The 56,918-nt window shown below is 70.5% G+C and carries 47 protein-coding genes and 1 pseudogene (1 of these 48 running past the window's edge); 28 read left to right on the forward strand and 20 right to left on the reverse strand.

The window, feature by feature from the left end:
• The 5 genes and pseudogenes from QRN67_RS30525 to QRN67_RS30545 all read right to left on the reverse strand — a co-directional run.
• Positions 1–91: pseudogene (locus QRN67_RS30525) on the reverse strand (superoxide dismutase [Fe]); the annotation flags it as partial.
• 40 nt (positions 92–131) lie between these two features.
• Positions 132–827: a helix-turn-helix transcriptional regulator gene (locus QRN67_RS30530; protein WP_285414865.1), complete on the reverse strand. Its 696-nt coding sequence runs from the start codon at positions 825–827 to the stop codon at positions 132–134.
• Between the two features lie 35 nt (positions 828–862).
• Positions 863–2,302 (reverse strand): efflux transporter outer membrane subunit, encoded by a 1,440-nt coding sequence (locus QRN67_RS30535; protein WP_285414866.1) that lies wholly within the window; start codon positions 2,300–2,302, stop codon positions 863–865.
• Positions 2,299–5,379, reverse strand: coding sequence for a MexW/MexI family multidrug efflux RND transporter permease subunit (locus tag QRN67_RS30540; protein WP_285414867.1), 3,081 nt, complete (start codon positions 5,377–5,379; stop codon positions 2,299–2,301). Before QRN67_RS30540 ends, QRN67_RS30535 begins: the two co-directional genes overlap by 4 nt.
• The gene (locus QRN67_RS30545; protein ID WP_285414868.1) at positions 5,376–6,485 is read right to left on the reverse strand and encodes an efflux RND transporter periplasmic adaptor subunit; all 1,110 of its coding nucleotides are present in this window, start codon (positions 6,483–6,485) and stop codon (positions 5,376–5,378) included. The genes QRN67_RS30540 and QRN67_RS30545 overlap by 4 nt, the downstream gene beginning before the upstream one ends.
• A gap of 250 nt (positions 6,486–6,735) precedes the next feature.
• Between QRN67_RS30545 and QRN67_RS30550 the strand changes: the two genes are divergently transcribed.
• The 9 genes from QRN67_RS30550 to kdpE all read left to right on the forward strand — a co-directional run bounded on the left by QRN67_RS30550 (position 6,736) and on the right by kdpE (position 15,478).
• Positions 6,736–6,858 (forward strand): hypothetical protein, encoded by a 123-nt coding sequence (locus tag QRN67_RS30550; protein WP_267898696.1) that lies wholly within the window; start codon positions 6,736–6,738, stop codon positions 6,856–6,858.
• Positions 6,855–6,953 (forward strand): K(+)-transporting ATPase subunit F, encoded by a 99-nt coding sequence (gene kdpF / locus QRN67_RS30555; RefSeq protein ID WP_019657711.1) that lies wholly within the window; start codon positions 6,855–6,857, stop codon positions 6,951–6,953. Before QRN67_RS30550 ends, kdpF begins: the two co-directional genes overlap by 4 nt.
• Position 6,954: 1 nt before the next feature.
• Complete coding sequence (gene kdpA, locus QRN67_RS30560; RefSeq protein WP_285414869.1) at positions 6,955–8,754, forward strand: potassium-transporting ATPase subunit KdpA; 1,800 nt, start codon at positions 6,955–6,957, stop codon at positions 8,752–8,754.
• Between the two features lie 13 nt (positions 8,755–8,767).
• Entirely contained in the window at positions 8,768–10,870 is a 2,103-nt protein-coding gene (gene kdpB / locus QRN67_RS30565; RefSeq protein WP_106936506.1) for a potassium-transporting ATPase subunit KdpB, read from the forward strand.
• Between the two features lie 13 nt (positions 10,871–10,883).
• Positions 10,884–11,495, forward strand: a complete 612-nt coding sequence (gene kdpC, locus QRN67_RS30570; protein WP_285414870.1) for a potassium-transporting ATPase subunit KdpC — start codon at positions 10,884–10,886, stop codon at positions 11,493–11,495.
• Between the two features lie 67 nt (positions 11,496–11,562).
• Positions 11,563–11,886 (forward strand): hypothetical protein, encoded by a 324-nt coding sequence (locus QRN67_RS30575; RefSeq protein WP_285414871.1) that lies wholly within the window; start codon positions 11,563–11,565, stop codon positions 11,884–11,886.
• Positions 11,876–12,007 carry a hypothetical protein gene (locus QRN67_RS30580; RefSeq protein WP_267898697.1) on the forward strand — a complete coding sequence of 44 codons (132 nt, stop codon included), beginning with the start codon at positions 11,876–11,878 and terminating at the stop codon, positions 12,005–12,007. The genes QRN67_RS30575 and QRN67_RS30580 overlap by 11 nt, the downstream gene beginning before the upstream one ends.
• A 14-nt stretch (positions 12,008–12,021) precedes the next feature.
• A complete protein-coding gene (locus QRN67_RS30585; RefSeq protein ID WP_285414872.1) occupies positions 12,022–14,775 on the forward strand; it encodes a DUF4118 domain-containing protein in 2,754 nt (917 codons plus the stop codon).
• Between the two features lie 4 nt (positions 14,776–14,779).
• Positions 14,780–15,478 (forward strand): two-component system response regulator KdpE, encoded by a 699-nt coding sequence (kdpE, locus tag QRN67_RS30590; protein WP_081267486.1) that lies wholly within the window; start codon positions 14,780–14,782, stop codon positions 15,476–15,478.
• 283 nt (positions 15,479–15,761) lie between these two features.
• On the opposite strand, the gene QRN67_RS30595 is transcribed toward kdpE, so the two are convergent.
• From QRN67_RS30595 to QRN67_RS30620, 6 genes are all read right to left on the reverse strand, one after another.
• A complete protein-coding gene (locus tag QRN67_RS30595) occupies positions 15,762–16,880 on the reverse strand; it encodes a zinc-binding dehydrogenase (RefSeq protein ID WP_285414873.1) in 1,119 nt (372 codons plus the stop codon).
• Between the two features lie 86 nt (positions 16,881–16,966).
• Positions 16,967–17,515, reverse strand: a complete 549-nt coding sequence (locus QRN67_RS30600) for a dual specificity protein phosphatase family protein (protein WP_285414874.1) — start codon at positions 17,513–17,515, stop codon at positions 16,967–16,969.
• Positions 17,512–18,003, reverse strand: coding sequence for a hypothetical protein (locus tag QRN67_RS30605; protein WP_285414875.1), 492 nt, complete (start codon positions 18,001–18,003; stop codon positions 17,512–17,514). The genes QRN67_RS30600 and QRN67_RS30605 overlap by 4 nt, the downstream gene beginning before the upstream one ends.
• On the reverse strand, positions 18,000–19,145 hold the full coding sequence (locus tag QRN67_RS30610; protein ID WP_106936511.1) for an MGDG synthase family glycosyltransferase: 1,146 nt from the start codon (positions 19,143–19,145) through the stop codon (positions 18,000–18,002). The genes QRN67_RS30605 and QRN67_RS30610 overlap by 4 nt, the downstream gene beginning before the upstream one ends.
• Positions 19,146–19,480: 335 nt before the next feature.
• Positions 19,481–20,926, reverse strand: coding sequence for a nicotinate phosphoribosyltransferase (locus tag QRN67_RS30615; protein WP_285414876.1), 1,446 nt, complete (start codon positions 20,924–20,926; stop codon positions 19,481–19,483).
• Between the two features lie 65 nt (positions 20,927–20,991).
• Positions 20,992–22,071, reverse strand: coding sequence for a bifunctional nicotinamide-nucleotide adenylyltransferase/Nudix hydroxylase (locus QRN67_RS30620; RefSeq protein WP_285414877.1), 1,080 nt, complete (start codon positions 22,069–22,071; stop codon positions 20,992–20,994).
• Between the two features lie 83 nt (positions 22,072–22,154).
• Between QRN67_RS30620 and QRN67_RS30625 the strand changes: the two genes are divergently transcribed.
• The 5 genes from QRN67_RS30625 (at position 22,155) to QRN67_RS30645 (ending at position 26,854) form a co-directional block, all read left to right on the forward strand.
• A complete protein-coding gene (locus tag QRN67_RS30625) occupies positions 22,155–22,988 on the forward strand; it encodes a pseudouridine synthase (protein WP_285414878.1) in 834 nt (277 codons plus the stop codon).
• Complete coding sequence (locus QRN67_RS30630) at positions 22,955–24,085, forward strand: winged helix DNA-binding domain-containing protein (RefSeq protein ID WP_285414879.1); 1,131 nt, start codon at positions 22,955–22,957, stop codon at positions 24,083–24,085. Before QRN67_RS30625 ends, QRN67_RS30630 begins: the two co-directional genes overlap by 34 nt.
• Positions 24,086–24,239: 154 nt before the next feature.
• Complete coding sequence (locus tag QRN67_RS30635) at positions 24,240–24,896, forward strand: response regulator (RefSeq protein ID WP_081267495.1); 657 nt, start codon at positions 24,240–24,242, stop codon at positions 24,894–24,896.
• Positions 24,897–24,963: 67 nt separating this feature from the next.
• Positions 24,964–26,358 carry a sensor histidine kinase gene (locus tag QRN67_RS30640; protein ID WP_285414880.1) on the forward strand — a complete coding sequence of 465 codons (1,395 nt, stop codon included), beginning with the start codon at positions 24,964–24,966 and terminating at the stop codon, positions 26,356–26,358.
• Positions 26,359–26,515: 157 nt separating this feature from the next.
• Positions 26,516–26,854, forward strand: coding sequence for a hypothetical protein (locus QRN67_RS30645; RefSeq protein ID WP_285414881.1), 339 nt, complete (start codon positions 26,516–26,518; stop codon positions 26,852–26,854).
• A 112-nt stretch (positions 26,855–26,966) separates the two neighbouring features.
• On the opposite strand, the gene QRN67_RS30650 is transcribed toward QRN67_RS30645, so the two are convergent.
• Positions 26,967–27,977 (reverse strand): zinc-dependent alcohol dehydrogenase family protein, encoded by a 1,011-nt coding sequence (locus QRN67_RS30650; protein WP_285414882.1) that lies wholly within the window; start codon positions 27,975–27,977, stop codon positions 26,967–26,969.
• A 97-nt stretch (positions 27,978–28,074) separates the two neighbouring features.
• Here QRN67_RS30650 and QRN67_RS30655 point away from each other — a divergent pair, with 97 nt between their 5' ends.
• The gene (locus tag QRN67_RS30655; RefSeq protein WP_285414883.1) at positions 28,075–28,995 is read left to right on the forward strand and encodes a LysR family transcriptional regulator; all 921 of its coding nucleotides are present in this window, start codon (positions 28,075–28,077) and stop codon (positions 28,993–28,995) included.
• A 74-nt stretch (positions 28,996–29,069) separates the two neighbouring features.
• Complete coding sequence (locus QRN67_RS30660; RefSeq protein WP_285414884.1) at positions 29,070–30,122, forward strand: ABC transporter substrate-binding protein; 1,053 nt, start codon at positions 29,070–29,072, stop codon at positions 30,120–30,122.
• A gap of 9 nt (positions 30,123–30,131) precedes the next feature.
• Here the strand turns inward: QRN67_RS30660 and QRN67_RS30665 are convergent, their stop codons facing one another.
• The gene (locus QRN67_RS30665) at positions 30,132–30,641 is read right to left on the reverse strand and encodes a DUF3761 domain-containing protein (RefSeq protein ID WP_285414885.1); all 510 of its coding nucleotides are present in this window, start codon (positions 30,639–30,641) and stop codon (positions 30,132–30,134) included.
• 365 nt (positions 30,642–31,006) lie between these two features.
• On the opposite strand from QRN67_RS30665, the gene htpG reads away from it, so the two are divergent.
• The 11 genes from htpG (at position 31,007) to QRN67_RS30720 (ending at position 48,426) form a co-directional block, all read left to right on the forward strand.
• Positions 31,007–33,043 carry a molecular chaperone HtpG gene (htpG, locus tag QRN67_RS30670; RefSeq protein WP_285414886.1) on the forward strand — a complete coding sequence of 679 codons (2,037 nt, stop codon included), beginning with the start codon at positions 31,007–31,009 and terminating at the stop codon, positions 33,041–33,043.
• Positions 33,040–33,675 (forward strand): hypothetical protein, encoded by a 636-nt coding sequence (locus QRN67_RS30675; protein ID WP_285414887.1) that lies wholly within the window; start codon positions 33,040–33,042, stop codon positions 33,673–33,675. The genes htpG and QRN67_RS30675 overlap by 4 nt, the downstream gene beginning before the upstream one ends.
• 52 nt (positions 33,676–33,727) lie before the next feature.
• Positions 33,728–35,080 (forward strand): SWIM zinc finger family protein, encoded by a 1,353-nt coding sequence (locus QRN67_RS30680; protein WP_285414888.1) that lies wholly within the window; start codon positions 33,728–33,730, stop codon positions 35,078–35,080.
• Positions 35,081–35,141: 61 nt separating this feature from the next.
• Positions 35,142–36,686, forward strand: a complete 1,545-nt coding sequence (locus QRN67_RS30685; RefSeq protein WP_285414889.1) for a DUF5691 domain-containing protein — start codon at positions 35,142–35,144, stop codon at positions 36,684–36,686.
• Positions 36,683–37,762, forward strand: a complete 1,080-nt coding sequence (locus QRN67_RS30690) for an ATP-binding protein (protein WP_081267506.1) — start codon at positions 36,683–36,685, stop codon at positions 37,760–37,762. Before QRN67_RS30685 ends, QRN67_RS30690 begins: the two co-directional genes overlap by 4 nt.
• 8 nt (positions 37,763–37,770) lie before the next feature.
• The gene (locus QRN67_RS30695; RefSeq protein ID WP_106936525.1) at positions 37,771–39,633 is read left to right on the forward strand and encodes an ATP-binding protein; all 1,863 of its coding nucleotides are present in this window, start codon (positions 37,771–37,773) and stop codon (positions 39,631–39,633) included.
• 26 nt (positions 39,634–39,659) lie between these two features.
• Positions 39,660–41,978: a tetratricopeptide repeat protein gene (locus QRN67_RS30700; RefSeq protein ID WP_285414890.1), complete on the forward strand. Its 2,319-nt coding sequence runs from the start codon at positions 39,660–39,662 to the stop codon at positions 41,976–41,978.
• A gap of 36 nt (positions 41,979–42,014) precedes the next feature.
• Positions 42,015–44,360, forward strand: coding sequence for a DUF5682 family protein (locus QRN67_RS30705; RefSeq protein ID WP_285414891.1), 2,346 nt, complete (start codon positions 42,015–42,017; stop codon positions 44,358–44,360).
• Complete coding sequence (locus tag QRN67_RS30710; protein WP_081267510.1) at positions 44,357–45,571, forward strand: VWA domain-containing protein; 1,215 nt, start codon at positions 44,357–44,359, stop codon at positions 45,569–45,571. The genes QRN67_RS30705 and QRN67_RS30710 overlap by 4 nt, the downstream gene beginning before the upstream one ends.
• Positions 45,572–45,614: 43 nt before the next feature.
• On the forward strand, positions 45,615–46,604 hold the full coding sequence (locus QRN67_RS30715; protein WP_081267543.1) for a Bug family tripartite tricarboxylate transporter substrate binding protein: 990 nt from the start codon (positions 45,615–45,617) through the stop codon (positions 46,602–46,604).
• Between the two features lie 142 nt (positions 46,605–46,746).
• Positions 46,747–48,426: a hypothetical protein gene (locus QRN67_RS30720; RefSeq protein ID WP_285414892.1), complete on the forward strand. Its 1,680-nt coding sequence runs from the start codon at positions 46,747–46,749 to the stop codon at positions 48,424–48,426.
• On the opposite strand, the gene QRN67_RS30725 is transcribed toward QRN67_RS30720, so the two are convergent.
• The 4 genes from QRN67_RS30725 to QRN67_RS30740 are packed head-to-tail and all read right to left on the reverse strand — an operon-like array spanning position 48,416 to position 52,406.
• Positions 48,416–49,546 (reverse strand): glycosyltransferase family protein, encoded by a 1,131-nt coding sequence (locus QRN67_RS30725; protein ID WP_285414893.1) that lies wholly within the window; start codon positions 49,544–49,546, stop codon positions 48,416–48,418. The genes QRN67_RS30720 and QRN67_RS30725 overlap by 11 nt on opposite strands.
• A 3-nt stretch (positions 49,547–49,549) precedes the next feature.
• Complete coding sequence (locus QRN67_RS30730) at positions 49,550–50,326, reverse strand: diiron oxygenase (protein ID WP_285414894.1); 777 nt, start codon at positions 50,324–50,326, stop codon at positions 49,550–49,552.
• Positions 50,316–51,326 (reverse strand): hypothetical protein, encoded by a 1,011-nt coding sequence (locus tag QRN67_RS30735; protein WP_285414895.1) that lies wholly within the window; start codon positions 51,324–51,326, stop codon positions 50,316–50,318. The genes QRN67_RS30730 and QRN67_RS30735 overlap by 11 nt, the downstream gene beginning before the upstream one ends.
• A 51-nt stretch (positions 51,327–51,377) precedes the next feature.
• Positions 51,378–52,406, reverse strand: a complete 1,029-nt coding sequence (locus QRN67_RS30740; protein ID WP_285414896.1) for a glycosyltransferase family 2 protein — start codon at positions 52,404–52,406, stop codon at positions 51,378–51,380.
• Positions 52,407–52,502: 96 nt separating this feature from the next.
• Here QRN67_RS30740 and QRN67_RS30745 point away from each other — a divergent pair, with 96 nt between their 5' ends.
• Complete coding sequence (locus QRN67_RS30745; protein ID WP_285414897.1) at positions 52,503–53,843, forward strand: UDP-glucose dehydrogenase family protein; 1,341 nt, start codon at positions 52,503–52,505, stop codon at positions 53,841–53,843.
• Positions 53,844–53,856: 13 nt separating this feature from the next.
• Here the strand turns inward: QRN67_RS30745 and QRN67_RS30750 are convergent, their stop codons facing one another.
• The 3 genes from QRN67_RS30750 to QRN67_RS30760 all read right to left on the reverse strand — a co-directional run.
• Entirely contained in the window at positions 53,857–54,981 is a 1,125-nt protein-coding gene (locus tag QRN67_RS30750) for a CaiB/BaiF CoA transferase family protein (RefSeq protein WP_285414898.1), read from the reverse strand.
• Positions 54,982–55,279: 298 nt separating this feature from the next.
• Positions 55,280–56,257, reverse strand: coding sequence for a Bug family tripartite tricarboxylate transporter substrate binding protein (locus tag QRN67_RS30755; protein ID WP_285414899.1), 978 nt, complete (start codon positions 56,255–56,257; stop codon positions 55,280–55,282).
• Positions 56,258–56,299: 42 nt separating this feature from the next.
• Positions 56,300–56,918: the final stretch of an acyl-CoA dehydrogenase family protein gene (locus QRN67_RS30760; protein ID WP_285414900.1), read on the reverse strand. It continues 1,091 nt past the right edge of the window; 619 of the gene's 1,710 nt are visible here — the last part of the coding sequence; its start codon lies off the right edge, out of view; the stop codon is at positions 56,300–56,302.

Consider the following 56,918-nt stretch of genomic DNA (forward strand, 5'->3'; position numbering starts at 1 on the left):
GCTTGCCGTAGTGGTACTCGAGGGTTTCCTTCGAATACTCGGGTGCCAGTGCGTCCAGGGCGTAGGGCAGGGGTGGGAGCTTGTGTTCCATCGTGATTACCTTCGTGGTTGTTGAAAAAGAAAAAGCGGATTCACTCGTCGGCCGGCAACGCGCCCGGCTTGGGCACGACCCGGTAGGCACAGCGCCGCGCGCCCGCGAGCACATGCTCGACACGGCTCACGGTCACCTCGGGCCCCAGCACTTCGTCGAAGAGCTGCAGCTCGCTGCGGCAGAAGCCGCTGCAGGCCTGCGCCGCCGTGCAGATGGGGCAATGGTTCTCGATGAAGAGCCAGCCGTTGCCCTGGCCTTGCTCGTCTTCGGGCCGGAACTCGGCCATGTAGCCTTCGCGGCTGCGGATTTCCGCCAGCCGCGCAAGCCGCGTCTTCAGGCTGCGCGCGCCGCGCATGGCCTGCGTGTAGCTGGCGCGCATGGCGTCCTCGCGCGCCGTGATGAGCTGGTCCATGCCCTTCTCTCCGAACACGCTGATGACGGCGCTGATCATCTGCACCGTCATCTCGGCGTGCGTGTCGGGAAAGCGCTTGTGGCCTTCGCCGGTGAGCCGCCAGATCTGCGTGGGCCGGCCGCGGCCGATCGGGCGGCTCTCGGCGTCGACCAGGCCCTCAGCCTCCAGCTTGGCCATCTGCTGGCGCACCGCTTCCACGGTGACGTTCAGCACCTTGGCGATGTCGGGAATGCCGAGCGCGCCGCGGGTCTTGAGCGTCGAGAGGATGCGGTCTGCCGGCTGGTGCGGCATCCAGGTGGGCTTGGCGGCATCTGGGGCGGGCATGGCGGGTTCGGTCGTGGAGGAAAACGGGTCCATTGTCAGGTGGTTGGACCTCCCCTTGCCACCGCGGGTGCTTGCCAGCCGCCGCCCAGCGCCTTGTAGAGCGCGACGAGGCTGGTGTACGAGGCGGTTTCGGCCTCGGCCACGGCATCTTGCGCGCGCAGCAGGGTACGCTGGGCGTCGAGCACGCTCAGGTAGGGCGCGGCGCCTTCGCGGTAGCGCACCTCGATCAGTTCGGCGGCGCGGGCGCTGCGGGCCGAAGCCTCCACCAGCCGCTGCAGCCGCAGCTGGTTCTGGCCGTACCCGGCGAGGGCGTTCTCGACGTCCTCGATGGCGCGCAGCACGGTCTGCTCGTAGAGCGCGCGGTCGCCTTCGGCGCGGGCCTGGGCGCCGCGCACGCGGGCCTTCACCGAGCCCAGCCGAAGGGCGGGCCAACCCACGCCGGGCGTCACGCTGAAAGCCCGGCTCGACGAGCTTCCCAGGTCGGAACCGCGCAAGGCGATGAAACCGAGGAAGCCGCCGATGTCGAAGCGCGGATACAGCTCGGCCGTGACCGCGCCCACGTCCGCCGTGCTGGCCGCGAGGCCGCGCTCGGCGCGCAGCACGTCGGGCCGGCGGCGCAGCAGGTCGGCCAGGTCGCCGACGGGCAGGCGCCTGTCGAGTGCATGCAGCGGCCGGGGCTGCAGCATCGGTTCGAGCTCGGCGGGGCGCAGGCCGGCCAGCACCGCGACGCGGTAGGCGGCCTGGCGGCGCGTCGTCTCGAGCGCCGGCAGCTGGCTCTCGGTGCTCGCGAGGTTGGCCTGCGCGCTCGCCAGGTCGCCCTCGAGGCCGCGGCCGGTCCGCACCTGCGCATCGGTCACGCGCAGGCTCTGGCGCAGGCTGTCGAGCGTGCGGCGCGTCACGGCAATGTGCTGCTCCGCGCCGCGCATCTCGTAGTAGTTGCGCGCCAGTTCGGCCACGGCCACGATGCGCACCTGCTCCAGGTCTGCGGCGCTGGCTTCGGCGCGCGCGGTAGCGGCCTCGTCGAGCCGCTTCAGCCGGCCGAACAGGTCGATTTCCCACGAGGCGTCGAAGCCCGCGCGGCTGCTCTGCGCGAGCGAGCGCGCATCGGGCTGCAGGCCGTTGTTGCCCTGCGCGATGCTGCGCGTCTTGCTCGCGCCTGCGGTGACCACCGGCAGCCGGTCGAGCTCGGCTTCCGTCTGCGTAGCGCGGGCTTCGAGCAGCCGGGCCTGCGCGATGCGGATGTCGTGGTTGGCGGCCAGCGCGCGGTCGATCAGCGCATCGAGCTGCGGATCGTCGAGCTGGCGCCACCAGTCGCGCTGCACTGCGTCGCCGGCGAACAGCGAGCGCTCGGGCGCGGAGATGGCAACCGGCGCATCCGAAGGCGCGGTGTACTCAGGCCCGACCGCGCAGCCGGCCAGCACGAGCAGGCTCAACGCAAAGGGTGCTGTGCATGAAAAGAGTCGGTTCATCGTCATGCTCCTTCGGCCAGCGCATCGAGTTCGGCCGTGCGCCGCGAGCGGCCTGCCGCGCGGTGGTCGCGCGCCAGCAGCGTGTACATGGTGGGCAGCACGAACAGCGTGAACAGCGTGCCCACCAGCATGCCGACCACGATCACCAGGCCGATGCTGAAGCGGCTGTTGGCGCCCGCACCGCTCGCGAACAGCAGCGGCACCAGGCCCATCACCATCGCGGCCGTGGTCATCAGGATGGGGCGCAGCCGTATGCGCGCGGCCTCTTCGATCGATGCGCGCCGGTCGAGGCCCTTGTGCATCTGGATCTCGTTGGCAAACTCCACCATCAGGATGCCGTGCTTGCTGATGAGCCCGATCAGCGTCACCAGCCCGATCTGCGTGTAGATGTTGATGGTGCCGAAGCCCAGCGCCAGCGGCACCAGCGCGCCGCAAATCGACATCGGCACGCTGATCAGGATGATCAGCGGGTCGCGCAGGCTCTCGTACTGCGCGGCCAGCACCAGGTAGATCACCACGATGGCAAACACGAAGGCCATCACCAGGGCGGAGCCCTCCTGCGTGAACTGCCGCGCGTCCGACTGCCAGTCGTAGCTGAAGCCGGCCGGCAGCTTCTTCGCCTCTTCGCTCAGGAAGGCCACCGCGTCGCCCATAGTCACGCCCGGCGCCGGAATGGCCTGGAAGGTGGAGGCGTTGAGCTGGTTGAACTGCGTGAGCTTGTTGGGGCCCACGCTGGTCGACAGCTGCACCAGGTTGGCCAGCGGCACGGGCTGGCCGCTCGCGCTCTTCACGAAATAGCGCGAGAGCGCCTCGGCCGTCAGCCGCTGCTCGCGCGGCGACTGCGGAATCACGTCATACGAGCGGCCGTCCATGCCGAAGCGGTTGACGTAGTTCTCGCCCACCAGCACCGCCAGCGTGTCGCCGATAGATTTCATCGTCACGCCCATGCTGTTGGCCTTGGCGCGGTCCACGCGGATCTCGACCGTGGGACTGTTGAACTCCAGGTCGCTGTCGACCACGGCGAACTTGCCGCTGTCGCGCGCCGACTTCTTCAGCGCTTCCATGGCCTCGAAGACGGTGCGGTGGTCGCCCGCGCTGCGGATCACCATCTGCACCGGCAGCCCGCCGGTGGAGCCTGGCAGCGAGGGCAGCTGGAACGCGAAGACGCTGCTGCCTTCCACCTCGTTCATGCGGCCCTGCGTGTCGCCCTGGATCTGGTCGGCGTTGCGCTTGCGGTCTTTCCAGTCGGACAGCTGCACGCCGCCGATGCTGTTCGACACGCCGTCGGAGCCGTTGATGAGCCAGCGGCCGGTGTTCTCGGGCAGCGCCGCGAACACCTCGTCCCACTTCTTGCCGAACTTCTCGACGTAGTCGATGTTGGCGTGCTGCGGCGACTTGATGGCCGTGAGCACCATGGCCTGGTCTTCGCCAGGAGCCAGTTCGCGCTGCGCCGCGTTGTAGAGGAAAGGCAGGCTCGCCAGCACCAGCGCGGCGAACACACCGGTCACCCAGCGGTGGTGCAGCGACACGTCGAGCAGCCGGCCGTAGCCCGTTGCAAGCTTGTGGAAGAACGACTCCGCCGCGCGCGCCATGCGGCTGCCGGTGGCGTCCTGCGGCAGCAGGAACGAACTCATCACCGGCGACAGCGTGAGCGCGATCACACCCGACACCACCACCGCGCCCGCCAGCGTGAAGGCGAACTCCTTGAAGAGCGAGCCGGTGAGTCCGCCCATGAGCCCGATGGGCGCGTACACCGCCGCCAACGTGAGCGTCATCGCGATCACCGGGCCGGCCACTTCGCGCGCGCCGATCAGCGCGGCCTGCACGCGCGACTTGCCTTCCTCGATGTGGCGGTGCACGTTCTCGACCACCACGATGGCGTCGTCCACCACCAGCCCGATGGCCAGCACCATCGCCAGCAGGGTCAGCAGGTTGATGCTGAAGCCGAACAGCAGCATCAGCGCGGCGGCGCCCAGCATCGACAGCGGAATGGTCACCACCGGAATCAGCACCGCGCGCGCCGAGCCCAGGCACAGGAAGATCACGATCACCACGATGGCGATGGCTTCGAGCAGCGTCTTGCGCACCTCGTCGATGGAAGCCTCGATGAAGCGAGCCAGCTCGAAGGGCAGTTGCACTTCCACGCCGGGCGGCAGGTTCTGCCTGATGCCGGGCAGCAGCTCGCGGATGCGCTTCACGATCACCAGCGGGTTGCCGTTGGGTGCCGCCTGCAGGCCGAGGTAGATGGCGGGCACGCCGTCCATCGTGGCGCTGCTGTCGGCGCTTGCGGCGCCCAGCTCCACGGTGGCCACGTCGCCAAGGCGCACGACGGCGTCACCGTCGCGCTTGACCACCATGTCGCGGAACTCGGCCACGTTCACCAGGTCGGTGTTCACGCGGATGTTCGACACCACGTACAAGCCCTTCACCTGCCCGGGTGCGGCCTGCACGTTGTTCTGGCGCAGCGCGTCGGCCAGCTCGCCGGCCGAGATGCCGCGCGCGGCCATGCGGTTGGGGTCGAGCCACACGCGCATCGCCAGCGTCTGCCCGCCCGAGACCTCGACGCCCGACACGCCGGTGATGGACGCGAACTGCGGCTGCACCACGCGCGAGAGGTAGTCGGTGAGCGCCGGCATCGGCATCGTCTTGCTCGAGAAGCCGACGTAGGCCACCGCAGTGGCCTCGCCCGATGACTTCAGGATCACCGGGTCGAAGGCCTCGGCCGGCAGCCGGTACTTGACCTGGCTGACCTGCGCCATCGCCTGCGTGAGCGCCTGGTTGGCGTCGGCGTTGAGCTTCATGCGCACGCTGATCACGCTGCGGCCCAGCGTGGAGGACGACGACAGGTAGTCGACGTTCTCCATGGTCGCCACCGCCTGCGCGATCGGCTGCGTGACGAAGCCCTGCATCAGCTCCGGCGACGCGCCGGGGTACTGCGTGGTGATGGTGAGCGTGGTGCTCTCGGTCAGCGGGTATTGCCGCACCGGCAGGTCGCCCAGCGCACCCGCGCCAAGCAGCAGGATGAGCGTGCTCACCACCAGCGCCAGCACGGGCCGGCGCACGAAGAGATCGGTGAACTTCATGGCCTGGCTTCCTGTGCGAGGGCCAGCGTGTCCTTGGCCGTCGGCATCACGGCCGCGCCGGTGTACAGGCGCAGCTGGCCGGAGGTGACGACCTTGTCGCCGGGCGCGAGGCCCTTCTCGATCACGACCAGCCCATCCTGCCGTTCGCCGGCTTTCACGAACACCTGCTGCGCGGTGAAGCCATCGCCCTTTTCCGCGGGCCGCACCACGAAGACCGAGTCGCCGTGCGTGCTGTAGGTGATGGCCGTCTCGGGCACGGTGATGGCGTCGGTGCGTGCAGGCAGCGCGACCTTGCCATTGACGAACATGCCGGGCGTGAGCGCGCCGTCTGCGTTGTCGATGGTGGCCTGCAGGCGCACGGTGCGTGTGTCGCTGCCGATCTGCGGCTCGATGGTGCTGAGCCTGCCCTGGAACACCCGGCCCGGATACGCATCGACCGACAGCGCCACCTGCTGGTTGCGCTGGAGCATGGGCAGTGCGGTCTCCGGCAGCGTGAGGTTGGCGAACAGCGTGCGGCTGTCGGTGAGCGATACCAGCGCATTGCCGGCCCGTACGAACTGGCCGAGGTTGACGCGGCGGATGCCGAGCACGCCGTCGAACGGCGCCTTGATGCGCTTCTGCTCCAGCACGGCGTGGGCGCGCCGCAGGTCGCCGCTGGCCTGGTCGAAGGCGGCCTGCGCCTGTTCGAGCTGTTCCTGCGTGGCGGCCTGCTGCGGCAGCAGGCGGCGCGTGCGTTCCAGCAGCGCCTTCGCATTGGCGCGCTGGGCCGTCAGGCGCTCCAGGTCGCCTTGCTCGGGCGCGTCGTTGAGCTGCACCAGCAGCTGCCCTGCGCGCACCTGGCCGCCGGGCGTGAAGAGGATCTTCGCGACGCGGCCCTCCACCTCGGCCGGCACCTCGACCTGCCGGTTGGCCTCCAGCGTGCCGATGCCGCTGAGGAAGCGCGCCACCTCCGTCTTCCGCGCGGTGGCAACGGCCACCTTGGCCGGCGGCATGCCGGCTTCCTGCGCGTGTGCCGGCTCGAGCTTCGTGACGAGCCCGTAGCCGGCTCCCCCCAGTACCAATGTCGCCAGGCCAGCGCCCAGCCACGCCCTTGATTGCTTGTTCATTACGACGCCCATTATTAATCAAAGAAAGTGATTTGATTATTTGATGGCGCCGGCTGCCTGTCGAGGAAGGCGTGGCAATGGCCGTCATAGGCTGGGGCTATTCGAGCGAACACCTGAAGCCACGTCGGCACCGCGAGGCGACGGCCCGTTTTTTACGCTTTCTTTACGGCCGTACCTTCACTCTTTCCCCCGTTTTGACGCACGACTGCCGAGACTGAAGCCCATCTTTTCTCGTTTGCAGGAGTGATGCATGGACATCGTCTGGATGGGCGCCTTGCTGGCGCTTTGGGCCGTGGTGGGGGCCATGGTGGTGGGGCTGAACAGGCTCGACGCACCGAAGCCATCGAACAAGACCGACGGAGCGCCGTCATGATCAGCCTCGAAGTTCTCTATGGCTTCGGCGCGCTGATCGCCGTGGTGCTTTTCGCCTACCTCGTGTTCGCGCTGATCTGCGCGGAGGAATTCTGAAATGACTTCCTCCGCCTGGGGCCTGCTGGCCCTTTTCCTGGCCGCGCTGCTGGTGCTGGCCTGGCCCGTCGGCAAGTTCCTTGCCGCGCTGTGCGACGAGCGCGTGCCGCGCTGGATGCAGCGCGTCGAGGCGCCGCTGTACAAGCTCGCCGGCACGCAGCCCGGGCAGTCGATGCACTGGCTGCGCTACGCGCTCGCGCTGCTGGCCTTCAACGCCTTGGGCGCGATCTTTCTCTACGCCCTGCAGCGCCTGCAGGGCTGGCTGCCGCTGAACCCCGCGGGCATGACGGCCGTGTCGCCCGACTCGGCCTTCAACACCGCGGTGAGCTTCGTCTCCAACACCAACTGGCAGGGCTACGCCGGCGAGTCGACCATGAGCTATCTCACGCAGATGCTCGGCCTGACGGTGCAGAACTTCCTGTCCGCCGCCACCGGTATCGCGGTGGCCTTCGCGCTGGTGCGCGGCTTTGCCCGGCGCGGCGACGGCAAGGGCCTGGTCGGCAACTTCTGGGCCGACGTCACGCGCATCACGCTGTGGGTGCTGGTGCCGATCTCGTTCGTGCTCGCGATGATCTTCGCGGGCCAGGGCGTGATCCAGAACCTCGACGCCTACAAGGAAGTGAGCACCCTGGAGACCACCGCCTTCCAGCAGCCGAAGAACGGCGCCGACGGCCAGCCCCTGAAGGACGAGAAGGGCCAGCCGGTGATGGAAGACGCCACCACCAAGACGCAGACCCTGGCCATGGGCCCGGTGGCTTCGCAGGAAGCCATCAAGATGCTCGGCACCAACGGCGGCGGCTTCTTCAACGCCAACTCGGCGCATCCGTATGAAAACCCGACGGCGCTGGTGAACCTGCTGCAGATGATCGCGATCTTCCTGATCCCGGCCGCGCTGTGCTTCACCTTCGGCCGCGTGGTCGGCGACATGCGCCAGGGCTGGGCCGTGCTCGCGGCGATGACGATCATGTTTGTCATCGCGGTGATGGTCATCACGCCCGCCGAGCAGGCCGGCAACCCGCTGTTCGCCTCGCTGGGCGTGGACCAGGTGTCGAGCGCGCTGCAGGCCGGCGGCAACATGGAAGGCAAGGAAGTGCGCTTCGGCATCGATGCCTCGTCGCTGTTCGCCGCCATCACCACGGCCGCCTCGTGCGGTGCGGTCAACGGCATGCACGACTCGCTCACCCCGCTGGGCGGCATGGTGCCGATGGTGCTGATGCAGCTGGGCGAGGTGGTGTTCGGCGGCGTGGGCTCGGGCCTGTACGGCATGCTGATCTTCGCGATGCTCGCGGTGTTCATCGCCGGGCTGATGATCGGCCGCACGCCCGAGTACCTCGGCAAGAAGATCGAGGTGCGCGAGATGAAGCTGATCTCCATCGCCATCCTGGTCACGCCGGTGCTGGTGCTGGCGGGCACGGCGGTGGCGGTGATCGCGGGCGCCGGCAAGGCCGGCATCGCGAACCCGGGCGCGCACGGATTCTCCGAAATCCTGTACGCGCTGACCTCGGCCGCCAACAACAACGGCAGCGCCTTCGCGGGCCTGTCGGCCAACACGCCTTTCTACAACGGCCTGCTCGCGCTGGCGATGTGGCTCGGCCGCTTCGCGATGATCGTGCCGGTGCTGGCCGTGGCCGGCGCGCTGGCCGCCAAGAAGCGCCTGCCCGTCACCAGCGGCACGCTGCCCACGCACGGCCCGCTGTTCGTCTCCCTGCTGATCGGCACGGTGCTGCTGGTCGGCCTGCTCAACTATGTGCCGGCGCTGGCCCTGGGGCCGATCGTCGAACACCTCGTGCTCTGGAAATGAGAAGGAGCGCCACATGACTACTGCCAATACCAAGACATCTCTTTCGCTGTTCGACGCGGCGCTGGTCAAGCCCGCGCTGTGGGCCGCCTTCGCCAAGCTCGACCCGCGCACCCAGTGGCGCAACCCGGTGATGTTCATCGTGTACATCGGGAGCATCCTGACCACGGTGCTCTGGGTGCATGCGCTGAGCTTCCCGGGCGACACCGGCATGAAGCCCGCCTTCGTGCTGGCCGTGACCATCTGGCTGTGGTTCACCGTGCTGTTCGCCAACTTCGCCGAGGCCCTGGCCGAGGGCCGCAGCAAGGCGCAGGCCGCTTCGCTGCGCGGCCTGCGCAAGGACACCTGGGCCAAGAAGCTGCAGGAGCCGCATCACGGCGCCCAGTGGCTGCCTGAGCAGGCGCCCAACCTGCGCAAGGGCGACGTCGTGCTGGTCGAGACCGGCGACGTGATCCCGCTCGACGGCGAAGTGATCGAAGGCGTGGCCTCGGTCGACGAAAGCGCCATCACCGGCGAATCGGCGCCCGTGGTGCGCGAATCGGGCGGCGACTTCTCTGCCGTGACCGGCGGCACCCGCGTGCTGTCCGACTGGCTGGTGGTGCGCATCTCGGTGAATCCGGGCGAGTCTTTCCTCGACCGCATGATCGGCATGGTCGAGGCCGCCAAGCGCCAGAAGACGCCCAACGAGATCGCGCTGACCATCCTGCTGGTGGCGCTGACCATCGTGTTCCTGATGGTCACGGTCACGCTGCTGCCATTCTCGATCTTCAGCGTGGAAGCCGCCGGCGCCGGCACCGTGGTGTCGCTCACCGCGCTGGTCGCGCTGCTGGTGTGCCTCATTCCGACCACCATCGGCGGGCTGCTGTCGGCCGTGGGCGTGGCCGGCATGAGCCGCATGATGCAGGCCAACGTGATCGCCACCTCGGGCCGCGCGGTGGAAGCCGCCGGCGACGTCGACGTGCTGCTGCTCGACAAGACCGGCACCATCACGCACGGCAACCGCCAGGCCACGGCCTTCCTGCCCGCGCCCGGCATCACCAAGGCCCGGCTGGCGCGCGCCGCCATGTTCTCGTCGCTGGCCGACGAGACGCCCGAAGGCCGCAGCATCGTCGAGCTGGCCCGCCGCGACGGGCTGGACACCACCGCCGTGGAGGGCGCGCGCTTCGTGCCCTTCACCGCGCAGACCCGCATGAGCGGCGTCGACCTGCCGGCCGCGCCCAACAGCCTGGACACCGACGACATCCTGCTGCGCAAGGGCGCGGTCGAGGCGGTGCGCCGCCACGTGGAAGCGCTCGGCGGCAGCATGGCGCCCGAGGTGCTGCGCGCGGCCGAGGAAACCGCGCGCCGCGGCAGCACGCCGCTGGCCGTGGCCGAAGGCGACCGCGTGCTCGGCGTGGTCGAGCTCAAGGACATCGTCAAGACCGACATCAAGGAGCGCTTTGCCGAGTTGCGCCGCATGGGCATCAAGACGGTGATGATCACCGGCGACAACAAGCTCACGGCGGCGGCCATCGCGGCCGAAGCCGGCGTGGACGACTTCCTGGCCGAAGCCACGCCCGAGGACAAGCTGGCGCTCATCCGCCAGTACCAGTCCGAAGGCCGCCTGGTGGCCATGACCGGCGACGGCACCAACGACGCTCCCGCGCTCGCGCAGGCCGACGTGGCCGTGGCCATGGGCAGCGGCACGCAGGCGGCCAAGGAGGCCGGCAACATGGTCGACCTGGACTCCAACCCGACCAAGCTGCTGGAAGTGGTGGAGACCGGCAAGGCGCTGCTCATGACGCGCGGCTCGCTCACCACCTTCTCAATTGCCAACGACGTGGCGAAGTACTTCGCCATCATTCCGGCGATCTTCGTGTCGACCTATCCGCAACTGGGCGCGCTGAACGTGATGCGCCTGGCTAGCCCGTCCTCGGCCATCCTGAGCGCGGTGATCTTCAACGCGCTGGTCATCGTGTTCCTGATTCCGCTGGCACTGAAGGGCGTGCGCTACCGGCCCGTGGGCGCCGCGTCGCTGCTGCGCCGCAACCTGGCCATCTACGGCCTGGGCGGCCTGCTGGTGCCCTTCATCGGCATCAAGCTGATCGACTGGCTTCTTGTCGTCGTCCATCTCGTCTGAGGAGTTTTCCATCATGAACAACAACAGCGGCAACATCGCCCGCCCCGCGCTCGTGCTCTTCGTGCTGCTGAGCGCGCTCACCGGCCTGATCTATCCGATGGCCGTGACCGGCGCCGCCAAGGCGGTGTTCCCCGCGCAGGCGGCCGGCAGCCTGGTCGTGCTCGACGGCACCACGGTGGGCTCGAAGCTCATCGGCCAGAACTTCAGCGATCCGAAGCACTTCTGGGGCCGCCCGTCGGCCACCGCGCCGCAGCCCTACAACGGCGTGGCCTCCGGCGGCTCGAACCAGGGCCCGCTCAACCCCGCGCTGACCGACGCCGTGAAGGCGCGCGTCGAAGCGCTGCGCGCGGCCGACCCGGGCAACACCGCGCCGGTGCCGGTCGACCTGGTCACCGCATCGGCCAGCGGCCTCGACCCCGACATCAGCCCGGCCGCCGCGCGCTACCAGGCTGCGCGCGTGGCGCGCGTGCGCGGCATTCCGGTGGACCGCGTCAACACGCTGATCGCCGACAACACCGAGGGCCCCAAGTGGGGCTTCCTGGGCGAGCCGCGCGTCAACGTGCTCGCGCTGAACATCGCGCTCGACGCTTTTGCAGGTTCCTTCAGTCCTTCGACGCCCCGTTGAGGAGAAACAAGCCATGGCCTATGCCGCCTACCGAGAACACCCCGGCGTGCCGCGAACGCACGCACTCATGAGCAAGCCGAACAGCAGGCAGGGCGCAAAAGGCCCGTACTACGTGCTCGACGTCACCGTCTGCTGCGCCGACGCCCTGCGCGTGCGCCGCAGCATGGCCGGCTGCCCCGACGCGGGCGTGGTGCGCTGCGAGCCGCTGCTGCACGCCTGCAGCACGCAGGAAAGCGATGCGCCCTGCGTGCGCCTGATGATCCGCCTGCCCATCGGCAGCTACGCGGACGTGCTGCACCGCCTGATCGAGTGCGTGCCTTCGGGCGAGATCGGCCGGCTCGTGAGCTGGCGCGATCACCTCGCGCGCTGCGGCCTCGGCCATGGTCACTGACCTGTTGCTGGCACTGCTGGCCATGGCGGCGCTGTTCGTGCCGCTGGGCTTTGCCTGGTGGGTGCTCTCGCGCACCGCGCGGCGGCACGCGGACCGCCGCAAGGACCCTCCGATGCGATAACCTGCGCGCCACCCATGCTCGACGACCGCCCCGACCCCGACGCCCTGCTCGCGCAACTGCGCAGCGACGAGGCGCGCGCGCAGCGCGGCAAGCTGCGCATCTACTTCGGCGCCAGCGCGGGCGTCGGCAAGACCTGGGCCATGCTGAGCGCCGCGCAGCGCGAGCGCGCCGCCGGCCGCGACGTGCTCATCGGCGTGGTCGAGACCCACGGCCGCAGCGAGACCGCCGCGCTGCTCACGGGGCTCGACGCGCTGCCGCTGCGCGAGCTGGCCCACCGGGGCCGCACCCTCGCCGAATTCGACCTCGACGCCGCGCTGGCCCGCAAGCCCGCCGTGCTGCTGGTCGACGAGCTGGCCCACACCAACGCGCCCGGCTCGCGCCACGCCAAGCGCTGGCAGGACGTGCAGGAGCTGCTGGCCGCCGGCATCGAGGTGTGGTCGGCGCTCAACGTGCAGCACCTGGAGAGCCTGAACGGCACCGTCGGCGCCATCACCGGCGTGCGGGTGCACGAGACCGTGCCCGACACCGTGCTCGACGAGGCCGACGAGGTGGTGCTGGTCGACGTCACGCCCGACGAGCTCACGGCGCGGCTCGCGGCCGGCAAGGTCTACCTGCCGCAGCAGGCCGAGCGCGCGGCGCAGAACTTCTTCCGCAAGGGCAACCTCATTGCGCTGCGCGAGATTGCGCTGCGGCGCACCGCCGAGCACGTGGAAGACGACGTGCGCGGCTGGCGCGTGGAGCAGTCGGGGCCGGGCGCCGGCGGCAACGGAAAAGGGCGCGGCCTGCAGGCCTGGAACACCTCGGGCGCGATCCTCGCCTGCGTCGGTCCGCACGAAGGCGCTGCGCAGACGGTGCGCACCGCCGCGCGGCTCGCGGGCCAGCTCAATGTGCGGTGGCATGCGGTGTATGTCGAGACGCCCCGCCTGCAAAGGCTGGCGGCCGCCGAGCGCGACCGCATCCTCGCCGTGCTCAAGCTGGCCGAGGAACTGGGCGCCGCCACGGCGGTGCTCACCGGCTCCGACGTGGCGGAGCAGCTCGCCGAACAGGCGCGGCGCCTGAACTGCGCAACGCTGGTGCTCGGGCGCCCGGAGCCGGCCGCGGGCTGGCGGCGCTGGTGGCCGGCGGCCGCGTCGCCGACGCTGTCGCGCGCGCTGGCGCAACGCGCGCCCACGCTCGACATCATGGAAGTCGCGCCGGCCGACAGCTCGCGCCGCCTGTCGCGCGCGCCGCTGGAAGGTGCGCGCATCGACAGCGACGACCACGAGAAGGCACCCACCTACTGGCCGGCCTACGCCTGGGCCACCGCCACCAGCATTGCGCTGACGCTGGTGTGCACGCCGCTGGCCCGCGTGCTGGAGCTGTCGAACATCGTCATGCTGTTCCTGCTGGGCGTGGTGGGCGTGGCAATGCGCTTCGGGCGCGGGCCTTCGGCGCTGGCGGCGCTGCTCAACGTTGCGGCCTTCGACTATTTCTTCGTGCCGCCGCGCATGTCGTTCGCGGTCAGCGACGTGCAGTACGTGCTGACCTTCGCCATCATGCTGGGCGTCGGCCTGCTGGTGGGGCAGCTCACGGCCGGGCTGCGCTTCGCGGCCGGCGTGTCGACCAGCCGCGAGCGGCGCGCGCGTTCGCTGTTCGAGCTGACGCGGGAGCTCTCCGCCGCGCTCGAAAGCTCGCAGGTGGTCACGCTCGGCACGGCCGCCGTGCAGGGGCATTTCGGCGGCCATGCGCTGGTGCTGGTGACCGACGCTGCCGACCAGCTCGTGATGCCGGACCACCCGCCCGAGGGCTTCGATCCGCAGGTGGCCGACTGGGCCTTCCGCCACGGCCAGCCGGCCGGCCTGGCGACCGCCACGCTGGCCGCGCAGCCCTGGCACTACGTGCCGCTGCGCGCGCCGATGCGCGTGCGCGGCGTGCTGGCGCTTTCGCCCGCGCAGCCGCGCTGGTTGCTCATTCCCGAGCAGGCGCAGCAGCTCGACACGCTGGCGCGGCAGATCGCCATCGCGCTGGAGCGGGTGCACTACGTCGAGGTGGCGCAGCAGGCGGTGGTGGAGATGGAATCGGAACGGTTGCGCAACGCGTTGCTGGGCGCCATCTCGCACGACGTGCGCACGCCGCTCACCGCGCTGATCGCGCTGGCCGAGTCGCTGCAGACCCTGCCGCCCGAGGAGCATGACAACGCCGCGCGCGCCATCGTCGCGCAGGCGCACGAGCTGCATGCGCTGGTCAACAACCTGCTGGACATGGCGCGGCTCGAAAGCGGCATCGCCGGCGGCGCGGTCAACCTGCGGCGCGACTGGCAGTCGGTGGAAGAGGTCGTGGGCTCGGCCATCCGCGCGGCGCGCACCTCGCTGGGCGACACCGTCGTGCGCACCGCGCTCGACGCCGGGCTGCCGCTGGTCGAGTTCGACGCGGTGCTGATCGAGCGCGTGCTCGTCAACCTGCTGGAGAACGCTACCAAGTACGGCGCGCCGCCCATCGAAGTCGGCGCGCGGGCCGAGCCCGGCACGCTGGTGCTCACCGTGCGCGACCACGGCCCGGGCCTGCCCGCCGCGCTGCTCGGCCACGAGCAGAAGCTGTTCGACAAGTTCACGCGCGGCGAGGCCGAATCGGCGACGCCGGGCGTCGGCCTGGGCCTGGCCATCTGCAAGGCGGTGGTGAGCGCGCACGGCGGCGAGATCACTGCCGCGAATGCGCGCGGCGGCGGTGCAGAATTCACGGTCACGCTGCCGCGCCGCGAGCCGCCCGAATCCGCCGAAGCCCAACTCTGAAGCCATGCCAGCCCCTACCGCCATCGTGATCGAAGACGAGCCGCAGATCCGCCGCTTCGTGCGCGGCGCGCTCGAGGCCGAGGGCTGGCTGGTGCACGAAGCCGGCACCCTGCGCGACGGCCTGGCGGCGGCCGGCACGCGCCAGCCCGACCTGCTGGTGCTCGACCTCGGCCTGCCCGACGGCGACGGCGTCTCGCTGATCCGCGACGTGCGCGGCTGGTCGGCCGTGCCGATCATCGTGCTGTCGGCGCGCACCGACGAGGCCGACAAGATCGCCGCCCTCGACGCCGGCGCCGACGACTACCTCACCAAGCCCTTCGGCACCGGCGAACTGCTGGCGCGCGTGCGGGCCAACCTCAGGCGCCCCCGCGCCGCGGGCGGCGGCAACGACGAACCGGCCGACGCGCTGTTCCGCTTCGGCGAGATCGAGTTCGACCGCGCGGCGCGGCTCGTGCGGCGTTCAGGCGTCGAGGTGCACCTGACGCCCACCGAATACCGGCTGCTGTCGGTGCTGGTCGCAAACGCCGGCCGCGTGCTGACGCAACGCCAACTGCTGCGCGAAGTGTGGGGACCGTCACACACCGACCAGAGCCACTACCTGCGCATCTACATGGGGCACCTGCGGCAGAAGCTGGAGGCCGATCCGGCGCAGCCGAGGCATCTGCTGACGGAGACGGCCGTGGGGTATCGGCTGGTGGTCTAAGTTTTTGGTGCACTGCGTTGGCTGCTGCCAGCTAGAGGGCTGTGGTGAGGGCAGCCGGCATCAACCTCCCGGCAGAGCCCGGTACGCGGTGCGGTGTGGGCGGGCCCCTCTGTGCCGCCGAGGAGCGCAGCGTTTCGCGGATCAGGGCTCGCAGCTGTTTGAGCCGAAGGCGAGTTCTGCGAGACCCCGCGAAACGTGAGCACCGCAGGGGAGCCCGAAGGGCCGGCATAGTGGGGCCGACCGCGCCGTACCGTGTACCGGGCGCTTTACCCGGAGACCACGATCACTTGTTCGGATTCAGCAGGAACTTCTCACCGGTAGCCTGCTTCCCGTACACCCCGATCGCATCAAGCTGCAGCATTTCCACCAGCGACACCTCGCGCGTGTACTTGCTGGCAAACGTCGTCTTCAATTCGGCGACGACCCGTGCCTTCAGGCGCTGCGTACCGGCATCGCCGAGCTTGCCGAGGAACGGGAACAGCAGCCACCCGCCCATGCCCCACGCCATGCCGAAGTTGCGCACGAATTCGGTGGGAGAGCGATCAAGGCCGCCGTAGATGTACACCTGCTTGTGCGTGGTCGAGCCGTAGCGGCTGTATTCCTTGGCGGTGCGGTTCAGCGCCGCTTCCATGCAGCCGAGGATCTGCCCGGCCAGCTTGCCGCCGCCGGTGGCGTCGAAGGCCAGCGTGGCGCCGGTCTCCACCAGTGCCTGCGTCAGGTCTTCGAGGAAGGTGGGCGAGGTGGCGTTGCACACGTATTTCGCGCCCAGGCCGCGCAGCAGGTCTTCCTGCTCCTGCTTGCGCACGATGTTGACGAGCGCGATGCCGTCCTTCTGGCAGATCTTGTTGAGCATCTGGCCCAGGTTGGACGCGGCGGCCGTGTGCACCAGCGCCTTGTGGCCCTCCATGCACATGGTCTCGACCATGCTCAGCGAGGTCAGCGGATTGACGAAGCAGGATGCGCCTTCGGCCGGCGTGGTGCCGTCCGGCAGTTCCAGGCACTGGGCGGCGGCGAGGCAGCGGTACTGCGAGTACATCGCGCCGCCGATGGCCGCCACGGTCTTGCCGAGCAGCGCCTGCGCGGCCGGCGACGATCCGGCCTTGACCACCACGCCCGCGCCTTCGTTGCCGACCGGCATCGACTGGTCGAGCCGCGCCGCCATCGCGGGGAGCGCGCGCTCGGGCACGGTGGCGGTGACGACCGGGCGCTCGGGCGTGCCCGAGGCCTTGGCGGTGCTCATGTCGGCGGCGCCGAACAGCAGGCCCAGGTCCGACGGATTCAGGGGCGACGCCTCGACGCGGATCACCACTTCGTGGGCCTGCGGCTCGGGGATCGGATCGTCGTGCAGAGAGAGTTCGAGTTCGCCGTTCGCGCGAACGAGGGAGCGGATTTGGAGTGCCATGGAAGAGCCCTTCGTGAAGCTTCGCAGATGGCCATCGGCCACGGGGCGGCCAGTATAGGAGCGGGGTTCGGAAGCCGCTGGCGCCTTCAGGACACCACGGGAATCACGGGGGCATGGGCCAGCGCGCGGCGCATCTTCGCGGGGTCGAGCCGCTCGATGTAGCGCGGGATGTTGCGCCACAGCGTGTGATAGCCGTAGCCGCCGCGCAGCATCTCGTGGCGTGCGCTGTCCTTGTCCCAGTCCTGCACGGCCATGCGGTAGACCGCTGCGATCACGCCGGTGCGGTCGGCGCCGTGCATGCAGTGGATCAGCACCGGGCCCTGCTTCTGCGCCTCGCGGATGGCGAGCAGCGCGCGCAGCACCTTGGCATCGTCGATGGACCAGGTGTTGATCGGCACGCGCACCAGCCGCATGCCGGTGCCGGCGAACACCTTCTTGTCGTCGTTGAACGAGCGCAGGCTCACCACGGTGCGGATGCCGAGCGACCGCAGCGCGGCCATGTCGGTGCGCCGGGGCTGCGCGCTGCGGTACAGCGTGGGCGTGATGCGGTGCAGGTTCTCGACGTGCAGTTCGTCGAGCGGGTCGGCCCAGTGGCCGGGGCGCGTTTCGTCGTCGTCGCCGCCAGCCGCGCTCATGGCTTGCGCTTCCAGTGCCGCACCGTGAGGATCAGCAGCGCCACCGCGAGGCCGCCCCAGTAGTCGACCGGCGCGCCCCACAGCCAGTGCTTGTGCCAGAACGCGTCGACCGGGTTGAAGCGCGCCCAGCCGAAGGCCGGGTTGATGATGAACCAGAGAAAGTCCTCGCAGACCCAGAACACGATCAGCCCCGCCACCGCGAGCCCGACGTTGCGCCACGTCCAGCGGCCGTTGAAGGCCAGCGGCGAGAAGAACACCAGCGCCATGAAGGTGAACACCCATGCGTGGTAGCCCGTCATCGCGCGGCCGCCCCAGAAGATGTCGAGCCAGATGCTGTTCTCGATGCGCCAGGTCGGCAGCGACGTGGCCCAGCCGGCGCCGCCTTCGATCTGGATCTCGGCATTGGCGAAGAAGAAGGCCATGACGGCCACCCAGGCGAGATAGCCGAGCGTGCGGCCCACGCCGGTGTTTTCGGTGTCGCGGTTCATGCGGCGCTGCCCGACAGAACGTGTTGCAGCACCGCGCGCGCGGCCTGCGGCTTGCCCAGCGCGCGGCTGCGGGCCGCCATGTTCGCGAGCTTTGCGGTGTCGGCCATCAGGCGCGCCACCTTGTAGTCGAGGCCGATGGCGTCGTAGGCCAGCCACGCGGCGCCTTCTTCCATCAGGAAGCCGGCGTTGTGCTCTTCCTGCCCGGGGATGGGCGAGATCAGCAGCATCGGCTTGCCCAGCGCCAGGCATTCCGACACCGTGAGCCCGCCGGGCTTGGTGACGACGAGGTCGGACGCGGCCATCATCTTGTGCATTTCGTTGGTGAAGCCGACGGCGACCACGCGCCCCGGGTGGCGCCTGGCCAGCGCCTCTAGCTTGCCGTATGCCTCCACGTTGCGGCCCGCCACGGCAATGACCTGGAAGTTGCCTTCCCCGCCGAGGCCGAGCACGCGCTCGACCATGCTGGGCAGGTCGCCCACGCCCGCACCGCCCGAGGCCATCAGCAGCACCGGCCGCGAAGGATCGAGGCCCAGCTCGGCCGCGCAGGCATTGCGCGTGAGCGCCGGTGCATCGGGCTCGGAGAAGGCCGGCATCACGGGGATGCCGGTGACGTGGATGCGGTCCGCCGGAATGCCGCGCGCCCGCAGGCGGAACGCCACTTCTTCCGTGGCGGCCAGGTAGCCGGTCATGCCCGGCACGAGCCACATGTTGTGCAGGTCGTAATCGGTGATCTGCAGCCACACGGGGTAGTCGATGCGGCCGCGGTTGCGTTCGCGCATCAGCAGTTCCGCGGGCAGGAAGTGGGTGCAGATGACGGCGTCGGGCTGCTCGCGGCGGATTTCCTTCACGAGCGCGCCGGTGCTCAGCCGCTCGATGCCGCGGCGCAGGCGTTGCGATGGTGCGTGGTGCGGCGTGGTGTCGGTGCGCTGGTGCAGGTACGACCACAGCTCGGGGGCCCGGTTCACGAGCTGGATGTACCAGTCGGTGTAGACCTTGCGAAAGCCGCCGGCCACATGGGCCATCGCATCGATGTGGACCGCCGTGCAGGGCGGGGCGAGGGTCTGGGCGGTGGCGGCAAGCGCCTGTGCTGCACGCACGTGGCCGTTGCCGGCGCTCACGCTGAGGATCAGGAGTTTGGTCATGAAATCCGGGAGTTGGGCGGATTATGGCGATGCCTTGTGGCAGTGCTTTTCCAGCTGTTGTTCAGGGCTCGCTCACGCCCACGGGGTACCTTGCTCCGCGAATGTCCCCCGGCCTGCGGTCTCCTCCTTTATTTCGCTGCGCAAGGCACCCCATCGGCGTGATCGTTCAGAGCACCTGTTGATCGAGCGGCACGACGGCAGCGCTCGTTGTGCGCAGGGCGCCGGGTGCTCCCCGCAGCGAAATAAAGGAGGAGGCCGCAGGCCGGGGGACATTCGCGGAGGGGAGTACCCGGTGCCCTGTGCACCCGCCCTGAACGAATGAATGAACCAAAAGCCTAAAGAGGCGCCCGAGAAGTGATGAACTGATTCACCCCTGCCGCAGCCCGCTCGCGAACAGCATCGAAAGTGGTGCTCTCCACGATGTGCCCGTTCTCGAACACCGTCTGCAGCAAGTCGGCCTGGCCTGCCGCCAGCGTCTCTTCACGCACAGTGCTTTCGACACCGTTCGCACCGCGCACCAGCGCAAGACGCCCCTTCTTCGAAGCCTTGCCCATGTCCCCCACGGGCGACTTGTACACGTCGCGCCACTCGCCGTTCACCTGCATCGCCGAGCACTTCATCGCCCACTGCATCGTGTCGCGGTTGACCTGCTGCAGCAGCCCGCCGCCCATGCCGAAGGAGATGTTCTCCGTCGAGAAACCGTTGTGGAAGAAGTTCGACAGGCACAGCCGCAGCGAATCGAGATTCACGCCGTCGCCCTGGATGATGCGCACGTTGTTCAGCACGCGGAAGCCCTTGGCGTTGGTCGTCGTGCCGAAGCGCTCGGCCAGGATCTGCGCCACCTTCAGCGTGGTCTCGGCCGGGTCGCCCGAGTCCGGGCGCACCACCAGCGTCGCGCCCGAGGCCACCACCTTCGCCTTCAGCTCGCCACCCCAGATGCGCGCGCAGGCATTGAAGATGTCGTAGCTGTCGCTCACCACCGCAAAAGTGGCGCCGGGCTTGCCGAACTGGTCCACCATGTTGCTGTACGCATCGGCTTCATGTTCGCGGCCCCAGCCCGTGATGGTGCTGTGCTCCGCCGCGGGAATCGAGAAGCCCGCCACGTCGCAGTCGTAGTACCGGCGTGCCGCCACCAGTGCAGCCAGCGTGTCCGTGCCCATGAAGTTCACCAGGTGGGCCATGCCGCCGAGCGCGGCCGATTCGAGGCTCGACACGCCGCGCGCGCCGAAGTCGTGCAGCCGGAAGGCGATCTGCCCTTGCGGGTCGTCGCAGGTCGCTTCGAGGTAGCGCAGCAGCGTGGTGCGCGCGGCGGCCGACAGCGTGGCCACCGTGGTCGGGTACCAGATGGCGCGCAGCAGCTCGGTTTCCAGAAAGCTCGTCACCCAGAAGAACTCGGGGTCGGTGTTCTCGATGGTCGCCAGCACGTTGTGCACCGGCGTCACGCTGCCTTCGGGCACGGCGCGGATGCGCACCGGCATCAGCCCGCCGTGCTTCTCGATCAGCCGCAGCCAGCCTTCGCGGTTGAAGGGCTCGCCGTGCGCGGCCATGAGCAGGGCGGCTTCTTCCACGTCGTCGCGCGTCACCGGCGTCTGCAGGTATTCGCGCAGGTAGGCCTGCAGCCCGAAGAACAGCGAGTGGCTGAAGATGCCGCCGCGCGACTCGATGTAGCTGTACACCGTCTGCGTGCCGGGCGGGTACTGCATCCAGTGCGACACCTTGTAGGAGTCGGTGCGAAGCAGCAGGTTGTTGCCCAGGGGCGAGGAGGTGAGATTGCGGTTCATGTGAAAGCTCCTTTCACTGTGGCACCCGTCAACCGGGGCCGTTCTTGCTGACAAAGCCTGGTCGTTCAGTTCTTGCCCAGGCCACCCAAAAAATGATTCGCGATGAAGAAGTGGTCTTCGTAGATGCGGTCCTGCATGTCGAGGAACTCGGCAATGGGCACCCAGCGCACCTCGGCCGCGTCGTCGTCGGCGCGCACTTCCGAAAGGCCGGTCCACTGGTTGTGCGCCAGCTCGAAGAAGAAGCCGTGCGTGATGGTGCGCCCGCGCTGCGAGCGGTCGGGCGCGTCGAACACGTGGCTGGCCTTCATGCTGCCGTTGAGCACGGGCACGGGCACCTTGAGGCGGGTTTCTTCCTTCAGCTCGCGGATGGCCGCGTCCTGCAGCCGCTCCTGCTGGCCGACGAAGCCGCCGGGCAGCGCCCAGGTGCCCTTGCCGGGATGGAACTTGCGCTGCACCAGCAGGATGTGGCCGGCCTCGACCACGATGGCGTCGACCGTGGTGTAGATGGGCGGAAAGTCGCTGCCCGCGTAGCGGTACTTGTCGCGGTAGTCGACGAGGAAGGCGCGCTCTTCGCAGAGCTCGGCGTAGTCGGCGGTGCGGGTGAACTGGTCGAGGAACGCGGCCGTGCCGTCGGGCAGGTCGGCGCGCGCGAGCTGGCCGCGGTTCTCGGGGTCGAAATAGAGGCTGCGCACGTCGGTGGCGTTGAGGCTCTCCACGCTGTTCTGCCCGACGAACTCCCAGTGCGGGAACATCTTCAGGTAGTAGCTCGATGCGTCCTTCAGGTGCCCCACCAGCGCCACCCTGGCCTTGGCCGGTGCATGGCCGTCCTGCGCGATGAGCCGCTCGACTGCCGACTGGATCGACGCGATCCAGATCTGGTCGTTGTAGGGCGAGTCGCCCACGCCGACCACGCTCACGCGCATCTGGTCGCTGCTGCGCAGGCAGGCGCGCACCATGCGTTCGCGTTCGTCGAAGGTGAAGGGGTTCTTGACGCTGCGCGGCTGCCGGTCGGAGCCGACCACCACGATGACCCGATCGGCGGCGCGCGAGGCCTCTTCGATGAGTCGTTGATGTCCGAAATGAACGGGCTGGAAGCGCCCGATGACGATGGCGTACTGGTACTTGCGTGCGTTTTGCGTGTTCACTTGGGAATCCCCCAAAAAGGGCGCGATCAGCTCGCGCTTGCGTTCAGGATAGCATCGGTGCCGCACATTGATCAAGCCTTCCGATGACCGAGCCCTCTTCTCCCCCCGCCGATGCCGTGCGCCTGAACAAGCGCATGGCCGAACTGAAAATGTGCTCGCGCCGCGAGGCCGACGAATGGATCGCCAACGGCTGGGTGAAGGTCAACGGCAGGCCGGCCGAAATGGGCGTGAAGGTCACGCCGTCCGACCGCATCGAGATCGACAAGGCCGCCAGGGGCCAGCAGGCGAACCAGGTCACCATCCTCATCAACAAGCCCATCGGCTATGTGAGCGGCCAGGCCGAGGACGGCCATGAACCGGCGGTCACGCTGTTCACGCCGCAGAACCGCTGGGCCGAAGACAACGCGCGCTTCTTCTTCAGCCCGCAGCAGCTGCGCGGCCTCGCGCCGTGCGGCCGGCTCGACATCGACTCCATCGGCCTGCTGGTCATGACGCAGGACGGCCGCATCGCGCGCCAGCTCATCGGCGAAGACTCGGTGATGGAGAAGGAATACCTGGTGCGCGTGGCTTACCACGGCCTGGGCCAGCCCGCGCCCACCGGCCAGCTGGTGCGCATGGACGACGACGACCCCGTCACCACCAACGTGCAGGCGGTGTTCCCGCCGGCCATGCTCGCGAAGCTGCGCCACGGCCTGAGCCTCGACGGCCAGGCGCTGAAGCCCGCGCGGGTCGAATGGCAGAACCCCGAGCAGCTGCGCTTCGTGCTCACCGAAGGCAAGAAGCGGCAGATCCGCCGCATGTGCGAACTGGTCGGCCTGAAGGTGGTGGGCCTGAAGCGGGTGCGCATCGGCAAGGTCATGCTGGGCAACCTGCCGGTGGGGCAATGGCGATACCTGGCGCCGCACGAGAAGTTCTGAGCCTGCGCGCGCTGAACCGCGCCACGCTGGCGCGGCAGATGCTGCTGGCGCGGCGCAGCCTCACGGCGACGCAGGCCGTCGAGCGGGTGGCCGGGCTGCAGGCGCAGGCGCCCAACCCGCCCTACATCGGCCTCTGGAGCCGGCTCGAAGGCTTCCGGCGCGAGCAGCTGACCGATGCATTGCACAAGCGCCGCATCGTGCGCATGTCGACCCTGCGCGGCACCCTGCACCTGATGAGCGCGCGCGACGCGCTGGCATGGCGCCCGCTGCTGGAGCCGGTGCATCAGCGCGGCCTGCAGGGCAGCAACCACAGGAAGGCGCTCGACGGCATCGACCGCGCGGCGGTGGTCGAGGCCGGACGCGCGCTGCTCGCCGAGCGGCCGCGCACCGGCGCCGAACTCGGGCAGGCCCTCGGGCTGCGCTGGCCGGGCCGCGAGAGCGCCTCGCTCGCCGCGCTGATCCGCAACAGCCTGCCGCTCGCGCACCTGCCGCCGGCGGGCACCTGGAACTCGCACCAGAGCGCGCTGCTGCAGCCCCTTGGCGACTGGCTCGGGGATGCGGCGGCCGATGCCGCTCCCGCCACCCAGGACGATCTGCTGCTGCGCTACCTCGCCGCCTTCGGCCCCGCCACGCTGGCCGATGCCGGCGCATGGTCGGGCCTCACCGGCTGGAAGGCCGTGGCCGAGCGCCTGCGGCCCCGGCTGCGCGTGTTCGTGGGCGAAGACGGCCAGGAGCTCTTCGACCTGCCCCGCGCGCCCCGGCCCGACCCTGACACGCCCGCGCCGCCGCGCCTCGTGGCCGAGTGGGACAACCTGCTGCTCTCGCATGCCGACCGCGCCCGCGTGCTGAGCGAGGCGAACCGTGCGCGCGTGTTCACCGCCAACGGCATCGTGCGCGGCACGGTGCTGCTCGACGGCTTCGTGGCGGGCGTCTGGAAGATCGAGCGCGAGAAGAACAAGAACATCGCCACCGTGCTGCTGGAGGCCTTCGCACGCTGGTCGAAGGCCGACCGCGACGCGGTGGAGGGCGAGGCCCTCGGCCTGCTGGCCTTCGCGTCGGACGGCGAGGGCGAACGCCACGCCGTGCGCATGGCCTGAGCATTGCCGCGGCGCCGTTGCCCCGCGCGATTGCCCCCGCGATGCACCCGCCGCCTAAGCTGCGTCTAAGTATTCCCACCTACTCTGCGCCACGGCGCAGGCTCTTCCGATCATCCCGGTCGCGTGCTAACTTGCGGCCGAAGGAGTCGCCGCGATGCGCGTTCTGCTGGTGGAAGATGACGAAATGATCGGGCGCAGCCTCAAGCAGGCGCTCGAGGGCGCGGGCTGGTCCGCGGATTGGGTGCGCGACGGCGAGCTCGCGCAAAGCGCCCTGGGCGATGGCGGCTACACCTGCGTGCTGCTCGACCTCGGCCTGCCCAGGCAGGACGGCACCGAGGTGCTGCGCCGCGCCCGCGAACGCGGCGACGCCACGCCGGTGCTGGTGCTCACCGCCCGCGACGGCCTCGACGACCGCATCCACAGCCTCGACCTCGGCGCCGACGACTACCTGCTCAAGCCCTTCGAATTCCGCGAGCTGCTCGCGCGCATGCGCGCCGTCGTGCGGCGGCGCGACGGCGCCGCGCATTCGCTGGTCGGCAGCGCCACGCTGCAGCTGGACCTCACCACGCGCGAAGTGGTGGTCAACGGCGAGCGCGAAGCGCTCACCGCGCGCGAGTTCGCGCTGCTGCACGCGCTGCTGGAGCGCCCCGGCGCCATCCTCTCGCGCGAACAGCTGGAGAACCGCATCTACGGCTGGGGAGAAGAGGTCACCAGCAATGCGATCGACGTGCTGATCCACGGCATGCGCCGCAAGCTGGGCGCGGACGCGATCCGCAACGTCCGCGGCCTGGGCTGGCGCGTGGTTGCATGATGAGGCGCGCCCCCAGGCTTTGCGCACTTCGTATCGCTGCTGCGTTTCGCGAACGGACCCGGGGCCCATGACCGGCGCAGACCATGGCAGCGGCCGCTGGTGGCGGCCGCATTCGCTGCGCACGCAGTTGCTGCTGTGGCTCATCACGCTGCACCTGGGCGCCGCGGTGCTGACTGCGTGGTTCTCCTTCGTGGCCTACGGCAACCTCGTGCACAACGCGCTGGACGACCAGATGCGCCTGGTGGCCGAGTCGTACGCGGGCAGCGACCCGCTCAAGATCCCGCGCCCCATGGACGGCGAGGCGGCGTTCTCGCGCGGCGCCTTCATCGTGCAGATATGGAGCCCCGACGGCCACACGCTGCGCGCCAGTTCGTGGCCGGTGCTGGCGGTGCCGCTGCAGTCGCGCGCGGGCTTCGGCGACGTGAGCACGGGCGCGCATTCGCAGTCGAGCTGGCGCGTGTTCACCGCCGAGCCCGGCCCGCGCGCCGACCAGCCGCGCGTGCAGGTGCTGCAGAACGAGGACTACCGCCGCCGCCGCGCCCTGCGCCGCGCATTGCTCGAAGGCCTGCCGATCACGCTGCTGCTGCCGCTCGCGCTGCTGATCCTGTGGATCATCGTGTCGGCCGCCTCGCGCTCGCTGCGCGCGGTGGCGCGCGACGTGGCCTCGCAGGACGAGCGCAGCCCCACCGAGCTGTCGCTGGCGCGCGTGCCCGAAGAGATCGCACCGCTGGTGGGCGCCTTCAACAACCTGCTGTCGCGCGTGCGCAGCGCCTTCGCCACGCAGCGCCGCTTCGTGCAGGACGCAGCGCACGAGCTGCGCACGCCGATGGCCGCCATCGGCCTGCAGATCGAGAACCTGCGCGCCCATGTGCCGGCCGGCGAGGCGACCGAGCGCTTCAACCAGCTCGAAGCCGGCGTCACGCGCGCGCAGCACCTGATCGAGCAGCTGCTCAACCTGTCGCGCCAGGACGCGCCGCAGCGCAGCACCGCCGGCGAGCGTGTCGACATCGAAGTGCTGCTGCGCGAGAGCGTGAGCCAGCTCATGGTGCTGGCCGATGCGCGGCGCGTGGACATCGGCTTCGAGGGCGGCATCGCGGCAGTGGTGGTGGCGCCCGCGGCCGAGCTGCGCAGCGTGTTCGACAACCTGATCGACAACGCGCTGCGCTATGCGCCCGAAGGCGGCGTGGTCGACGTGAAGCTGCACCAGTTCGGCGGCCATGCGGTGGTCGACGTGCTCGACAACGGCCCCGGCATTCCGAAAGCCATGATGGGCCGCGTGTTCGACCGCTTCTTCCGCGTGCCGGGCGCGGCGGCGGGTGGCAGCGGCCTGGGGCTGGCCATTGCCCGCACGGCGGCGGAGCGGCACGGCTTGCGCATCGAGCTGCACAACCGCGAAGACGGCCCGGGATTGAGGGCGCGGGTGCATCTGCCGCCGTCGCCGGCCGCGCCTCTTTCGCACTGAGTGCGAAGACCGGCGCGCGGCGCGCTCACTCATCCGCGCCTAACTCTTCGCTCACGTTCAACTCAGATGGCGTGCCTAGAGTGCGTTCAGGTCCTGCCACGCGCAGTTCGCGCGATGGCACGAGGCCGGAGACAACATGCCCTCAGGAGAACACACCATGCGTACTTCCCTCAAGCTTCTCGCCGTCGGTTCCCTTGCTGCGCTGGCAGCGATGGGCGCGGTCACCGCATCGGCCGAAACCACCGATGGTTCGGACTTCCATCCGCTGCAGATGAACTCGCCCACGAACCCCGATGTGCAGGCCGGCGCGATGGCTGCGGCCCGCCCGAGCGGCACCGAGCCGATCGGCCAGTCGACCAGCGCACCCGCGATGAATTCGACGATGCCGGTGTCCGACATCCAGGCCGGCGCCTATGCGGCGTCGCACCCGACCGGCACCGAGCCGATCGGGCAATCGACCTCGCTGCCGATGGTGAAGTCGGGCAGCGGCAGCTGAGCGCCGTCGCGCCGATGATGGCGCCCGCGACGGGCGCCTGTTCGCGTTCGCTGCGGCTTCGTGTATCTGCAGCAGGATGCCGCGTTCGCGGGATGCGCGTTCCGTCACGTTTTCAGGGCGTGACCACGATCTTTCCGAACGGTCCGCGCGCGAGGTGGTCGAGCGCGGCGGGCAGCGCATCGAAGTCGTAGCGCGCCGCGATGACCGGCCTGAGCGCGTTCACGTCGATGGCGCGCACCAGGTCTTCCAGCGCGCGGCGGTGGCCCACGCCGATGCCTTGCACCGTGGCGCGGCCCAGCACCATGGCGTAGAACGACGCGCTCAGGGTCTCGCCCTCGAGCATGCCGATGATCGACACGCGCCCACCCTGCCTCAGCGCCTGCAGAGAGCGGTCGAGGTTGGGTCCGCTCGCGAGTTCGAGCACATGGTCGGCGCCGCGGCCTTGCGTGAGCCTGCGCACTTCGGTCGGCCAGTCGCCGTCGCGCGCCAGCACGTGCGAGGCGCCCAGCGCCAGCACCTGCGCGCGCTTGCTCTCGCTGCCCGTGACCACGATGGCCTGCGCGCCATGCATCCGCGCGATCTGCAGGCCGAACAGCGCGACGCCGCCGGTGCCGTGGATGAGCACCGTCTCGCCCGCGCGCAGCCCCCCGGTCTCCGCCAGCGCGAACCAGGCGGTGAGGCCGGCGCAGGGCAGGGTGCTGGCTTCGGCCAGGCTCAGCGTGGCGGGCGCGGCCACGGCCCAGTCCGCGTCGATGCATACGTGCGAGGCCAGCATGCCCGGCCCCGGACCGCCGAACAGCGTGGCGCCGGCCTGCCAGTGGCTGTCGATCCAGCCGCCCCAGAAAGTGTTGACCACGCGGTCGCCCACCGCGAAGCGCGTCACGCCCTCGCCGACGGCCACCACGGTGCCCGCCATGTCGGAGCCGGGCGTGAAGGGCAATGCGAGCGGCATGCCCATGCCGTCGCGCACCATCAGCAGGTCGCGGTAGTTGAGCGCCACCGCGCCGACCTGCACCAGGATCTGGTTCGCGCCCGGCGCGGGCAGGGGCGCTTCGGCCTGTTCGAGGTTGGCGTGGCCGAGCACCGGCAGTTGCCAGCGGCGCAGCATTCGAGCTTCTTGCATGAGGGGACTCCGGGGAAAAAAGAGCGTCCATGCTATTGACGATTGCTGATATCCAGTGGTGGATAATTTTCGCTTTACTGGTGCTTGAAAGTATCCAATGGGTCAGCGTCTTCAGGGCATCGAAGAATTCGTGGCGGCGGTGGAAGCGGGCAGCTTTGCGCTGGCCGCGCAGCGCCTGCACGTCACGCGCTCGGCCGTGGCCAAGAGCATCGGGCGGCTCGAGGCGCGGCTGAACACGCGGCTCTTCCTGCGCACCACGCGCAGCCAGAGCCTCACCGAGGAAGGCCACGGTTACTACGAGCGCTGCCGCCGCGTGCTGGCCGAACTCGAGGCGGCCGAGGCCATGGCCGACGCGGCGCGCAGCACCGCCTCCGGCCTGGTGCGCCTGAGCATGCCGGCGATGCTGGGCCGGCTGAAGGTGGGGCCGCTGCTGCTGGCGCTGGCGCGGCGGCATCCGCAGCTGTCGCTCGAACTCTCGTTCAACGACCGGCGGGTGGACCTGGTGGAAGAAGGGCTCGACCTGGCCATTCGCAGCGGCGAACTGGCCGATACCGACGAGCTCGTCGCGCGGCCCGTCGGCACGCAATGGATGGCGCTGTGCGCCGCGCCCGCGTACCTGGCCGAGCGGGGGCATCCGCGCAGCGTGGCAGAGCTCGTGGCGCCGCACGAGGCGGTGTTCTACGCGCGCGACGGGCAGGTATCGACCTGGCGCTTCCATGCGGGCGAAGGCGGCCTCGCGGACATGGTCGAGGTGACGCTGCCGTCGCGCCTGCGCTGCGACAGCGCCGAGGTGCTGCTCGAGGCGGCCATCGGCGGCATGGGCCTGGCGCGCCTGCCGGCCTGGCTGGCGGCCGATGCGCTCGCGGCCGGCACGCTGGTGCGGGTGTTCGACGAGCCGCGGCCCTTCGGCTTTGCGCTGAACGTGATCCGCTCGCGCAGCCGCTACCTGCCGCTGAAGACGCGCGTGGTGATCGACTGGCTGGCCGAGCACCTGCCGCCGCTGCTGGCCGCACGCTGAAAACCCCTGCGCCGCCGTGCGACGCGGCGCTATCCTGCGGCTTCCTGCCATCGCACACCGAGGAGACCCGCCGCATGCGCCCATTCGCCATTCCACACACCGCCGCCGCCGTCGCATGCGCGGCCCTCGTGGCCACGGCGGCGCTGCTGGGCGCGTCGAACGCGGCCGCGCAGGGCACCGTCAACGCGCTGTGCAGCACCGACGCTGGCTGGTGCGAGGCCGCCGCCGCGGCCTTCACGCGCGAGACCGGCATCAAGGTGCAGCAGGCCCACAAGGGCACCGGCGAAATCGGTGCGCAGTTGCGCGCGGAAGCGGCCAACCCCAAGACCGACATCTGGTGGGGCGGCACCGGCGATCCGTTCCTGCAGGCCGCCGAGCAGGGCCTGCTGGAGCCCTACCGGCCGGCCTACATCAACGACCTGTACGACTGGTCGGTGCGCCAGTACGCGATGTCGCAGAACATGGTGGGCGGCTTCTACACCAGCGCCATCGGCTTCGGCTTCAACACCGACCTGCTGAAGAGAAAGAAGCTGCACGAGCCCAGGTGCTGGGCCGACCTGGTCAAGCCCGAATACAAGGGCGAGATAGAAATATCGCACCCCGCCTCCAGCGGCACGGCCTACACCATCATCGCGGGCCTGGTGCAGCAGATGGGCGAGGACCAGGCCTTCGAATACCTCAGGAAGCTGCACCGCAACGTGACCAGTTACACCCGCAGCGGCCAGGCGCAGGCGCCCAACGTGGCCAAGGGCGAAGTGGCCATCGGCGTGAGCTTCATCTTCGGCTTCGAGCGCTGGCGCTACGACAAATTTCCCGTGAAGACCGCCGCGCCCTGCGAGGGCACCGGCTACGAGATCGGCGGCATTGCCCTGGTGAAGGGCGCGCGCAACAAGGAGAACGCCAGGCGCTACTACGACTGGCTCATGAGCCCCGCGGGCCAGTCCATCGGCGGCAAGGCAGGCAGCCTGCAGTCGCCGGCCAACAAGACCTTCAAGCCCGACCCGCGCATCCCGTCGATGGCCGACGTGAAGCTCATCAAGTACGACTTCGAGAAATACGGCAAGGCGGCCGAGCGCAAGCGGCTGATCGACCGCTGGACCCGGGAAGTGGAATCCCAGCCGAAGTGACGAAGGAGCCTACGAGCAGGCTTTGTTGTGAGAAGCATGCATGCCCTTGGCCTTGGCATCGGCCTCGCTCAGGTACTCGCCCTTCTTGGTCTTGCCGTAGTAGCGGTCGCCCATGCAGTGGTAGACCTTGGTCTCGTCGTTGGCCCACACCTTGCCGGCACCGCCGCCGGGCGCGGCGGCCATCTTCGTGGGGTCGGGCGCGCCGGGGGTCTTGGTGGCCGTGCCGGTGCTTGGCGCGACGCCGGTCTTGCCGACATCGGCCGACTGGGTCTGCACGGCCGGAGCCGCGGCGGCAGCGTTTGCTGCGGGCGCCGCGGCCGCGCTCTTGCCGAACCACGTCTTGATGCCCTTGTGCCCGCGGCAGGCGCCTGACCTGGTGTCGGGCGACGCATAGCTGCCGTCCTTGCATTGCACGGTGGTGCCGGCCGGCGCGTCGGCCGGCACCTGGGCCTGCGCCGCGAAGGCGGCCAGGCCGAGGCAGGCGGCGATCCACAGCGTCCGGGGATTCTTGTTGTTCATGCAAAGCTCCTGGTGGGTTGGAAACGAGGGCAACCCCGCAGCTTTGGCGATCAATCCCAGCGGGAGCTGACCTGGCGCAGCCCTGCCGCGCACCTCGACCGGCAGAATTGCCGTTCGACGCCATGCCCGGCGCATCGGGAATCGATTTTTCTGGAGATGCCGGGTGCGGTACTCTTTTGTGTTCCATGAGGCGCCGTGCGCCTACATGGAAGCCATTCGTTTTAATAAAAATACGAAGTGCATCAGTCCCGAGGCTCGGGATGTTGAAGAAGCACACGAACGCCTTACCTTAGAAAGTCGGGACGCCGTCACCTTGCGGGCACCGTGCCGATTTAGAATTTTTTTGACTCGATATTTCTCTTTCCATGGCTGATTCCTCCAACACCAAACTCCCGTTCCAGGCTGAAGTCGCGCAACTGCTGCACCTTGTCACGCATGCGCTTTATTCGAACAAGGAAATCTTCCTGCGCGAGCTGATCTCGAACGCCTCCGACGCGTGCGACAAGCTGCGCTTCGAGGCGCTCGACCACCCCGAGCTGTACGAGGGCCAGTCCGATCTCGACGTGCGCCTGTCCTTCGACAAGGCCGCGCGCACCATCACCATCACCGACAAGGGCATCGGCCTGTCGCGCCAGGAAGCCATCGACAACCTCGGCACCATCGCCAAGAGCGGCACCAAGGACTTCATGAGCAAGCTCAGCGGCGACCAGAAGGCCGACGCGCAGCTCATCGGCCAGTTCGGCGTGGGCTTCTACTCGGGCTTCATCGTGGCCGACAAGATCACGGTCGAATCGCGCCGCGCCGGCCTGCCGGCCGACCAGGGCGTGCGCTGGGTCAGCGGCGGCGCCGGCGACTTCGAGGTGGCCGACATCACCCGCCCCGAGCGCGGCACCAGCATCACGCTGCACCTGCGCGACGACGCCGACGAATACCTCAACGCCTGGAAGCTCAAGCAGATCGTCGGCAAGTACTCCGACCACATCTCCCTGCCCATCCTGATGGAAAAGGAAGAGTGGAAGGAAGGCGAGAACGACCAGCCCGGCGACATGGTGAAGACCGGCGAATGGGAAACCGTCAACAAGGCCAACGCCCTGTGGAGCCGCCCCAAGAAGGACATCACCGCCGAGCAGTACGAAGAGTTCTACAAGAGCATCAGCCACGACTACGAGGCGCCGCTCGCCTGGAGCCACAACCGCGTGGAAGGCAGCACCGAATACACGCAGCTGCTCTACATCCCGGCCAAGGCCCCGTTCGACCTGTGGAACCGCGACAAGAGCGCGGGCGTCAAGCTGTACGTCAAGCGCGTCTTCATCATGGACGACGCCGAGGCCCTGCTGCCCAGCTACCTGCGCTTCGTGAAGGGCGTGATCGACTCTGCCGACCTGCCGCTGAACGTGAGCCGCGAGCTGCTGCAGGAAAGCCGCGACGTGAAGGCCATCCGCGAAGGCAGCACCAAGCGCGTGCTCGGCATGCTCGAAGACCTGGCGAAGAAGCAGAAGACCGGCCCCGAGAGCACCGAAGGCCGCATCGACGTGGGCTCGGGCGAATCGGTGCCCGCACCCGAGCCGACCGAAGCCGTGACCGACGTGGTCGACAAGAACGCGCCCACCGCCGCCGAAGCCGCCGCGAGCGCGGCCGACGAATCGGGCAAGTACGCCAAGTTCTACGCCGAGTTCGGCGCCGTGCTCAAGGAAGGCCTGGGCGAGGACTTCGGCAACCGCGACCGCATCGCCAAGCTGCTGCGCTACGCCTCCACCACCACCGACACGGTGAGCGTGAGCTTCGCGGACTACAAGGCCCGCATGAAGGAAGGCCAGGACGCGATCTACTACATCACCGCCGACACCCTCGCCGCCGCCAAGAACAGCCCGCAGCTCGAAGTCTTCAAGAAGAAGGGCATCGAGGTGCTGCTCATGACCGACCGTGTGGACGAGTGGGCGCTGAACTACCTCAACGAGTTCGACGGCACCCCGCTGCAAAGCGTGGCCAAGGGCGCGGTCGACCTCGGCAAGCTGCAGGACGAAGCCGAGAAGAAGGCTGCCGAGGAAGCCGCCGAGTCGTTCAAGCCGCTGCTGGAGAAGCTCAAGGAAGCGCTCAAGGACAAGGCCGAAGACGTGCGCGTGACCACCCGCCTGGTCGACTCGCCCGCCTGCCTCGTGGTGCAGGACGGCGGCATGAGCACGCAGCTCGCGCGCATGCTCAAGCAGGCCGGCCAGCCCGCGCCCGAGCTGAAGCCGGTGCTCGAGGTGAACGCCGAGCATCCGCTGGTGAAGAAGCTCGAGGGCTCGGCGCACTTCGACGACCTCGCGAACATCCTGTTCGACCAGGCGCTGCTGGCCGAAGGCGGCCTGCCCGCCGATCCGGCGGCCTACGTGAGGCGCGTGAACGCGCTGCTGGTGTGACCGGCCGGCCGCGCACCGTCCGGACAACAGCCGCCGCGGTTCCCGCGGCGCTGCTGCTCCTCATGGTGGGCGGCTGCTCGCACTATCACGTCGGCATTCCGCTGGTGCCGGGGCTCTCGCTGGGGCTCGGCGCCACGAAGGACGGCAACTTCTCGGTGGGGCTCAACACGGGCTTCGGCCCGCTCGGCGCGGGCGTGGCGGTGAACAACGGCGGGCAGGTGTCGGGCTCGGCCGGCGTCGGTGTCGGCGTGGGGCCGGTGGCCACGGGGATCAGCAAGGGCGCGGTGCTCTACGACCCGAAGGCCGCGCCCGCAACACCCGCCGCAGCCGCCTCGACCGTGGCCCCGGCCGCCGTCACCGTGTCGGCCGCGCCGGGAACGCCCGCCCCCATCCTGTATTCGACGCCAGCGGCGCCTTTCACGCCTATCGCGCCTACTGCGCCTACAGCGTCGGTCGCGCCCGCGGCCCGGACTGCCGCCGCTCCGGCTGCCCCCGCCAGGCCGCCTCTCTTCAAGATCACGCGCCCGCCGCCGGAGCCTGCGGTGAACGTGAGCTACCGCACGCCGGCCGTCGCGGCCGCGGCGGCCTCGGCCCGCGAGGCCGGCACGCCGGGCAATCCCGTCGCGCCTTGATGGCCGCGTCCTTTCAATCATCCGCGCCGCGGAGCGGCGCGAGGGTGCCCCGATGAGTCTCAGCACAGAAGCCGTCCTGGCGCTCGCCCCCGACGACGCGTCGGCCAAGGCCGCCAAGGGTTTGCTCGCACCGGCCAAGTGGCCCACGCTCGCGTTCTCCGACACCGCCGTGTGGGGCGAATGCCAGGGCAGCGGCAGCAAGCCTTACCAGACGCAGGTCGACCTCACGGGCCCGGTGTTCCGGTGCTCGTGCCCGAGCCGCAAATTCCCTTGCAAGCACGGCCTGGCGCTGATGCTGCTGCGCGCGCAGAACGAAGCCGGCTTCACCCAGGGCGACCCGCCGCCGTGGGTGGCCGAGTGGCTCGCCTCGCGCCGCGAAAAAGCCGAGAAGAAAGAAGCCCGCGCCGCCGAACCGCCGGCCGCGGCCGACCCCGCCGCTGCCGCCAGGCGCGACGCGCAACGCTGGAAGCGCATCGAGGCCGGCGCGCAGGAGCTTGCACTCTGGCTCGACGACCAGACGCAGCGCGGCCTGGCATCGCTCGGCAGCGAGCAGCAGCAAGCCTGGAGCGCGATGGCCGCGCGCATGGTCGATGCGCAGGCGCCGGGGCTCGGCCAGCGCATCACGCAGGCGGCCGAACTCATCGGCGTGGGCGAAGGCTGGCCCGCGCGGCTGCTCGACCGGCTCGGGCGGCTGCAGCTGATCGTCGATGCGGTCCCGCGCCGCGAATCGCTGTCGCCCGCCACGCTGGCCGATTTGCGCACCGCGCTCGGCTGGCCGCAGGACCGCGAGGCGCTGCTCGCCGAGGGCGAACGCGTCAGCGACCACTGGCTGGTGCTGGGCCAGTGCATCGACGAGCGCGACACCAAGCTGGTCGAGCGCCACGTGTGGCTGCAAGGCCGCGCGAGCGGGCGCCGCGCGCTGCTGCTCGACTACGCCCACGGCGGGCGCGGCTTCGAGACCGGCTGGGTCAGCGGCAGCGAACGCGCGGCGGTGCTGTGCTTCTATCCGGGCCATGCCTCGCAGCGCGCGCTGGTGGCCGAGCTGCCGTCCGACGCGCCCGCCACGGCTGCCCCCGCCGATGACACGCCCGATGACGAATGGCAGCGCATGGCGCAGCAGATCGCCGCCAACCCCTGGCAGCCGCTGCTGCCGATGGTGTGGGCCGACGCCGTGCCCAGCCGCGACGGCGACCGCTGGTGGCTGCGCCTTGGCGGCGCGCCGCAGGCGCTGCCGATGCAGATCGCGGCGCAGGAGGCATGGCAGCTGCTGGCGCATTCCGGCGGTGCGCCGCTGCGCGTGTTCGGCGAATGGGACGGCGAGCAGTTCGCGCCGCTCACCGCATGGCCGATGGGTGCCGTGGCGGGCAGTGCGCCGGTCTGGACGCTGACGGGAGTGCGGACATGAGCGCAGCGCCTCGCCGCCCCAAGCAAGCTCGCACCGCAGTGCGAAGCACGGAGGTCATCGAATGAGCCATTGGAACCAACTGCTGCAGGCCGCGCTGGTCGGCACCTCGCGCCAGCCCGTGCCGCCGGCCGAAGGCATGGCGGGCGAATTCGCCGGGCTGTTGCAGGCGCTGCAAGGCGGCGAGGCGCAAGGCCGGTTGCTGCGCATGGCGGGTGCCGTCGCGGTCGGGCGCCGCGCGGGCTTCGTCGCGCCGAAGCTGCCGCCGTCCGACGCGCCTGTCGCCGCCGAAGACGAACGCCCCGAACTCAAGGACGCCGCGCTGCAGGCCGCCATCGCCGATGCCCTGTCGAGCGGCCCGCTGCGCCTGCAGCATGAAGGCCTGGCAGCGCTCGCGGCCGCCGGCCTGCGCCTGCCGCACAGCCTGCTGCCCCTGGCGCTCGACGCCGGCCGCCGCGCCATCGACCTGCGGCCCGCCGTGGCCCCTGCGCTCGGCGAACGCGGCCTCTGGCTCGCGGCGCGCAACGACGACTGGCGCTATGCCGTCGGCGCCAGCGAACAGGCCGACGCGCAGACACGCTGGGACGAAGGCAGCCTCGACCAACGCGTCGCGGTGCTGCGCGAACAGCGCCAGGCCGACCCGGCCGGCGCGCGCGAACGCCTTGCCGCCGAGCTGCAGCAACTGCCCGCCAAGGACCGCGCCGCGCTGCTCGGCGCGCTCGCCGAAAACCTCGGCCCCGACGACGAGGCACTGATCGACGCCCAGCTCAAGGACCGCGCCCGCGACGTCCGCCAGGCCGCCGTCGAGCTGCTGCAGCGCCTGCCGCAGAGCGCGCATGCGCAGCGCATCGGCGCCTTCCTCGCCCCGCTGCTGAAGCAGGACGGCGCCACATGGCGCATCGACGCCCCCGAAGCCGCCGACGCGCGCTGGAAGGACGACGCCATCGACCCCGCACGCCCCACGCACGAGGGCCTCGGCGAGCGCGCATGGTGGCTCTACCAGCTCGTGCGCCAGGCGCCGCTGTCGTGGTGGACCGCGCGCACCGGCATGACGCCGGCGGCCTTGCTCGACTGGGCCGCCGCCGGCGACTGGAAAGACGCGCTGCTGCGCGGCTGGAACGACGCCGTCATCGCCGCCCCCGACCACGACTGGTGCGACGCCATGCTCGACCGTCCGCGCGCCCAGCGCGCCTGGATCGGCCAGCTGCTCGCGCTGCTGCCGCGCGCGCGCCGCGAGCGCCACTGGCTCGCCGAGCTGGGCGCCGAAGGCAACGGCGCGCAGGAAGTCGTAGGCTTCGCCGACCAGGCGTGCGCGCCCGGCGAAACGCCGTCGGCCGAGCTGTCCGCCAGGCTGGCCGCCGCGCTGCGCCTGCGCGTGGAGCGCGGCAGCCTCGCCAACGACTACATGCTGCGCCAGGTGCTCACCAGCGCCGCCGCGCTGCTGCATCCCTCGGCGCTGCCTGCGCTGGCCGACCTGCCGCGCACCGCCGACGAAACACCCGGCACCGCCAACGCACTGGCCGAGACCGCGCGCATCGTGCGCGCGCGCCGGCTGTTCCTCACCCTTTCATCTACTTCTTCTTCTTCTCCATCCCAAGGCCGTCCATGAGCAATGTCCTGCGCCAGCATGCCGAACAGCAATTCGCCGAAGAACTCGATGCGCTCCAGAAGGTCGACGACCGCCAGCGTCCTGCCAACTGGAAGCTCTCGCCCTGGGCGGTGCTCACCTACCTGATGGGCGGCAAGCTCGCCAGCGGCTTCGAGGTCAGCCCCAAGTACATCGGCAATCCGCGGCTGATGGAAATCGCGGTCTCCACGCTCGCCACCGACCGCGCGCTGCTGCTGTACGGCGTGCCGGGCACGGCCAAGTCGTGGGTGTCCGAGCATCTGGCCGCCGCCGTGAGCGGCGACTCCACCATGCTGATCCAGGGCACCGCCGGCACCAGCGAAGAGCAGCTGCGCTACGGCTGGAACTACGCCGAGCTGCTGGCCCACGGCCCGTCCGACAAGGCGCTGGTGCCCAGCCCGCTGGTGCATGCCATGCGCCTGGGCAAGATCGCACGCGTCGAGGAACTCACCCGCATCCCGGCCGACGTGCAGGACACGCTGATCACCGTGCTGTCCGAAAAGACACTGCCCATTCCCGAACTCGGCAGCGAGGTGCAGGCTGTGCGCGGTTTCTCGGTCATTGCCACCGCCAACAACCGCGACAAGGGCGTGAACGAGCTGTCGAGCGCGCTCAAGCGCCGCTTCAACACGGTGGTGCTGCCGGTGCCGTCCAGCGAGGCGGAGGAAGTGCAGATCGTGGTCAAGCGCGTGGGCGAACTGGGCCGCGCGCTCGCGCTGCCGGCCGAGCCGCCGGCGCTGCAGGAAGTGCGCCGCGTGGTGCAGATCTTCCGCGAGCTGCGCAACGGCCAGACCGAGGACGGCAAGACGCGCATCAAGTCGCCCAGCTCCACGCTCTCCACCGCCGAGGCCATCTCCGTCATCAACAGCGGCATGGCGCTGGCCGGCCACTTCGGCGACGGCGTGCTGCGCTCGGCCGACGTGGCCTCGGGCCTGATCGGCGCGGTCATCAAGGACCCGGTGCAGGACCAGGTGGTGTGGAAGGAGTACCTGGAGACGGTGGTGAAGGAGCGCAGCGACTGGAAGGACCTGTACCGCGCCTGCCGCGAGCAGCTGTGAGCGCGCCGATGTCGGACTCCCCACAGCCAGACCTCCCTTCGCAGACGCCGGCGCTGCAGACCACCCAGGTGCACCTGGACGGCCTGTTCGACGTGCTGGCCAAGCACCTGTATTCCACGCCCGTGGTGGCGATCCGCGAACTGATCCAGAACGCGCACGACTCCATCTCGCGCCGCCGGCTCGAAGACCCGTCCTTCACCGAGGCCGGCCGCATCGACGTGCTGGCCGACGAGGCCGCGCAGACCATCGTCATCCGCGACAACGGCTCCGGCCTGACCGAGCAGGAGCTGCACCGCTACCTCGCCACGCTGGGCAACGGCTACACGCGGCAGCTGCGCGCGTCCGACAAGGACGGCAGCGACGAGCTCATCGGCCTGTTCGGGCTGGGCTTTCTCTCCGCCTTCGTGGTGGCCGAGCAGGTGCTGGTGAACAGCACTTCCTTCCAGTCGCCCGGCGAAGGCTGGCGCTACCGCTCGTCGGACGGCCGGCGCTACGCGGTGCAGGCCATCGACGCGCGGCCGGTGGGCACCGAGATCCACCTCGCGATGCGCAGCGACTTCAACCACCTGTGCTCGGCCGGCGTGCTGAAGAAAGTGCTCGGGCGCTATTGCGCGCTGCTGCGCGAGCCGCTGTGGTTCGACGACGAATGCGTCAACGCCGACCCGCCGCCGTGGCGCGCCGCCGCCGACGGCGTGGTGCTGCACCCCGCGGTGCTGCAGCGCCAGCGCATGGCATTCGCCGCGCGCATGGAGCGGCACTTCGAGCCCATCTGCGTGATTCCCGTGGAGCCCGAGGGCGAGAGCGACGCGCGCGGCCTGCTGTGGGTGCAGGACGGCGCCACCTACGGCACCAGCGACAACCGCCACCTGAGCGTCTACGTGCGCGGCATGCTGCTCGACGACGAGGCGCGCGACCTGCTGCCGGTGTGGGCCGGCTTCATCGGCGGCGTGATCGAGTCGAACGCGCTCACGCCCACCGCCAGCCGCGAAGACCTGCAGCGCGACGCCGCCTACCAGGCCACGCGCGCCCACATCCAGGACGCGCTGATCCGCGGCCTGGCCGATCTTTCGCGGTCGCAGGCACCGGCCTGGAGCCGGCTGCTCACGCGCCACAACGAGGCGCTGCTGGGCGCCGCGCTGTGCGAGGACGAACTCTTCGCCATGCTGGCCGACGCCGTGCGCCTGCCCACCAGCCAGGGCGACCTGCCGGTGCGCAGCCTGGTGCGCGAAGGCCGCATCCACCTGAGCCTGGGCCAGAGCGGCGGCTTCGAGGACGTGCTGTTCCGCGCGCTGCAGGTGCCCGTGGCGCGCGGCGACCGCTACGCCGTGGCCGGCTTCCTGCGCCAGTGGGTGCGCGATCGCGGCGTGCAGCTCATCGAGATCGGCACCGCCGCCGGCAACGCCCGCATGTTCCGCGGCGAAGACCTGCCCGAGAGCGAACTCGCCTGGCTGCGCGAACACCTCGCATGGGGCGAGCTGGTGGTGCCCGCGCGCTTCGTGTCGCCCGAGCTGCCGCTGATCGCCGTGCCCGACCGCGAGGCGCAGCTGAAGGCGCGGCTGGAGACCGACGAGGCCAGGAAGCGCATGGCCGGCGCCGCGCTCAGCCTGGCGCGCGCGTTCACCCAGCGCATCGACGCGAGCGTGTCGGCGCGGCTGTACGTGAACCTCGACAACCCGGCCATCCAGGCGCTGCTGCAAAGCCACCGCGAGGGCCGCGCCGTGCCCGCGCATGCGGTCGCGCTGCTGCGCAGCTTCAAGGCCATCATGGCGCCAGGCGGCGAGGAACTGAAGGGCCAGCCGCCGCTGGTCGAACTGCTGGCCGATTTCAGCCGGGCCGTGGCCGCGCTCTGCGCGCCGCGCTCGGCTTCCTAGAAAACCAAAGAGAGAGGATCAACACGATGGACAGCTTTGCCTGGGTCAACGACCTGTCGGACCGGCTCGAGGAAGAAGGCCAGCAGCGCCTGGCCTACCTGATTCACGACGTGCCGCACCAGCAGTTCCAGGGCAACCATGCGCTGGTCGAGGCGCTGGTGCCCGAGGCGCTCGCCAGCGCGCGCGGCCTCGACATTCCGTGGCTCGACGTGTACTTCAAGCACTGGCTGTGCGCCTCGCGCGTGGCGCGTCACCACGGCGAGTCGCAGCTCGGCGAAGTGGTCGATGCCTACGAGCGGGCGCACCAGGAAAAGACCCAGGGCTGCCCGCAGAGCGTGTGCGTCACGCAGGACCTGGTGGCCACCTACGCGAACGTCGACGGCCCCGGCTGGGCCGGCGAGCGCCTCGCGGCCTGCGACGAGACGCTGGCGCGCATCGACCCCAGCTGGGGCTGCTTCGGCTGCCTGAGCATCGAGCGCGCCAATGCCATGGGCGACCAGGGCCAGCCGCGCGAGGCCGTGCTCTACCTGAAGAGCCAGCGCGACGCGCAGCGCCGCGCCGGCGAGGAAGTGACCACGCTGTTCGTCACCACCGAGGTCGAGCAATGGCTCGCGGCCGGCGATCCGCACACCGCGCTCAAGCTGCTCGACGACTCCGAGGACGAAGCCGACGAGGACGACCGCCGCGAGCAGTCGACCCGCCGGCTGCAGCGCAGCCGCGCGCTCGTGCTGGCCGGCCAGCCGCAGGCCGGGTGGGACCTGCTGCCGGAATTCGGCGACATCGAGGTGGCCGACCATGTGTCGTGGTGCCGCGCCGCCGTCGCGGCCGCGCGCGCGCTGCCGGAGCTCAACACGCCCGCGCTGGGCCACGCGCTGTGGACCACCATCGAGCACCTGCACACCGTCGGCAGCCACCGGCTGCTGATCGACCTTGCGCTGGCCCAGGCCGAGCTGGCCGGCGCGCGGCAGGTGCCGTGGCTGGCCGCGCAGGCCGTGGCGCGTGCGCGCCACCATGTGCCGCTGCTGCGCGAAGACTTCGGTGCCGCCGACAAGGTGCGGCGTGCCGGGCAGGCGCTCGCCGCCGTGGCGCCGAAGCCCGCGCCGAGCGCGCCCGAATCGCTGCCCGACTGGCTGCGTTCGCCCGAGGCCGAGGGCCTGTCGAACGAGGCCGTCATCCAGTGGCTGGAGCAGGCGCACCAGGCGCTGCCCGGCGACGAGGGGCTGGCGATGATGCTGGCCTCCGCGCTGTCGAACTACGGCTGCCACGACGAGGCGCGCAGCCGGCTGCAGGCCATGGTGCTGGCGGCGCCGCAATCGGTGGCGCTGCAGAACCACTGGTTCGGCCTGTGCTTCAGCGCCGGCGACCTGGGCGCCATCGAGGAACAGGCGCGACGCATCGAGGCCGCGCAGCCGGCCATGGCCGCCTGGTACCGCGCGCGCATCGCCTTCCGCGAAGGGCGCTACACGCAGGTCGGGCCGCTGGTCGAGCAGGTGCTGGCGCACGACCCCGAGGCCACGGCCACGCGCCGGCTGTGGGCCGACGCGGCCATGGAACTGAAGGACTTCGACACGGCCGTGGCCCAGCGCCGCATGGTGCTGGCCGCCGACGATGCGCCCGAGCCCGGCCGCCGCTGGGAGCTGCTGATCGCCGCCACCGCGGCGCGCCAGTGGGCCGACGTGCGCGCGCAGGCCCGCGCGCTCGAGATGGAACTCGAAGCCGGCCAGCCCGACGATGCCGAGGTCGAGGAAGACTGGGGCCTGGTCTACCTGCGTTGCGAGGAAAACGGCCGCGAGCGCGACGTGCTCGCGCGCCGCACCGGCCCGGCCACCGCGCGCATCGTGCAGCCCTCGCCGCGCGGCCTCGAGCAGCGCCTGGGCGACTGGGTGGTGTTCGAGCCCAGGCTGGCGGAGCAGCCGCCCGAGGACGAGGAAGAACTGCGCACCTACACCCGCGTCTTCACCGCGCCCGTGCACCTGCTGGAGAAGGGCCCCTACGGCCCGAGCTACATGATCGACGGCGTGCACCCCGGCGAGGAAAGCGTGAGCGCCCTGCGCGACGCGCTCCACGAGGCGGGCTGGAGCACCTGGCAGTACAGCAACGACAACTACCGCGTGAGCGACGCCGAAGCGGATGACGCGGACGAAGAAGACGAAGACGACGAAGACGACGGCCTCCCCGGCCTCTACCTCGCCGTGACCGCGCCCGCCAACGTGCCGCCGCGCGCCATTGCCGCGCGCGTGGCTGCGCTGTGCAAGGGCCACCAGCTGTGCTGGACCGAGCTGGCCCGCGCGGCCGGCGAGCCGACCGAATGGCACGAGGCCATGGAAGCGCGCTACGGTCTCTGAGCCCCTGCAACTCCACTTTTCCGACGCACTGAACAGATGGGCTCTCCGCTGCACTACTTCGGCATCCGCCATCACGGGCCCGGCTGCGCGCGCAGCCTGCTGCGCGCCTTCGAGTCGCTGCAGCCCGACTGCATCCTGGTCGAAGGCCCGCCCGACGCGGAAGGCCTGCTGTCCTTCATGGCGCACGCCGACCTGCGCCCGCCGGTCGCGATGCTGATCCACGCGGGCGAGGACACGGGGCTCGCCGCCTTCTACCCCTTCGCCGAGTTCTCGCCCGAATGGCAGGCGCTGCAATGGGGCGTGTCGCGCAACCTGCCGGTGCGCTTCATCGACCTGCCGCAGTCGCACCGCATGGCGATCGAGCAGGCCGCGCGCGCCGCCGACGAAGCCGAGGCCGCGAAGGCACAGGAAGCGCCCGAGGCCGAAGCCGGCGAGCCGCCAGGTGACGACGAACACGACGAAGCACCGGCCTCCGGCGAGGAAGCGGCGCTGCAGCGGATCCCCGACGACCCCTTCGACTGGCTCGCCCATGCCGCCGGCTATGCCGACGGCGAGAGCTGGTGGAACCACATGGTCGAGGAGCGCGGCGACGGCGAAGACCTGTTCGGCGCCATCGCCGAGGCCATGACGGCCGTGCGCGCCGAAACGCCCGAAGACCGCCGCGGCCCGCGCGCCGCGAAGCGCGAGCAGCTGCGCGAGGCCTTCATGCGGCAATCGATACGCGAAGCCGTCAAGGCCGGCCACCAGCGCATCGCCGTGGTCTGCGGCGCCTGGCATGTGCCGGCCCTGCAGGGCGCGGCCACCGCCAAGGCCGACGCGGCGCTGCTCAAGGGCCTGCCCAGGCTCAAGGTGCTCGCGACCTGGGTGCCGTGGACCTACCGCCACCTCACCAGCGCCAGCGGCTACGGCGCGGGCATCGATTCGCCGGGCTGGTACGAGCACCTGTGGCAGCAGGGGGAGCAGGTGGCGGGCCGAAGCACCGGCTGGCTCGCGCGCGTGGCGCGGCTGCTGCGCGAGCACGACCTCGACTGCTCCTCCGCCCACCTGATCGAGGCCACGCGCCTGGCCGACACCCTCGCCGCGCTGCGCGAACGCCCCGCGCCCGGCCTGCCCGAGCTCGACGAGGCCGTGCGCAGCGTGATCTGCATGGGCGAGCAGGCGCCGCTCACGCTGATCCGCGAGCGCCTGACCGTCGGCGACCGCATGGGCCAGGTGCCGGCAGAAGTGCCGACCGTGCCGCTGCAGCGCGACATCGAGCAGCAGCAAAAAAGCCTGCGCCTGAAGCCGGAAGCCACCGCGCGCACGCTCGACCTCGACCTGCGCCAGCCCAACGACCTCGCGCGCAGCCACCTGCTGCATCGGCTGCGCCTGCTCGACCTGCCCTGGGGCGCGCCCACCGTCGGCCAGCGTTCCAGCCGCGGCACCTTCCACGAGGTGTGGCAGCTGCAGTGGCAGCCCGAATTCGCGCTGCGCATCATCGAGGCCAGCCGCTTCGGCGCGACCCTCGCGCACGCCGCCACCTCGCGCGTGATGGAGCAGCTGGCCGGCGAAAGCTCGCTCACCGTGCTGGCCGGGCAGGTCGACACCGTGCTGCTGGCCGACCTGCCCGCGGCGGTGCAGGCCGTGACCCGCGCGCTCGAAGACCGCGCCGCGCTCACCGGCGACGCGGTGCAGCTCATCGGCGCGGTGCCGCCGCTGGCCAACGTGTTCCGCTACGGCAGCGTGCGCCAGACCGACAGCGCGCTGCTCTCGCACGTGCTCGACAGCCTCATCGTGCGCGGCGCCATCGGCCTGCCCATTGCCTGCGGCGCGCTCGACGCCGAAGCGGCCGAATCGCTGCGCACCAGCCTCATCGCCGCACACGACGCGGTGCGCCTGCGCGACGGCGAGGAAACCACCGCCGCATGGCGCGGCGCGCTGCGCGCCATCGCCTTCGGCGAGAGCGCGGCGCCGCTGCTGCGCGGCGTGGCCTGCCGGCTGCTGCTCGACGATGCGCAGATCGACAGCGAAGGGGCCTCGCAGCAGCTCGCGCGCAATCTGTCGGCCGGCGCGCCGCCCACCGAGGCGGCCGCGTGGCTCGAAGGCTTCCTCAACCGCAACGCGATGGTGCTGCTGCACGACGAGGCCGTGTGGCCGCTGGTCGATGGCTGGCTGTCGGCGCTGGGCGAAGAACACTTCCTGCAGGTGCTGCCGCTGGTGCGCCGCAGCTTCGCCGACTTCTCGGGCGCCGACCGGCGCGCGCTGGGCGAGCGTGCGAAGCGGGGCGCGACGGGTGGAAAAGGCGGCACGGCGGTGGTCGCCACCGCTGCCGCCGAGTGGGACGAATCTCGCGCGGTGCTCGCGCTGCCGCTGCTGCGGGAACTGCTGGGAGTGAAGGCATGAACACCGACGACACCGTTGCCGCGTCCGCGGACGAGACGCCGCCCTCCACCGACCGCCTGCAGCGCTGGCGCCTGGTGCTCGGCAGCGAGGCCACGCCCAGCTGCGGCGCCGTGGAGGGCCGGGTGCGCGAGATCGACATGGCGCTCGCCGCGCTCTACGAGGCCGACGGCCGGCGCGGCCTGGGCCAGGGCGGCCAGCGCGGCGGCCGGGGCGATTCGGCGCCCAGCGTGGCGCGCTGGCTCGGCGACATCCGCAAGTACTTTCCGAGCCAGGTGGTGCAGGTGATGCAGCGCGACGCGATGGAGCGGCTCAACCTGCGCCAGATGCTGCTGCAGCCCGAGATGCTCGAGAACGCCCAGCCCGACGTGCACCTGGTGGCCAGCCTCGTGGCGCTGGCCAGCGTGATTCCCGCGGGCACCAAGGACACCGCGCGCGCCGTGGTGCGCAAGGTGGTCGACGAGCTCATGAAGAAGCTCGAGGAGCCGATGCGCAGCGCCGTGAGCGGCGCGCTCAACCGCAGCCAGCGCAACCGCCGCCCGCGCCATTCGGAGATCGACTGGAACCGCACCATCCGCGCCAACCTGCGCCACTGGCAGCCCGAGTACCGCACGGTGGTGCCGCAGTCGCTGGTCGGCTACGGCCGCAAGGCGCGGCAGCCGCAGCGCGAGGTGATCCTGTGCATCGACCAGAGCGGTTCCATGGCCGCGTCGGTGGTCTATTCGAGCATCTTCGGCGCCGTCATGGCCAGCCTGCCGGCGGTGGCGACCAGGCTGGTGGTGTTCGACACCAGCGTGGTCGACATGACCGAGCAGCTGCAGGACCCGGTCGACCTGCTGTTCGGCGTGCAGCTGGGCGGCGGCACCGACATCAACGGCGCCGTGGGCTACTGCCAGGGCCTCATACGCGAGCCGCGCAACACCATCCTGGTGCTGATCTCCGACCTGTACGAAGGCGGCGTGGAAGAAAAGCTGCTGCACCGCGCCAACGAGCTGGTCGAGGCCGGCGTGCAGTTCATCGCGCTGCTGGCGCTCAGCGACGAGGGCGCGCCGGCCTACGACCGCGACCTGGCCGCCAAGCTGGCCGCGCTGGGCGTGCCCTCGTTCGCATGCACGCCCGACGCGTTCCCGGGCCTCATGGCCGCCGCCATCAAGCGCGAGGACGTGGCGGGCTGGGCCGCGGCACAAGGCCTGAGGACCAGCAGGGCTGGATGAACAGGCCCTAACATGGAGGCGGAGACGCCCGCCCATGCCGCCCATGATCCGCCGCCGACCGCTTCTGCTGCAGCTCCTGTCCACGGCCGCCCTCGCGGCCGGGACGCTGCCCCGCGCCGCGACGGCGCAGCCGCTCTATCCCGCCAGGCCCTTCCGCTGGATCGTGCCGTACCCGGCCGGTGCCGGCGCCGACATCGTCGCGCGCACCGTGGGCGCCCAGCTCGCCATCGACACCGGGCAGCCGGTGACCATCGAGAACCGTGCCGGAGGCAACACCGCGCTCGGCGCCATCGAGGCGGCGCGCGCGCCGGCCGACGGCTACACGCTGCTGTCGGCCGACAACGGCATGCTGGTGTTCAACCCCGCGATCTACCGCAACCTCAGCTACAACCCCGTGCGCGACTTCGCGCCGGTCACGCTGATGGGCCGGCTGCCGATGGTGCTGCTGGTCGGCCCGGCCACCGGCGAGAAGGACGCGCGCGCGTTCATCGCCGACGCGCGCGCCTTTCCCGGCAAGGTCAGCTTCGCCTCCGCCGGCACCGGCAGCCCGCAGCACCTGGCCATGGAACTGCTCGAGCGCGAGGCCGGGCTGAAGATGGTGCACGTGCCGTATCGCAGCGCGGCGCCCGCGCTGGCCGACGTGGCCGGCGGCCAGCTGCCGGCCATGATGTGCGACCTGGCGGCGGCCCGCCGCTTCATCCAGAGCGGCAGGCTGCGCGCGCTGGCGGTGGCCCATCCGCGCCGGCTGGCGCAACTGCCGGCGGTGCCGACCTTCGCCGAGCTCGGCATGCCGCGCGTCGAGGCGGCCACGCTCATGGGGCTCGTGGTGCCCGTGAACACGCCTGGCGAGCTGGTGGCGCGGCTGCAGCAGGCGGTGGCCAGCGCCATCCACAACCCGGCGGTGCTGGCCCGGTTCGCCGACCTCGGCATCGAGGCCGCAGGCGACGGGCCCGGCAAGTTCGCTTCGCTGCTGCAGGCCGAAGCGGCGCGCTGGCACCCGCTCATCCGCGACCTCAACCTGGTGCTCGACTGAGCGGCCCGTGCCTTTACGGCAACTTTGCGCGCAGGCCGCGAAGTTCTCATCCCCGGCTAAGAGTCGCTGCCTAGATTGGCGCATCGCCAGAAAGGGTCGGCGGGGCGGTGTGCACGGGCAGGCCGGCCCGCCCGGAAAAACAATGAAAACTCGCCGGTTACACCACGTCGTCTTTGCGGACGATTTTTTTCGCTCTGCGGCCAACGGCCTGACCTACCACGTCGCGAACCGGCGCTTCCTGCGTGCTTTCTTCGACACCGCCCTCGGCCGCCTGGGCCTGCCGGTGCAGGAGGTCGCGCCGCTGTCCGACGGCGGTCGCATCGACGTCGCGCGCCTCATGGCCCGGCTCGACCTGCCCTGCACGCCGGCCGGCTGGGCCCGCGCCTGCATCGCCGACCTGGCACCGCTGGCGGGGCGCGACGGCATGCCGGCGTTCGACCCCGGCTGCCTGGTGATCGGCTGGGGGCTGACGCCGGCGCTGCAGCACTGCATCGACCGCGGCGGCGCCAGCTACCTCGACATCGAGATCGACCCGCGCCGCTTCACCGAGCACCTGCACTTCTGCGCCCGCACCAACGACCCCGCCATCGAGGCCGCGCTGCGCGCGCGCCGGGTGGACGAGGAGCTGTTCTGGAACCACGCGAGCGTGATCAAGGGCTACTTCGCCAGGCGCGGCGCCGCTTCGCTGTTCGACCCGCGGCTGCGCGTGGGGCTGTTCTTCGGCCAGAGCCTGGTCGACCTGTCGCTGGTGGGCGGCGGGCGCACCATGCATCCGGCCAGCGTGATCGCGCCGCTGCGCGAACTGGCGCGCGGGGTCGACCTGCTGGTCATCAAGCCGCACCCGTACGAGCCCGCGCTGCACGACCTCGCGCCCATCGCACGGGCCATTCCCAACGTCGCGTGGACGCAGGAGAACACGTATGCGCTGCTGTCGGCGAACAACGTGCACTTCGCGTCGGCGCTGTCGTCCAGCGTGCTGGCCGAGGCGCGCTATTTCCGCAAGCCCGCGCATGCGCTGATCCACGCGGACCGCAATGCGCGCTCGCAGCTGCCGGCGGCATGCTCGGGCTGGATGCCGATCGGCGCCGGGCTCGGCGCGATGGACTTCATGGCCGAGGCCTGCGGCGTCATCTCGCCTTTGTCAGCCAATGCCGCCGCCAGCGCATCGGCGTGGCCGGCCGCCGCCATCGAGCAGGCATTCGCGCTGCGCTGGGGCTTCGACGACAAGAGCCAGGGCCTGCGCGACGTGGCCGAGCTGCGGCTGGACCGGCCCTACATGTTCCACCCCGGCAGCCCCGCGGCCGGCTGGCTCAGCCACGGCTGGGCCGGCTTCGACGGGGAGGGCGCGCGCAGCGAGGGCGAACTGGCCAGCCTGGTCATACCGCTGCCCGCGCTGGCGCCTTCGCAATCGCTTGCGGTGTCGCACCAGAGCCCGCACCGCATCGAGGTGCGGGTGGACTACCGCAGCAATGCCAAGGCCACGAGCGTGCACGCCATGTTCGACGGCGTGGTGCTGCCGGCCCGGCGCGTCACGGGGGCGCGCCGCCGCAGCCTCGTGTTCGACATCGAGGCCGCGGCGGCGCGCAAGTGCCTGGTGCTGCAGTTCGTGGTGGCGGACACCGGGCGCTCCCTGCCGCGCCGTGCGCTGGCGCGGCCGTCTTTCACGATCAAGCGGCTGCAGGTGTCGCTGCGCATGGGCCGGGGCGTGGTCTCGGCGCCGCCAAAGGCCACGTCGATGCGATGGGCCGAGATGCATCCGCTGCGCGCGGCGGCCCGCGTGTTCCGCGCGGTGGTCGATTCGGCGCGCGGGGTCATGGGCTAGCCGGCGCGCCGCCCGCAAGGCGCAGCAGCAGCGTGACCCATTGCTGGCGGCGGTCGATGGCGGCCTGCCTGCCTTCGACGCCGTCCGTGGTGTTGCCGGCATTCATGGCGAGCAGTTCGCCCGCCGCGGTTGCCACGGCCCGCGCGAACTTCGCCGCGTCGCCGCGCCACACCACCACCCGGTGCTCGAGCCCGAGCTGCGCGGCGCGCCCGGCGTTGATCGCCTGTTCGGGCTGGTCGGTCAGCAGCAGCAGGATCGGCTTGCGGTACACCGCCGCGATCGACAGCGCCGCCATGCCCGGCGCGGAGACGATGAAGGCGCTGCGCGCTGCGGCCTCGATCCAGTGCTCGTCGCGCGCATGCCAGCGGGGACGCCGCGCATAGCCTTCGCCCACTAGGTGCGCCGGCAGGCCCGCGTCGGCCAGGCCCTGCTCCAGGCCTTCGGCCAGGGCCGGTTCCTCGAAGTGGGGGTTCAGGTAGACGGCGGCGGCGCGCGGCGCGGCCTCCTGCGCATGGGCCGCCGCATCCACCACCGCGACCGGCGTCGGCAGCCGCCAGCCGCCGCGCCCGTCGTGCGCCGGCTCGCCGTGCGCGAAGTCATGCGCGATGCGCGCGAGACTGCGGTCGATCTGCCAGGCCACGATGCCGCCGAACAGCCGTGCCACGGCGCCCGGCATGCGGCCCTCGAAGTTGGTCTGCAGCGCATGCCGCAGGCTCGCGCCGTACACGTGCACGACCTTGCGGGGCCAGAACGGCAGCCAGCCCATCAGCAGCAACGCGGGGTGGAAGGAGTCGTTCACCACCAGGTCGGCTTCGCGGAAGCGGCGGCTCAGCCGCAGCACGTCGCGCAGCATGCGCGTGGGGCGGAACATGTAGTGCGCCACGTTGCGGTCGGTTTCGCGGCGCAGCATGTTCTGTTCCTTGTCGAACTGCACCGCGTAGTGGCGCGAAAGCACGGGCGCGTCGATGCCGAAGCCGGCCAGGAAGCGCGCGCCTTCGTCCGAGGTGGTGAGCACCTGCACCTGCGCGCCGGCGTCGCGCAGCGCGTGCGTCAGCAGTTGGGCGCGCATCAGGTGGCCGCGCGCGTCCGCGGTCGCGAGGTAGAGGATGCGCGGCGGCATCGCTCAGGCGTGATGCCGGTGCCGCAGCGGCCGCGTGGCGCCCGGACGCAGCCGCAGGGCCACGCCCGCCAGCCACATCCCGGCCGCGCCGGTGATGCCGAAGCCGCGTTCGGTGTCTCGCACCTCGCGCATCAGCTGCGCAAGCCGGGCCTGCTCGTGCGGCGCCACGCAGCGCTGCAGCGTGTGGCTGCACAGGCGGATGTGGCGGTCTTCGTCGGCCAGCACGCGCGCGAGCAGCGGATGCAGCGGATGCTGCTGGCCGATCAGTGCGCAGTGACGCTGCAATATGCGCGAGGCCATCTGCTCCGCGCTCAGGCCGATGGCATAGGCAGGTACCAGCCCGCCGTGCGCGAAGTGCGGTGCATGCCGGCGGATCAGCTGCTGCCAGCGCGCCAGCTTGCGGCGGCTGAACCAGTCGGGCCGGGGTGCTTCCTCGGGCGAGGCGGCGGCCTGGGCGGTGCCGCCGCGCAGGTTGATGGCTTCCGCGAAAAGGCGCGCGTGCAACTGCTCGTCGGCCAGGTGCTGGTCGAGCTGGCGCGCGAGCCAGTCGGGCGGGTCGATGCGCAGCTCGCGCTGCAGCGCCTGCTCGGACGACTCCTCGCCCACCAGGTAGAAGCGCAGCAGCAGCATCTCGCCCGCGTTGCTCGCATGCAGCTGCCGCAGCGCGGCGCGCTTGACGTGGTGCACGATGCGCGCCTGCAGCGCGGGCCAGCCGCGAAGCCGCGGCGGGGCGAGGCAGTCGAAGCCGGCTGCCGCGTCTGGTGTCTGGTCAGCGGGCATCGGCCTTGGCCTGCACGGGCTGCGGCTGTTGCTGCTGCCAGCCCAGCACGAGCCCGATGAAGCTGTCCTGCAGGAACGCGCGCGCGGCCGCGTCGGCGCCCGCGAACTCGCGCTGCTGGCCGTCGTAGCGCACGAAGCCCTTGCCGCCGGCCGCGCCCAGCACCAGCTTCTCGTTCTTGCGGAAGCCGCGCTGCAGCAGCGGCTGCAACAGCGACTGCGATTCCAGCCCGTACAGGAACAGGTCGCGCTGCACCACCTGGCGCGGGATCTTGCCGCTGAGCGCCTGCAGCTCCAGCGTCCAGTTGCCTTGCCGCATCGCTTCGGCCAGCTCGCGGCCCTTGGCGGCCGGCGCGTGGAAGCGCGCGCGCGCCACCGACTTCGACGCCTTGCCCAGCCCCAGGCCGATGGTGATGTCGGCGTCTCTTGCGCCATCGGTGCGGTTGTCGTCCACCTGCACCAGCACGTTGGCCAGGCGCGCAGTGAGCGAGGGCCTGGCCAGCGCTTCGATGACCTGGTCGGCCGTGAGCACCACGCGCTCGGTGTTCGCCTCGTTCACCACGACCTGGTACGGGTCGATGCGGATGTCGTTGAACTCCCCGCCCATGGGCGAGTGCGCGTGGCTGCTCACCGACCAGTCGGTGCCCGATCGGCTCAGCAGCGCGTGGAAGGTCAGCGGCACGCGTTGGCCGCCGCGCGTCTGGCCCGAGCCCTGCAGCAGCACGTCGCCGACGATGGTCTTCTCGGCGTAGCTGCGGGTGTTGGTGAAGCGGATGGTGTGTGCGGCGCCGTCGAGCGAGGCGCGCGTTTCGGGGTCGTCGAGGGCGAGGCGGTTGCAGTCGTTGCCCGCGCCGGCCAGCGCCGCGAAGGGGCAGTCGGCATCGGACTTGAAGTTGAAGACGCCGCGGCCGGTGAAGTCGGCAGCGCTGGCCAGCGTGAAGGCGCCTGCGAGCGCGAGGCCGAGCGCGGCGCGGCGCGCCGGAAACGAAGAGCGGATGTGCATGGTCTTTGTCGTTTGTTGTTCTTGTGGCGAGTGCCGCTCAGGGCCGGCGATTCAGGGCCGGTGATAGGAGAGCGCCTGCGCATCCGCATTGGTGCGGCCCGTGGTGTGCCAGCCGATGCCGCGCGCGAACGCGCCCAGCATGTCGACGGCCGAGAAACCCAGGATCAGCGCCACGCCCGCGAGCCAGCGCAGGCCGCGCAGCGGCGGCAGGTCTTGATGGTTCAGCGCCTTCACGCTGAAGCCCAGCCGCGTGAACAGCACGCACAGCGGGCCGATGGGGCCGCTGTTGGCCAGCCACTGCCAGCGCGGCGACACGTAGCTGCGCAGCAGGTGCGGCGTGAGCGAGTAAGTGTCCTGCCCGCGCATCCAGCGCAGCTTGAGCGCCTCCAGGCGCGTGTCCGGCAGGCGGTGTTCGGTGTGGGCCGCGGCCGCGTAGCGAATGGGCACGCCCGCCGCCTTCAGCCGCATGCCCAGCACCTGGCAGTGCGCGCGGTACACGCCGTCGAGCGCCTGGTAGCTGTGCCGCTCGAACACCTCGCGGCGGAAGGCCACGTTGTTCGCGTAGAAGTTGCTCGTGGCGCCGGCATGGCCGGCGTTGGGGAAGTACATGAAGTCGATGGTCGTCAGCGCGGTGCCGACCACGTTGGCCGCGTAGCTGGTGCGCCCGGCCACCACCTCGGGCGCATCGGCGCCTTGCGTGAACGGCAGCAGCATCTGCAGCAGCCAGTCGTCGTCGGGCAGGCAGTCGGCATCGGCGAACACCACGTGCGTGCAGCGCTGCGCATCGGTGGCCGCGAAGCCGGCGTTCTTGGCATCGTAGTACCCGGTGGCCGCGTCGATGCGCACGAAGTCGACCGGGCGGCCCGCGAGCGCGCTCACCGCATCGCAGGTGGCGGGGCTCAGTCCGTCGTGCGTGATGACCACCTGCGCGAGCGCCGTGAGCGGCAGCTTCTGTTTCGCGAGCAGCGCCACCAGGCGCTGCAGGCTGGCGCCGGCCCTAGCCTCGGCATCCGCTCCGCCGCGCAGGTTGTTGGTCTCCAGGACCAGCGCGCAACGCGCGGCAACTTGATCGGGCATCATCGAATTTTCCTGTCCGGACATTGTTTTGAAGGCTTGCACCCTGCTTTTATCGCACAACCGCGCCAGCCACCAGTGCAGCGCGCCGCCGGGCCGGCCATGAAGGTCGGCATCTTCGGCGCCGGCTACGTGGGCCTGAGCTTCGCGGCCTGCCTGGCCGAGGCCGGGCACGAGGTGCTCTGCACCGACGCCGACCTGCCGCGCATCGAAGGCCTGCAGCGTGGCCTGATGCCCTTGCACGAACCGGACCTGGAGCCCCTGGTGGCCGAGGGCCTGGCCGCCGGCACGCTGCGCTTCACCGCCGACGCCCAGGCCGCCTGCGGGCACGGCGACGTGCTCTTCATCGTGGTCAACACGCCGGCGGATGCGCAAGGGCGCGTCGACCTGCGGCAAGTGATGGCGGTGGCGGCGGGCATCGGGCGGCACCGCGAGCGCGAGGCGCTGGTGGTGTGCAAGTCGACCGCGCCGGTGGGCACGGCCGACCAGATCGAGGCCGTGCTGAGCGGCGAGCTTTCGCGGCGCGGCGCCTCGCTGCGCATCGCGGTGGCCGCCAACCCCGAGTTCCTGCGCGAAGGCGCGGCCGTGCGCGACTGCCGCCGGCCCGACCGCGTGGTGATCGGCACGCGGGACCCGTGGGCCATCGACCTGCTGACCCGGCTCTACGCGCCGTTCGTGAGCGAACCCGAAAGGCCGCTGCTGGTGATGGACCGCCGCTCGGCCGAGCTCACCAAGTACGCAGCCAACGCGATGCTCGCGACCCGCATCAGCTTCATGAACGAGATGGCGCGCGTGGCCGGGCACGCGGGCGCCGACATCAAGATGGTGCGGCGCGGCATCGGCGCCGACCACCGCATCGGGCCCGACTTCCTGCAGGCGGGCGCGGGCTACGGCGGCTCCTGCCTTGCCAAGGACGTGCGCGCGCTGACCCGCATGGCCGAGCGCGACGGCCATGCGCTGCGCATTCTGTCGGCGGTCGAGGCCGCGAACCACGAGCAGAAGGGCCGGCTGTTCGACCTGATGACGCACCACTTCGAAGGCCGCATCGCGGGCAAGACCGTCGCGGTGTGGGGCCTGGCCTTCAAGCCCGACACCGACGACATGCGCGATGCGCCCAGCCTGGTGCTGCTGGAGCGGCTGCTGGCGGCCGGCGCGCGCGTGCAGGCGCACGACCCGGCCGCGATGGCGAATGCGCGCGCCATCGTCGGCGAGCGCGACGGCCTGCGCTGGTGCGCCACCGCGCAAGAGGCACTGCACGGCGCCGACGTGCTGGCGCTGGTGACCGAGTGGCCGGTGTTCCGCGAGGCCGGCCTTGCGCAGATCGCGCGGGAACTGCGCATGCCGGCGATCTTCGACGGCCGCAATGTCTATGACGCGGCGCAGGTGGAGGCCGCGGGCATCGCGTACTACGGCATCGGGCGCGGGCGCGCGGTGCCGCGCTGAGGCGGTCGCCCGGTCAGTCCTGCGGCAGGAAGGCGTCGCCCGGCGTGAGCGGCGCATGCCGGTAGCTGGCCGGCGTGCGGCTCAGCTTCACCGGCGCGCCGATGCCGCGGTAGCCGCCGGGCATCTCGACCACCATCTCGCGGTGCAGCGTGTGCGGGTGCTGCAGCGCGGCGTCGACCGGCAGCACCGGCGCGGCGGGCACGCCGGCGGCCATGAGCTGCTCGACGAGCTGGCGGCCGTCGAAAGCGGCCATGGCCGCCTCGAGCCGCTGCTTGAGCCCGCCGCGGTTCACCGAGCGCGCACCGGCGGAGCGATAGAGCGGATCTTCGGCAAGCCCGGGCAAGCCGATGCAGCGGCACAGGCTGGCGAACTGGCGGTCGTTGCCCACGGCGACGAACACGGGGTCGGTGCCGGTGGCGAGTGCGTCGTAGGGGTAGATGTTGGGGTGCGCGTTGCCGGTGCGGCGCGGCGCGGTGCCGTCCATGAACCAGTTGGCCGCGTGCGGATGCAGCAGCGACAGGCCGCTGTCGTACAGCGCCGCTTCCACGAACTGGCCGCGTCCGCTGCGGTTGCGTTCCTGCAGCGCGAGCAGCACGCCGATGACCGCGTTGAGGCCGGTCACCATGTCGACCACGGGCAGCCCGACGCGCAGCGGGCCGCCGTCGGCTTCGCCGTTGATGCTCATGATGCCGGTCATGGCCTGCACGGCGGCGTCGTAACCCGGCAGCGCACCGAGCGGACCATCGGCGCCGAAGCCGGAGACGCGGCACCACACGAGGCGCGGGAAGCGTTGCGACAGGGTCTCGTAGCCGATGCCCCAGCGTTCCATGGTGCCGGTCTTGAAGTTCTCGATGAGCACGTCGGCCTCGGCCACCAGGGCGAGCAGCGATTCGCGGCCTTCTTCTGTCGAGAAGTCGAGGTGCTGCACGCGCTTGTTGCGGTTGAGGCCGTGGTAGTACGAGGCGACGCCTTCCTTGAACGGCGGGCCCCAGGTGCGGGTGTCGTCGCCTTGTGGCGGCTCGACCTTGAGCACATCGGCACCGTGGTCACCGAGGATCTGTCCGCAGTAGGGACCGCCGAGGATGCGGGAGATATCCAGCACCCGGATGCCTGCGAGGGCGCCTTGGGGTTGTGTCATTTCTGCCTTTCGTTTGTTCGTTCTTTCTTTCGGGGCACGCTCACGCCGACGGGGTACCTTGCTCCGCGAATGTCCCCCGGCCTTCGGCCTCCTCCTTTATTTCGCTGCGCAAGGCACCCCGCCGTCGTGAGCGTCCAGAGCACTGGTTGATCGGCCCGCACGAGCGCGGCGTCCATCGTGCACAGGGCGTCGGGTGCTCCTCGCAGCGAAATAAAGGAGGAGGGGCGCAGCCCCGGGGGACATTCGCGGAGGGGAGTACCCGATGGCCTGTGCACACGCCCCGAACGAAGCGGCTGAATCAGTCCAGCTGCGCCCCGGACTTTTGAACCACGTCCTTCCACTTGACCGACTCCGCGGCGATGAACTGCCCCAGCTTCTGTGGCGATGTGTCGGCCGATGCTTCCAGGCCTTGGGCAGAGAACATCTGCTTCACCTTGGGTGAGTTGAGCACCTCGGCAAACGCATGATTCAGCTTGGCCACGCGGTCCGCCGGCGTGCCGGCCGGCGCGACGATGCCGAAGAACACGCTCACGTCATAACCCTTGTAGCCCTGCTCCGCGATCGTCGGCACGTCGGGCAGCGCCTGCGAGCGCGCCGACGTGGCCACGCCCAGAGCGCGCAGCTTGCCCGCCTTCACATACGGCAATGCGGTGAGGATGTCGGTGAACGTCATGCTCACCTGGTTGCCCAGCAAATCATTGAGCGCCGGCCCCGTGCCCTTGTACGGAATGTGCTGCAGGTCGGTGCCCGCCACCGAGTTGAAGAGCACGCCCGCCAGGTGCGACGACGCACCGTTGCCCGAAGACGCGTAGCTCAGCTTGCCGGGGTTGGCCTTGGCGTAGGCCACGAGCTCCGGCACGGTCTTCACCGGCAGGGCGGGGTTCACCACCAGGATGTTGGGCAGGTAGCCGACCTGGATCACCGGCGCGAAGCTCTTCACCGGGTCGTAGTTGATCTTGCGGTACAGGCTCTTGTTGATGGCCAGCGGGCCCGAGGTGCCGAACATCAGCGTGTGGCCGTCGGCCTCGGCGCGCGCCACGTATTCGGCGCCGATGTTGCCGCCCGCGCCCGCGCGGTTCTCCACGATCATCGGCTGGCCGAGGCGGTCCTTCATCTCGGCGGCGAGCGTGCGCGCCATCGCGTCGGTCGGGCCGCCGGGCGGGAAGGGCACGACCAGCGTCAAGGGCTTGGCGGGAAAGGCGTCGGCCGCATGCGCGGCGGGCATGGCGGCCACGAGCGTGGCGCATGCGGTCAGCAGGAAGATGAAGCGTTTCAAAGGGATGTCTCCGGTCTTGTGTGATGAGCTGGGAAAGCAGGGTCAGGCGACGGCCTCTTCGGTGCGTGCGGCGGGGGCGCCGTTCCAGTCGGCGGGCATCGCATCGGGCGAGAGCGGGTCGCGCGGCAGCACGCGGTGCAGCAGCACCAGCTGCGCCCAGCGCAGGCGCGGTGCGGAGCCGCCGTGCGCGGCCTCCCAGGCCATCGCGATGGCGCTGGTGCAGTGGTAGAGCGCCGATGCCGCCTGGCGCGCGAGCACGTCGCCGCCTTCGCGCGCGGCGGTCTCGGTCAGCGCGGCGGCGCGGTCCAGCGCGTCGCGCAGGGCCTTGGCGAAGGCCGGGGCCAGCGGCGCGTCGTCGAGCAGCTTGCGGCAGTGCGCGCGCAGCACGGGCAGCGAGCCTTCGCGCTTGACCGCGCGGATCACGTCGAGCGCCACGATGTTGCTGGTGCCTTCCCAGATCGAGCCTAGGTGCGCGTCCCGCACCAGGCGCGCGTCGCTCCATTCCTCGATGTAGCCGCAGCCGCCGCGCACTTCCATTGCATCGCCCGTCACCTTGCGCGCATCGCGGCAGGCGCGGAACTTGATGAGCGGCGTGAGGATGCGCAGCAGCGCATAGGCGTCGGGCTCGCCGGCGTCGGAGCGGGCGAGCGCCAGTGCGGTC

It is taken from the genome of Variovorax sp. efr-133-TYG-130 (assembly GCF_030208835.1).
Taxonomy (GTDB): Bacteria; Pseudomonadota; Gammaproteobacteria; order Burkholderiales; family Burkholderiaceae_C; genus Variovorax.

Bases quoted from the DNA above. Each gene is read 5' to 3' on its own strand.
- QRN67_RS30615 (WP_285414876.1), bottom strand. From the start codon at position 20,926: ATGAACCGCAATCTCACCTCCTCGCCCCTGGGCAACAACCTGCTGCTT.
- QRN67_RS30715 (WP_081267543.1), top strand. From the start codon at position 45,615: ATGATCCGCCGCCGACCGCTTCTGCTGCAGCTCCTGTCCACGGCCGCC.
- QRN67_RS30625 (WP_285414878.1), top strand. From the start codon at position 22,155: ATGACCGAGCCCTCTTCTCCCCCCGCCGATGCCGTGCGCCTGAACAAG.
- QRN67_RS30585 (WP_285414872.1), top strand. From the start codon at position 12,022: ATGCTCGACGACCGCCCCGACCCCGACGCCCTGCTCGCGCAACTGCGC.
- QRN67_RS30695 (WP_106936525.1), top strand. From the start codon at position 37,771: ATGTCGGACTCCCCACAGCCAGACCTCCCTTCGCAGACGCCGGCGCTG.
- QRN67_RS30545 (WP_285414868.1), bottom strand. From the start codon at position 6,485: ATGAACAAGCAATCAAGGGCGTGGCTGGGCGCTGGCCTGGCGACATTG.
- QRN67_RS30645 (WP_285414881.1), top strand. From the start codon at position 26,516: ATGCGTACTTCCCTCAAGCTTCTCGCCGTCGGTTCCCTTGCTGCGCTG.
- QRN67_RS30650 (WP_285414882.1), bottom strand. From the start codon at position 27,977: ATGCAAGAAGCTCGAATGCTGCGCCGCTGGCAACTGCCGGTGCTCGGC.
- QRN67_RS30605 (WP_285414875.1), bottom strand. From the start codon at position 18,003: ATGAACCGCGACACCGAAAACACCGGCGTGGGCCGCACGCTCGGCTAT.
- QRN67_RS30700 (WP_285414890.1), top strand. From the start codon at position 39,660: ATGGACAGCTTTGCCTGGGTCAACGACCTGTCGGACCGGCTCGAGGAA.
- QRN67_RS30635 (WP_081267495.1), top strand. From the start codon at position 24,240: ATGCGCGTTCTGCTGGTGGAAGATGACGAAATGATCGGGCGCAGCCTC.
- kdpF (WP_019657711.1), top strand. From the start codon at position 6,855: ATGATCAGCCTCGAAGTTCTCTATGGCTTCGGCGCGCTGATCGCCGTG.
- kdpC (WP_285414870.1), top strand. From the start codon at position 10,884: ATGAACAACAACAGCGGCAACATCGCCCGCCCCGCGCTCGTGCTCTTC.
- QRN67_RS30665 (WP_285414885.1), bottom strand. From the start codon at position 30,641: ATGAACAACAAGAATCCCCGGACGCTGTGGATCGCCGCCTGCCTCGGC.
- QRN67_RS30690 (WP_081267506.1), top strand. From the start codon at position 36,683: ATGAGCAATGTCCTGCGCCAGCATGCCGAACAGCAATTCGCCGAAGAA.
- QRN67_RS30660 (WP_285414884.1), top strand. From the start codon at position 29,070: ATGCGCCCATTCGCCATTCCACACACCGCCGCCGCCGTCGCATGCGCG.
- QRN67_RS30725 (WP_285414893.1), bottom strand. From the start codon at position 49,546: ATGCCGCCGCGCATCCTCTACCTCGCGACCGCGGACGCGCGCGGCCAC.
- htpG (WP_285414886.1), top strand. From the start codon at position 31,007: ATGGCTGATTCCTCCAACACCAAACTCCCGTTCCAGGCTGAAGTCGCG.
- QRN67_RS30740 (WP_285414896.1), bottom strand. From the start codon at position 52,406: ATGATGCCCGATCAAGTTGCCGCGCGTTGCGCGCTGGTCCTGGAGACC.
- QRN67_RS30730 (WP_285414894.1), bottom strand. From the start codon at position 50,326: ATGCCCGCTGACCAGACACCAGACGCGGCAGCCGGCTTCGACTGCCTC.
- QRN67_RS30710 (WP_081267510.1), top strand. From the start codon at position 44,357: ATGAACACCGACGACACCGTTGCCGCGTCCGCGGACGAGACGCCGCCC.
- QRN67_RS30550 (WP_267898696.1), top strand. From the start codon at position 6,736: ATGGACATCGTCTGGATGGGCGCCTTGCTGGCGCTTTGGGCCGTGGTG.
- QRN67_RS30610 (WP_106936511.1), bottom strand. From the start codon at position 19,145: ATGACCAAACTCCTGATCCTCAGCGTGAGCGCCGGCAACGGCCACGTG.
- kdpB (WP_106936506.1), top strand. From the start codon at position 8,768: ATGACTACTGCCAATACCAAGACATCTCTTTCGCTGTTCGACGCGGCG.
- QRN67_RS30655 (WP_285414883.1), top strand. From the start codon at position 28,075: ATGGGTCAGCGTCTTCAGGGCATCGAAGAATTCGTGGCGGCGGTGGAA.
- kdpE (WP_081267486.1), top strand. From the start codon at position 14,780: ATGCCAGCCCCTACCGCCATCGTGATCGAAGACGAGCCGCAGATCCGC.
- QRN67_RS30580 (WP_267898697.1), top strand. From the start codon at position 11,876: ATGGTCACTGACCTGTTGCTGGCACTGCTGGCCATGGCGGCGCTGTTC.
- QRN67_RS30680 (WP_285414888.1), top strand. From the start codon at position 33,728: ATGAGTCTCAGCACAGAAGCCGTCCTGGCGCTCGCCCCCGACGACGCG.
- QRN67_RS30630 (WP_285414879.1), top strand. From the start codon at position 22,955: ATGGCGATACCTGGCGCCGCACGAGAAGTTCTGAGCCTGCGCGCGCTG.
- QRN67_RS30595 (WP_285414873.1), bottom strand. From the start codon at position 16,880: ATGGCACTCCAAATCCGCTCCCTCGTTCGCGCGAACGGCGAACTCGAA.
- QRN67_RS30640 (WP_285414880.1), top strand. From the start codon at position 24,964: ATGACCGGCGCAGACCATGGCAGCGGCCGCTGGTGGCGGCCGCATTCG.
- QRN67_RS30575 (WP_285414871.1), top strand. From the start codon at position 11,563: ATGAGCAAGCCGAACAGCAGGCAGGGCGCAAAAGGCCCGTACTACGTG.
- QRN67_RS30535 (WP_285414866.1), bottom strand. From the start codon at position 2,302: ATGACGATGAACCGACTCTTTTCATGCACAGCACCCTTTGCGTTGAGC.
- QRN67_RS30720 (WP_285414892.1), top strand. From the start codon at position 46,747: ATGAAAACTCGCCGGTTACACCACGTCGTCTTTGCGGACGATTTTTTT.
- QRN67_RS30750 (WP_285414898.1), bottom strand. From the start codon at position 54,981: ATGACACAACCCCAAGGCGCCCTCGCAGGCATCCGGGTGCTGGATATC.
- QRN67_RS30530 (WP_285414865.1), bottom strand. From the start codon at position 827: ATGCCCGCCCCAGATGCCGCCAAGCCCACCTGGATGCCGCACCAGCCG.
- QRN67_RS30685 (WP_285414889.1), top strand. From the start codon at position 35,142: ATGAGCCATTGGAACCAACTGCTGCAGGCCGCGCTGGTCGGCACCTCG.
- QRN67_RS30540 (WP_285414867.1), bottom strand. From the start codon at position 5,379: ATGAAGTTCACCGATCTCTTCGTGCGCCGGCCCGTGCTGGCGCTGGTG.
- kdpA (WP_285414869.1), top strand. From the start codon at position 6,955: ATGACTTCCTCCGCCTGGGGCCTGCTGGCCCTTTTCCTGGCCGCGCTG.
- QRN67_RS30705 (WP_285414891.1), top strand. From the start codon at position 42,015: ATGGGCTCTCCGCTGCACTACTTCGGCATCCGCCATCACGGGCCCGGC.
- QRN67_RS30735 (WP_285414895.1), bottom strand. From the start codon at position 51,326: ATGCACATCCGCTCTTCGTTTCCGGCGCGCCGCGCCGCGCTCGGCCTC.
- QRN67_RS30745 (WP_285414897.1), top strand. From the start codon at position 52,503: ATGAAGGTCGGCATCTTCGGCGCCGGCTACGTGGGCCTGAGCTTCGCG.
- QRN67_RS30600 (WP_285414874.1), bottom strand. From the start codon at position 17,515: ATGAGCGCGGCTGGCGGCGACGACGACGAAACGCGCCCCGGCCACTGG.